The organism is Nocardioides soli, assembly GCF_014191495.1.
Lineage (GTDB): Bacteria > Actinomycetota > Actinomycetes > Propionibacteriales > Nocardioidaceae > Nocardioides > Nocardioides soli.
The window spans coordinates 170,270-226,484 of record NZ_JACHWR010000004.1 but is presented as its reverse complement, the minus strand read 5'-3'; the positions used below and the strand labels follow the sequence as shown (position 1 = coordinate 226,484).

56 protein-coding genes (2 of these 56 cut by a window edge) are annotated in these 56,215 nt (G+C 70.6%); 26 read left to right on the top strand and 30 right to left on the bottom strand.

What is annotated here, in order from left to right; all coding sequences use genetic code 11:
* The 4 genes in view from fadD8 to FHU40_RS23960 are tightly spaced (at most 51 nt apart) and all read right to left on the bottom strand, a layout consistent with a single transcriptional unit that may run on beyond the window.
* Positions 1–1,226: the 5' portion of a fatty-acid--CoA ligase FadD8 gene (gene fadD8, locus FHU40_RS23975; RefSeq protein WP_183595013.1), read on the bottom strand. 379 nt of this gene lie to the left of the window's left edge; 1,226 of the gene's 1,605 nt are visible here — the first part of the coding sequence; the start codon lies at positions 1,224–1,226; the stop codon falls past the left edge of the window.
* A gap of 36 nt (positions 1,227–1,262) precedes the next feature.
* Entirely contained in the window at positions 1,263–2,033 is a 771-nt protein-coding gene (locus FHU40_RS23970; protein WP_183595012.1) for an NAD(P)-binding domain-containing protein, read from the bottom strand.
* A gap of 43 nt (positions 2,034–2,076) precedes the next feature.
* Positions 2,077–2,736: a sortase domain-containing protein gene (locus tag FHU40_RS23965; protein ID WP_183595011.1), complete on the bottom strand. Its 660-nt coding sequence runs from the start codon at positions 2,734–2,736 to the stop codon at positions 2,077–2,079.
* Positions 2,737–2,787: 51 nt separating this feature from the next.
* The gene (locus FHU40_RS23960; RefSeq protein ID WP_183595010.1) at positions 2,788–3,831 is read right to left on the bottom strand and encodes an LLM class F420-dependent oxidoreductase; all 1,044 of its coding nucleotides are present in this window, start codon (positions 3,829–3,831) and stop codon (positions 2,788–2,790) included.
* A gap of 76 nt (positions 3,832–3,907) precedes the next feature.
* Between FHU40_RS23960 and FHU40_RS23955 the strand changes: the two genes are divergently transcribed.
* From FHU40_RS23955 to FHU40_RS23940, 4 genes are read left to right on the top strand one after another with little or no spacing between them, the layout of a single operon-like run.
* Complete coding sequence (locus FHU40_RS23955) at positions 3,908–4,927, top strand: Zn-ribbon domain-containing OB-fold protein (protein ID WP_183595009.1); 1,020 nt, start codon at positions 3,908–3,910, stop codon at positions 4,925–4,927.
* A 21-nt stretch (positions 4,928–4,948) separates the two neighbouring features.
* Entirely contained in the window at positions 4,949–6,016 is a 1,068-nt protein-coding gene (locus tag FHU40_RS23950; protein WP_183595008.1) for a thiolase domain-containing protein, read from the top strand.
* Positions 6,016–7,182 carry a thiolase domain-containing protein gene (locus FHU40_RS23945; RefSeq protein WP_183595007.1) on the top strand — a complete coding sequence of 389 codons (1,167 nt, stop codon included), beginning with the start codon at positions 6,016–6,018 and terminating at the stop codon, positions 7,180–7,182. The genes FHU40_RS23950 and FHU40_RS23945 overlap by 1 nt, the downstream gene beginning before the upstream one ends.
* A 60-nt stretch (positions 7,183–7,242) precedes the next feature.
* The gene (locus FHU40_RS23940; RefSeq protein ID WP_183595006.1) at positions 7,243–7,563 is read left to right on the top strand and encodes a helix-turn-helix domain-containing protein; all 321 of its coding nucleotides are present in this window, start codon (positions 7,243–7,245) and stop codon (positions 7,561–7,563) included.
* A gap of 15 nt (positions 7,564–7,578) precedes the next feature.
* Here the strand turns inward: FHU40_RS23940 and FHU40_RS23935 are convergent, their stop codons facing one another.
* The 3 genes from FHU40_RS23935 to FHU40_RS23925 all read right to left on the bottom strand — a co-directional run bounded on the left by FHU40_RS23935 (position 7,579) and on the right by FHU40_RS23925 (position 9,739).
* The gene (locus tag FHU40_RS23935; RefSeq protein ID WP_183595005.1) at positions 7,579–8,181 is read right to left on the bottom strand and encodes a ClpP family protease; all 603 of its coding nucleotides are present in this window, start codon (positions 8,179–8,181) and stop codon (positions 7,579–7,581) included.
* Complete coding sequence (locus FHU40_RS23930; RefSeq protein WP_183595004.1) at positions 8,178–8,783, bottom strand: ClpP family protease; 606 nt, start codon at positions 8,781–8,783, stop codon at positions 8,178–8,180. Before FHU40_RS23930 ends, FHU40_RS23935 begins: the two co-directional genes overlap by 4 nt.
* A gap of 62 nt (positions 8,784–8,845) precedes the next feature.
* Positions 8,846–9,739: an aldo/keto reductase gene (locus tag FHU40_RS23925; protein ID WP_252275344.1), complete on the bottom strand. Its 894-nt coding sequence runs from the start codon at positions 9,737–9,739 to the stop codon at positions 8,846–8,848.
* 38 nt (positions 9,740–9,777) lie between these two features.
* Between FHU40_RS23925 and map the strand changes: the two genes are divergently transcribed.
* A complete protein-coding gene (gene map / locus FHU40_RS23920) occupies positions 9,778–10,548 on the top strand; it encodes a type I methionyl aminopeptidase (protein ID WP_183595003.1) in 771 nt (256 codons plus the stop codon).
* Positions 10,549–10,566: 18 nt separating this feature from the next.
* Here map and FHU40_RS23915 read toward each other — a convergent pair whose 3' ends face one another.
* The gene (locus FHU40_RS23915; protein WP_183595002.1) at positions 10,567–11,808 is read right to left on the bottom strand and encodes a cytochrome P450; all 1,242 of its coding nucleotides are present in this window, start codon (positions 11,806–11,808) and stop codon (positions 10,567–10,569) included.
* A 124-nt stretch (positions 11,809–11,932) separates the two neighbouring features.
* Between FHU40_RS23915 and FHU40_RS23910 the strand changes: the two genes are divergently transcribed.
* Entirely contained in the window at positions 11,933–13,096 is a 1,164-nt protein-coding gene (locus tag FHU40_RS23910) for a steroid 3-ketoacyl-CoA thiolase (RefSeq protein WP_183595001.1), read from the top strand.
* Positions 13,097–13,478: 382 nt separating this feature from the next.
* Here FHU40_RS23910 and FHU40_RS23905 read toward each other — a convergent pair whose 3' ends face one another.
* From FHU40_RS23905 to FHU40_RS23895, 3 genes are all read right to left on the bottom strand, one after another.
* Positions 13,479–14,336, bottom strand: a complete 858-nt coding sequence (locus FHU40_RS23905; protein ID WP_183595000.1) for a hypothetical protein — start codon at positions 14,334–14,336, stop codon at positions 13,479–13,481.
* A gap of 335 nt (positions 14,337–14,671) precedes the next feature.
* On the bottom strand, positions 14,672–15,553 hold the full coding sequence (locus FHU40_RS23900) for an SDR family oxidoreductase (RefSeq protein ID WP_183594999.1): 882 nt from the start codon (positions 15,551–15,553) through the stop codon (positions 14,672–14,674).
* A complete protein-coding gene (locus FHU40_RS23895) occupies positions 15,550–16,311 on the bottom strand; it encodes an SDR family oxidoreductase (RefSeq protein WP_183594998.1) in 762 nt (253 codons plus the stop codon). Before FHU40_RS23895 ends, FHU40_RS23900 begins: the two co-directional genes overlap by 4 nt.
* Positions 16,312–16,387: 76 nt before the next feature.
* Between FHU40_RS23895 and FHU40_RS23890 the strand changes: the two genes are divergently transcribed.
* From FHU40_RS23890 to FHU40_RS23875, 4 genes are read left to right on the top strand one after another with little or no spacing between them, the layout of a single operon-like run.
* Positions 16,388–17,143, top strand: a complete 756-nt coding sequence (locus tag FHU40_RS23890; protein WP_183594997.1) for an enoyl-CoA hydratase family protein — start codon at positions 16,388–16,390, stop codon at positions 17,141–17,143.
* The gene (locus tag FHU40_RS23885) at positions 17,140–18,033 is read left to right on the top strand and encodes a CoA transferase subunit A (protein WP_343058028.1); all 894 of its coding nucleotides are present in this window, start codon (positions 17,140–17,142) and stop codon (positions 18,031–18,033) included. The genes FHU40_RS23890 and FHU40_RS23885 overlap by 4 nt, the downstream gene beginning before the upstream one ends.
* The gene (locus FHU40_RS23880; RefSeq protein WP_183594996.1) at positions 18,030–18,803 is read left to right on the top strand and encodes a CoA-transferase subunit beta; all 774 of its coding nucleotides are present in this window, start codon (positions 18,030–18,032) and stop codon (positions 18,801–18,803) included. Before FHU40_RS23885 ends, FHU40_RS23880 begins: the two co-directional genes overlap by 4 nt.
* Positions 18,800–19,867, top strand: a complete 1,068-nt coding sequence (locus FHU40_RS23875; RefSeq protein ID WP_183594995.1) for an NAD(P)H-dependent flavin oxidoreductase — start codon at positions 18,800–18,802, stop codon at positions 19,865–19,867. The genes FHU40_RS23880 and FHU40_RS23875 overlap by 4 nt, the downstream gene beginning before the upstream one ends.
* 31 nt (positions 19,868–19,898) lie before the next feature.
* On the opposite strand, the gene FHU40_RS23870 is transcribed toward FHU40_RS23875, so the two are convergent.
* Positions 19,899–20,333: a MarR family winged helix-turn-helix transcriptional regulator gene (locus FHU40_RS23870; RefSeq protein ID WP_343058026.1), complete on the bottom strand. Its 435-nt coding sequence runs from the start codon at positions 20,331–20,333 to the stop codon at positions 19,899–19,901.
* 77 nt (positions 20,334–20,410) lie between these two features.
* On the opposite strand from FHU40_RS23870, the gene FHU40_RS23865 reads away from it, so the two are divergent.
* On the top strand, positions 20,411–20,773 hold the full coding sequence (locus tag FHU40_RS23865; protein ID WP_252275342.1) for a hypothetical protein: 363 nt from the start codon (positions 20,411–20,413) through the stop codon (positions 20,771–20,773).
* Between the two features lie 26 nt (positions 20,774–20,799).
* Complete coding sequence (locus FHU40_RS23860; RefSeq protein WP_183594994.1) at positions 20,800–21,582, top strand: isocitrate lyase/PEP mutase family protein; 783 nt, start codon at positions 20,800–20,802, stop codon at positions 21,580–21,582.
* Between the two features lie 205 nt (positions 21,583–21,787).
* Here FHU40_RS23860 and FHU40_RS23855 read toward each other — a convergent pair whose 3' ends face one another.
* From FHU40_RS23855 to FHU40_RS23840, 4 genes are read right to left on the bottom strand one after another with little or no spacing between them, the layout of a single operon-like run.
* Positions 21,788–22,951, bottom strand: a complete 1,164-nt coding sequence (locus FHU40_RS23855; protein ID WP_183594993.1) for an acetyl-CoA C-acetyltransferase — start codon at positions 22,949–22,951, stop codon at positions 21,788–21,790.
* 47 nt (positions 22,952–22,998) lie between these two features.
* Positions 22,999–23,595, bottom strand: coding sequence for a TetR/AcrR family transcriptional regulator (locus tag FHU40_RS23850; protein ID WP_183594992.1), 597 nt, complete (start codon positions 23,593–23,595; stop codon positions 22,999–23,001).
* Positions 23,588–24,391 carry an SDR family oxidoreductase gene (locus FHU40_RS23845; protein ID WP_183594991.1) on the bottom strand — a complete coding sequence of 268 codons (804 nt, stop codon included), beginning with the start codon at positions 24,389–24,391 and terminating at the stop codon, positions 23,588–23,590. The genes FHU40_RS23850 and FHU40_RS23845 overlap by 8 nt, the downstream gene beginning before the upstream one ends.
* On the bottom strand, positions 24,391–25,587 hold the full coding sequence (locus FHU40_RS23840) for an acyl-CoA dehydrogenase family protein (protein ID WP_183594990.1): 1,197 nt from the start codon (positions 25,585–25,587) through the stop codon (positions 24,391–24,393). The genes FHU40_RS23845 and FHU40_RS23840 overlap by 1 nt, the downstream gene beginning before the upstream one ends.
* A gap of 21 nt (positions 25,588–25,608) precedes the next feature.
* On the opposite strand from FHU40_RS23840, the gene FHU40_RS23835 reads away from it, so the two are divergent.
* From FHU40_RS23835 to FHU40_RS23805, 7 genes are all read left to right on the top strand, one after another.
* Positions 25,609–27,114, top strand: coding sequence for a FadD3 family acyl-CoA ligase (locus FHU40_RS23835; protein ID WP_183594989.1), 1,506 nt, complete (start codon positions 25,609–25,611; stop codon positions 27,112–27,114).
* 180 nt (positions 27,115–27,294) lie between these two features.
* Entirely contained in the window at positions 27,295–28,464 is a 1,170-nt protein-coding gene (locus FHU40_RS29170) for an acyl-CoA dehydrogenase family protein (RefSeq protein WP_183594988.1), read from the top strand.
* Positions 28,461–29,333, top strand: a complete 873-nt coding sequence (locus FHU40_RS23825; protein WP_183594987.1) for an acyl-CoA dehydrogenase family protein — start codon at positions 28,461–28,463, stop codon at positions 29,331–29,333. Before FHU40_RS29170 ends, FHU40_RS23825 begins: the two co-directional genes overlap by 4 nt.
* A gap of 13 nt (positions 29,334–29,346) precedes the next feature.
* Entirely contained in the window at positions 29,347–30,318 is a 972-nt protein-coding gene (locus tag FHU40_RS23820; RefSeq protein WP_183594986.1) for an acyl-CoA dehydrogenase family protein, read from the top strand.
* 270 nt (positions 30,319–30,588) lie between these two features.
* Positions 30,589–31,722: an FAD-dependent oxidoreductase gene (locus FHU40_RS23815; protein WP_183594985.1), complete on the top strand. Its 1,134-nt coding sequence runs from the start codon at positions 30,589–30,591 to the stop codon at positions 31,720–31,722.
* Positions 31,723–31,790: 68 nt separating this feature from the next.
* A complete protein-coding gene (locus FHU40_RS23810) occupies positions 31,791–33,146 on the top strand; it encodes an MFS transporter (RefSeq protein WP_343058025.1) in 1,356 nt (451 codons plus the stop codon).
* Positions 33,143–33,772, top strand: a complete 630-nt coding sequence (locus FHU40_RS23805) for a hypothetical protein (RefSeq protein ID WP_183594983.1) — start codon at positions 33,143–33,145, stop codon at positions 33,770–33,772. Before FHU40_RS23810 ends, FHU40_RS23805 begins: the two co-directional genes overlap by 4 nt.
* Before the next feature lie 67 nt (positions 33,773–33,839).
* Here the strand turns inward: FHU40_RS23805 and FHU40_RS23800 are convergent, their stop codons facing one another.
* The 6 genes from FHU40_RS23800 to FHU40_RS23775 all read right to left on the bottom strand — a co-directional run bounded on the left by FHU40_RS23800 (position 33,840) and on the right by FHU40_RS23775 (position 39,670).
* The gene (locus tag FHU40_RS23800) at positions 33,840–34,538 is read right to left on the bottom strand and encodes a flavin reductase family protein (RefSeq protein ID WP_246391483.1); all 699 of its coding nucleotides are present in this window, start codon (positions 34,536–34,538) and stop codon (positions 33,840–33,842) included.
* A gap of 44 nt (positions 34,539–34,582) precedes the next feature.
* Positions 34,583–35,485 carry an iron-dependent extradiol dioxygenase HsaC gene (hsaC, locus tag FHU40_RS23795; protein ID WP_343058024.1) on the bottom strand — a complete coding sequence of 301 codons (903 nt, stop codon included), beginning with the start codon at positions 35,483–35,485 and terminating at the stop codon, positions 34,583–34,585.
* Positions 35,482–36,396: a 4,5:9,10-diseco-3-hydroxy-5,9,17-trioxoandrosta-1(10),2-diene-4-oate hydrolase gene (gene hsaD, locus FHU40_RS23790; protein WP_183594982.1), complete on the bottom strand. Its 915-nt coding sequence runs from the start codon at positions 36,394–36,396 to the stop codon at positions 35,482–35,484. The genes hsaC and hsaD overlap by 4 nt, the downstream gene beginning before the upstream one ends.
* A 3-nt stretch (positions 36,397–36,399) precedes the next feature.
* The gene (hsaA, locus tag FHU40_RS23785) at positions 36,400–37,566 is read right to left on the bottom strand and encodes a 3-hydroxy-9,10-secoandrosta-1,3,5(10)-triene-9,17-dione monooxygenase oxygenase subunit (RefSeq protein ID WP_183594981.1); all 1,167 of its coding nucleotides are present in this window, start codon (positions 37,564–37,566) and stop codon (positions 36,400–36,402) included.
* A 164-nt stretch (positions 37,567–37,730) separates the two neighbouring features.
* Positions 37,731–38,123, bottom strand: a complete 393-nt coding sequence (locus FHU40_RS23780) for a VOC family protein (RefSeq protein ID WP_183594980.1) — start codon at positions 38,121–38,123, stop codon at positions 37,731–37,733.
* A 74-nt stretch (positions 38,124–38,197) separates the two neighbouring features.
* Positions 38,198–39,670 (bottom strand): FAD-binding protein, encoded by a 1,473-nt coding sequence (locus FHU40_RS23775; protein ID WP_183594979.1) that lies wholly within the window; start codon positions 39,668–39,670, stop codon positions 38,198–38,200.
* A gap of 137 nt (positions 39,671–39,807) precedes the next feature.
* On the opposite strand from FHU40_RS23775, the gene FHU40_RS23770 reads away from it, so the two are divergent.
* Positions 39,808–40,425: a hypothetical protein gene (locus FHU40_RS23770; RefSeq protein WP_183594978.1), complete on the top strand. Its 618-nt coding sequence runs from the start codon at positions 39,808–39,810 to the stop codon at positions 40,423–40,425.
* The gene (locus tag FHU40_RS23765) at positions 40,422–40,625 is read left to right on the top strand and encodes a DUF6186 family protein (protein WP_183594977.1); all 204 of its coding nucleotides are present in this window, start codon (positions 40,422–40,424) and stop codon (positions 40,623–40,625) included. Before FHU40_RS23770 ends, FHU40_RS23765 begins: the two co-directional genes overlap by 4 nt.
* 7 nt (positions 40,626–40,632) lie before the next feature.
* Here the strand turns inward: FHU40_RS23765 and FHU40_RS23760 are convergent, their stop codons facing one another.
* The 4 genes from FHU40_RS23760 to FHU40_RS23745 form a co-directional block, all read right to left on the bottom strand.
* Positions 40,633–41,862 (bottom strand): DUF222 domain-containing protein, encoded by a 1,230-nt coding sequence (locus FHU40_RS23760; RefSeq protein WP_183594976.1) that lies wholly within the window; start codon positions 41,860–41,862, stop codon positions 40,633–40,635.
* Positions 41,863–42,249: 387 nt separating this feature from the next.
* Entirely contained in the window at positions 42,250–43,035 is a 786-nt protein-coding gene (locus FHU40_RS23755) for an ABC transporter permease (RefSeq protein WP_183594975.1), read from the bottom strand.
* 2 nt (positions 43,036–43,037) lie between these two features.
* On the bottom strand, positions 43,038–43,811 hold the full coding sequence (locus FHU40_RS23750) for an ABC transporter permease (protein WP_183594974.1): 774 nt from the start codon (positions 43,809–43,811) through the stop codon (positions 43,038–43,040).
* Positions 43,808–44,677, bottom strand: a complete 870-nt coding sequence (locus tag FHU40_RS23745; RefSeq protein WP_343058022.1) for an ABC transporter ATP-binding protein — start codon at positions 44,675–44,677, stop codon at positions 43,808–43,810. Before FHU40_RS23745 ends, FHU40_RS23750 begins: the two co-directional genes overlap by 4 nt.
* A gap of 409 nt (positions 44,678–45,086) precedes the next feature.
* Here FHU40_RS23745 and FHU40_RS23740 point away from each other — a divergent pair, with 409 nt between their 5' ends.
* The 3 genes from FHU40_RS23740 to FHU40_RS23730 all read left to right on the top strand — a co-directional run bounded on the left by FHU40_RS23740 (position 45,087) and on the right by FHU40_RS23730 (position 48,612).
* Positions 45,087–45,965, top strand: a complete 879-nt coding sequence (locus FHU40_RS23740) for a HamA C-terminal domain-containing protein (protein ID WP_183594972.1) — start codon at positions 45,087–45,089, stop codon at positions 45,963–45,965.
* Positions 45,944–48,109 carry a DEAD/DEAH box helicase gene (locus FHU40_RS23735; protein WP_183594971.1) on the top strand — a complete coding sequence of 722 codons (2,166 nt, stop codon included), beginning with the start codon at positions 45,944–45,946 and terminating at the stop codon, positions 48,107–48,109. Before FHU40_RS23740 ends, FHU40_RS23735 begins: the two co-directional genes overlap by 22 nt.
* A 245-nt stretch (positions 48,110–48,354) precedes the next feature.
* Positions 48,355–48,612 (top strand): cold shock domain-containing protein, encoded by a 258-nt coding sequence (locus FHU40_RS23730; RefSeq protein WP_343058021.1) that lies wholly within the window; start codon positions 48,355–48,357, stop codon positions 48,610–48,612.
* A gap of 86 nt (positions 48,613–48,698) precedes the next feature.
* Here FHU40_RS23730 and FHU40_RS23725 read toward each other — a convergent pair whose 3' ends face one another.
* From FHU40_RS23725 to FHU40_RS23710, 4 genes are all read right to left on the bottom strand, one after another.
* Entirely contained in the window at positions 48,699–50,489 is a 1,791-nt protein-coding gene (locus FHU40_RS23725; RefSeq protein WP_183594970.1) for a helicase HerA domain-containing protein, read from the bottom strand.
* A 270-nt stretch (positions 50,490–50,759) separates the two neighbouring features.
* Entirely contained in the window at positions 50,760–51,875 is a 1,116-nt protein-coding gene (gene dmpG / locus FHU40_RS23720; protein ID WP_183594969.1) for a 4-hydroxy-2-oxovalerate aldolase, read from the bottom strand.
* Between the two features lie 211 nt (positions 51,876–52,086).
* Positions 52,087–52,989, bottom strand: coding sequence for an acetaldehyde dehydrogenase (acetylating) (locus tag FHU40_RS23715; protein ID WP_183594968.1), 903 nt, complete (start codon positions 52,987–52,989; stop codon positions 52,087–52,089).
* A gap of 4 nt (positions 52,990–52,993) precedes the next feature.
* Positions 52,994–53,791, bottom strand: coding sequence for a 2-keto-4-pentenoate hydratase (locus FHU40_RS23710; RefSeq protein WP_343058020.1), 798 nt, complete (start codon positions 53,789–53,791; stop codon positions 52,994–52,996).
* Positions 53,792–53,825: 34 nt separating this feature from the next.
* Here FHU40_RS23710 and kstD point away from each other — a divergent pair, with 34 nt between their 5' ends.
* Complete coding sequence (gene kstD, locus FHU40_RS23705; RefSeq protein WP_183594966.1) at positions 53,826–55,538, top strand: 3-oxosteroid 1-dehydrogenase; 1,713 nt, start codon at positions 53,826–53,828, stop codon at positions 55,536–55,538.
* Positions 55,538–56,215, top strand: partial view of a MaoC family dehydratase gene (locus tag FHU40_RS23700; RefSeq protein WP_183594965.1) — the 5' portion only. Its footprint extends 201 nt past the window's final position; 678 of the gene's 879 nt are visible here — the first part of the coding sequence; the start codon lies at positions 55,538–55,540; its stop codon lies beyond the right edge, outside the window. The genes kstD and FHU40_RS23700 overlap by 1 nt, the downstream gene beginning before the upstream one ends.

The window sequence follows — 56,215 nt, the reverse complement described above, 5'->3', positions numbered from 1 at the left end:
TCGTCCTCGCGGGCCACGTCGCCGGTGTGCATCCAGCCGTCGCGGAAGGTCTCGGCGGTCTCGTCGGGCAGGTTCCAGTAGCCGCCGGCGAGCAGCGGCCCGGCCACGCAGATCTCTCCCGGCTCCCCCACCGGGACCGGCTTGCCGTCGTCGCCGAGCAGCGCCGTACGCACGAACGCCGACGGGCGCCCGCAGGAGGCGAGCCGACCGGCGCCTCCTGAGACGTGGTCGTCCTTCGCGAAGTAGGTGATCGCCATCGGCGCCTCGGACTGCCCGTAGTACTGGGCGAAGATCGGGCCGAAGCGGTCGATCGCCTCCTGGAGCCGCACCGGGTTGATCGCGGAGGCGCCGTAGTAGACGGTCTCCAGCGACGACAGGTCGCGGGTCTGCGAGTCGGGGTGGTCCATCAGCGCGTAGAGCATCGACGGCACCAGCATCGTGGCGGTGATCCGCTGCTCCTCGATGGTGCGCAGCACCTCGGCCGGATCGAACTTCGCCAGCACGTAGAGGCAGCCGCCCTTGAGCACGGTCGGCACGAAGAACGCCGCGCCGGCGTGCGACAGAGGGGTGCACATCAGGAAGCGTGGCGACTCCGGCCACTCCCACTCCGACATCTGGATCTGGGTCATCGTGTTCATCTGTCGCGACAGGCCGATGACGCCCTTCGGCTTGCCGGTCGTGCCGCCGGTGTAGGTGATCGACACGACGTGCTCCGGGTCGAGCGTCTCCGCCTCCAGCGGAAGTGGGTCGAACGACGCCGCCGCCGCGACCAGGTCGTGCCCGACGTGGGCGAGCTCCGCGGGGACCGGCCCGATCGTGAGGATCTTCTCCAGCTTCGGGCAGCGCTCGAGCAGCCCCAGCGCCCGCTCGACGAACATCGGCACCGGGTCGATGGTCAGCGACGTGATCTCCGCGTCGTTGATGACGTAGGCGTGGTCGTCGAGCGAGCCCAGCGGGTGCAGCGAGCTGCGCCGGTACCCCTGGGTCTGGCCGGCGCCGAGGATGAACAGCACCTCGGGCCGGTTCAGCGCGAGCAGCGCGCCGGCGGTGCCGCGGCCCGCGCCCAGCGCCTCGAAGGCCTGGACGTACTGGCTCATCCGCTCCGCGGCCTGGCCACCGGTGATCGTGGTCTCGCCCAGGTACATGACCGGCTTGTCGCGGTGCCGCTTGAGAGCGGAGACCATGAGATGGCCGTTGTGGGTCCCGACTCGCATGTCTGCCGTCATGGACCCGAGACTAGAACGTGTTCCAGTTCGGGGCAATCATCGCGGCCCGGTCCGAACCAGGACGGCGTCCAGCCCCGCGCGCACCGCGGCGTACACGCCGGCCTCGTCGAGGTCGCGCGCGAGCTGCTCGTTGAGCCCGCCCGGAGTGGCGTGCGCACGCGCGAGCGCGTCGAAGTCCGCGCCGGGCGTGCCCAGCTCGGCCGACAACGCCGCGAACGTGTCCGCGACGTACCGGCGCGCCTCGGCCCCCGGGACGCCCCGCTCGGTCAGCCACCCGGAGATCGTGCCGAGGTAGCGGAAGTACGCCGCGACCGTCGCCGACGCGGCCCCCACCGCCTCGTAGGCCGTCTCGTCGCGCACCTCGAGGCTCCCACCGAGCCGGCCGAAGATCTCGGTGACCGCGGGCGTCGCGGGCTGCACCGGGGTCACGCTGTCGCGGGTCGCGACCGCCGGCAGCGGGATGCTGCGCGCGATGTCCGTCGCCGGCGCGACCAGCTCGGCCAGTCGGCCGACCGAGAGCCCGGCCACCGCACTGACCACCGCGTGACGGGTGCGGAACCGGAGCCCGTCGAGCACGCCCGCGGCGTCGGCGGGACGCAGGCAGACCAGCACCACGTCGCCGGCGTCGACGACGGCCTGGTTGTCCGCGGCGACCCGCACCGACGGGAACCGGGCCGCCAGCTCGGCCGCACGCGCCGCGTTGCGCGGCGACAGGACGACGACCGGCGGCTCGGGCACGCCGTCGCACAGGCCGGTGACGATGGCCGTCGCGATCGAGCCGACTCCCAGGACGCCGTAGGTGGTCACCGGACCAGCCTCCCACCCGGACCACGGTCACGGGTGGGCCGGCTCAGCGACCGCGCCGCGGCGGGCGGTCGGTCCGCTTGACCAGGATCCCGATCTTGTCGATGCGGTGCTCGGGGTTGCCGAACCGACCGGTCCAGTGGTTGCCGCGGGCGCGGTCCTCCGGCGTCGCGCACGTCGAGATCGTGATGAACCCGCGGGTCGGCTCCTTCTCCGGCTTGCCGGGGACCGCGGCGCGCTGCCGGCGCAGCGACTCAGCCGAGCGGAAGGACACCCAGCGGGTCTTCACGATCCGGTAGACGTAGCGCCAGCGGCCGCTGTCGACGAAGACCTTGTCGTGCCGGCGCAGCGTCGGCGTCTGCCGGAAGACCCCGCCGTGCGAGGTGCGGTGGGCGGTGACCTGGTAGTTGCCGATCCCGCCCGGGCCGGTGCCACCGTGCGGACCGTGGGAGCTCGCGGCGATGCCGCGGTCCTGGATCCTCGTGCCCGGCGCGTCGTCGGTCTTGCCGCGGTAGGCGACGACCCTCAGGCGGTGGATGCCGAGGGTGGGGATGGAGAGCCGGGCGTTGCGGGCCTCGCCGCTGCTGTACTCGACCTGCGTGGCCGCCGGCGGCTCGGCCAGGGCGGGCGCCACGGGACCGGCCGAGAGGGCGAGGACGACCGAGCCGACCAGCCCGACGGCGGCGGAGATGCGCGTGGCGTGCATGTGCGGCTCCTACCCGCCGGGGGCCCGGCACAGACGTTCAGGTGAGCAACTTCAGGTGAGCAACTCTGCCACCGACCGGACCTCCGCGGCCGAGCGGCAGCTCAGGAGCAGCGTCGTCACGCCGGTCTCCTCCCACTGCGCGACCCGCTCGCGGACCTCGCCCGCGGTGCCGATGATGTGCATGTCGTCGACGAGCTCGTCGGGGATCAGCGCCGTCGCCTTGTCCTTCTCGCCCGCCAGGTAGAGCGTCTGCACCTCGGCCGCGAGCGCCTCGTAGCCCATCCGCACGAACACCTGGTTGTGGAAGTTCGCCTCCTTGGCGCCCATGCCGCCCATATAGAGGGACACGAAGGGCCGCATCGCGTCGAGCACCGCGGCCTTCTCCTCCGGGCCACTGACCACCTGGAGGTGGCAGGTCGCGGCGATCTCGAAGTCGGCCCTGGTACGCCGCGCGCCCGGCCGCGCGAAGCCCTCGTCGAGCCACGGCTGGTACATGCCGGCCGACTTCGGCGTGTAGAAGATCGGGATCCAGCCGTCGGCGATCTCGGCGGTCTGCGCGACGTTCTTCGGGCCCTCGGCGCCGAGCCAGATCGGCACGTCGGCGCGCAGCGGGTGCACGATCGGCTTGAGCGGCTTGCCGAGGCCGACGGCATTGTCGCCGCGGTAGGGCAGCGGATGGTGAGGGCCGTCGTTGGTCACCGGCGCCTCACGGGCCAGCACCTTGCGGATGATGTCGACGACCTCGCGGGTGCGGGCCAGCGGCTTGCCGAAGGGCTGGCCGTACCACCCCTCCACGACCTGGGGCCCGCTCACGCCCATGCCGAGGATGACGCGGCCGCCCGAGAGGTGGTCGAGCGTCATGACATGCATGGCGATCGACGTCGGCGTCCGCCCCGACATCTGCACGATCGACGTACCCAGCCTGACCCGCGAGGTCTCGCGCCCCCACCAGGCCAGCGGGGTGAAGGCGTCGCTCCCCCACGCCTCGGCCGAGAAGACGGCGTCGAAGCCGGACTCCTCCGCCGCCGCCACCAGCTCCCCGACCCCCTGCGGGGGCTGCGCGCCCCAGTAGCCCAGCTGCAGTCCCAGCTTCACGTCGCGCACTCTCCTCAGAAGTCATATGTCGGTCATTGACCTTGTCGAAGTGTAGAACGTGTTCTACTTTCGGACCATGACACGAACCCTGTCGGCACCGGTCACCGTAGCGTTCGACTACACCCGCTCGACCGGGCCCGTGCTCGGTCGGTTCCTCACCGGCCTCCGCGACGGCCAGGTGGTCGGCGGCCGCACCTCGGACGGCTCCGTCGTCGTGCCGCCGCCCGAGTTCGACCCGGTCACCCATGACCCCGTGACGGAGTTCGTCGACGTGGCGCCGACCGGCACGGTCACGTCGTGGACGTGGGTCCCCGAGCCGGTCGCCGGCCAGCCCTTCGACCGCCCCTTCGCCTGGGCCCTGGTCAGGCTCGACGGCGCCGACGCACCGTTCCTGCACGCGCTCGACGTCTCCTCACCCGACCAGGTCAGCACCGGCATGCGGGTGCAGGTGCGGTGGGCCGAGGAGCGGATCGGCGCGATCACCGACATCGCGTGCTTCGAGCCCGAGGACGGTGGCGACGGGGGTTTCGAGACGGTTGCTAGCGCAACCTCCTCAACCACCGACACGGAGGTTGAGGTGCGAGGAGCGCCAGCGACGAGCCCCGACACCACCGTGCCGGTCACCGGCGTCGTCACCCCCGTCTCGCTCGACTACCTGTACGCCGCGTCGCCCGAGGAGTCGGCGTTCTACCGCGGCCTCAACGAGGGCCGGATCGTCGGCCAGCGCTGCCCCACCTGCCAGAAGGTCTACGTCCCGCCGCGCAGCGCCTGCCCGGCCGACGGGACGCCGACGGCGGAGGAGGTGGAGGTGTCCCAGACCGGCACCATCACGACCTTCTGCATCGTCAACGTCCCGTTCCTGGGCCAGAAGATCGTGCCGCCGTACGTCTCGGCCTACGTGCTCCTCGACGGCGCCGACATCGCCGTGCTGCACCTGATCCTGGGCGTCGACGCCGCCGAGGTGCGGATGGGGATGCGGGTCCGCGCGGTCTGGAAGCCCCGCGAGGAGTGGACCTACTCGCTCGAGAACATCGACCACTTCGAGCCGACGGGCGACCCGGACGCCGACTTCGACACCTACCGGCACCACCTCTGACCCGGAACCGAGAGGCCTGAGATGAGAGACGTTGCAGTCGTCGGGTTCGCCCAGCGACAGATGCCCGAGTTCGACGGGTCGCCGACCTGCGTGGAGCTCCTGGTCCCGCTGTTCGCCGAGTGCTACGAGCAGACCGGCTGGAGCCGCGGCGACATCGGCTTCTGGTGCTCGGGGTCGTCGGACTACCTGGCCGGACGATCGTTCTCGTTCGTGTCGGCGGTCGACGCGATCGGCGTGATCCCGCCGGTGAACGAGTCGCACGTCGAGATGGACCTCGCCTGGGCGATGTACGAGGCGTGGCTGAAGATCCAGACGGGCGAGGTCGACACCGCGCTCGTCTACGCCTTCGGCAAGGCGTCGGCCGGCGTGCTGCGGCGTACGCTCGCGCTCCAGCTCGACCCGTACACGATGACCCCGCTCTGGCCCGACACCGTGTCGCTGGCCGGGCTGCAGGCGCGGGCCGGCATCGACGCCGGCGCCTGGGACGAGCGGGCGATGGCCGAGGTGGCCAACCGCTCGCTCACCGACGCGGAGAAGAACGAGTACGCGATCCGCAAGGGCGGCTCGTCGGTCGAGGAGCTGCTCGCCCGGCCGATGTACGCCGATCCGCTGCGCAAGCACGACTGCTCCCCCGTCACCGACGGTGCGGCTGCCATCGTGCTCGCCGCGGGCGACCGGGCGCGGGAGGTGCGCGACCGGCCCGCCTGGATCGAGGGCCTCACCCACAGCATCGATCCGATGAGCATGGGCACCCGCGACCTGACCCGGGCCCCGTCCGCCGCCCGGGCGGCCACCGCCGTCGACCTCGTCGGGGTCGAGGTCGCCGAGCTGCACGCGCCGTTCAGCCACCAGGAGCTGATCCTGCGCCGCGAGCTCGGCCTGGCCGGCGACGTACGCATCAACCCCTCCGGCGGGGCGCTGACCGGCAACCCGATGTTCTCGGGCGGCGGCATCCGCATCGGCGAGGCGGCCTCGCGGATCTGGTCCGGCGAGGTGTCCAAGGCCGTCGGGCACGCGACGTCCGGCCCGGCGCTGCAGCAGAACCTGCTCTGCGTCCTGGGCGCTACTACCGAAGGGGCGAGGAACTGATGGCGAAGCAGCCTGCCGCCGTGGTCGGCGTCGGTCAGACCCACCACCGCGCGAAGCGCGAGGACGTCTCGATGGCCGGCCTGTGCCGCGAGGCCATCGACCGTGCACTGCTCGACGCGAACCTGACGCTCGACGACATCGACGCGATCGTCGTCGGCAAGGCGCCCGACCTGTTCGAGGGCGTGATGATGCCCGAGCTGTTCCTCGCCGACGCGCTCGGCGCCGCGGGGAAGCCGCTGCTGCGCGTGCACACCGCCGGCTCGGTCGGCGGGTCGACCGCGATCGTCGCGGCCTCGCTGGTGCAGGCGGGCGTGCACCGGCGGGTGCTCACGGTCGCCTTCGAGAAGCAGTCGGAGTCCAACGCGATGTGGGCGCTCTCGGTGCCGTTGCCGTTCAACATGCCGGTGCACGCCGGCGCGGGCGGCTACTTCGCCCCGCACGTGCGCTCCTACATCCGCCGCTCCGGCGCGCCGAACCACGTCGGCGCGATCGTCGCGGCCAAGGACCGGCAGAACGCGCTCAAGAACCCCTACGCACACCTGAAGAACCCCGACACCACCGTCGAGTCGGTGCTGGCCTCGCAGATGCTGTGGGACCCGATCCGGTACGACGAGACCTGCCCCTCCTCCGACGGCGCCTGTGCGCTGGTGATCGTCGACGAGGACACCGCGGCGGCCTCGCCCAACCCGGCGTGGATCCACGGCACCGTGATGCGGTCGGAGGCGACCACCGCGGCCGAGCGCGACCAGGTCAACCCGCAGGCCTCCCGCGACGCGGCGGCCGCGCTCTGGAAGCAGGCGGGGATCACCAACCCCGTCGAGGAGATCGACGCCGCCGAGATCTACGTGCCGTTCTCGTGGTTCGAGCCGATGTGGCTGGAGTCGCTCGGCTTCGCCGAGGCGAACGGCGGCGGCTGGCGGCTCACCGAGTCCGGCGCCACCGCGATGGACGGCCGGCTCCCGGTCAACTGCTCCGGTGGCGTGCTGTCGTCGAACCCGATCGGCGCCTCCGGCATGCTCCGCTTCGGCGAGGCCGCCCTGCAGGTGCGCGGCGCCGCCGGCGAGCACCAGGTCGACGGCGCCCGCCGCGCGCTCGGCCACGCCTACGGCGGCGGCTCGCAGTTCTTCGCGATGTGGGTCGTCGGCTCGGAGAAGCCGTCGAACTGACGGTTTCGCCCTGCGCGAACGACGGGGACGTCGCCCGCCTCCCGGCCGTAGTGTCGGGACATGGGTGACGTCCTCGCATTCCCGTCCCGTCCGGAGCCCGACCACGCCCCCGAGGCCGAGCCGCTGTGGCGCGAGGCCGTGGGCCACGAGCTGCGCGCGGAGCGGCGTACGGCACAGCGCACGCTGGCCGACGTCGCCACCGAGGCGGGCGTGTCCACGCAGTACCTCTCCGAGGTCGAGCGCGGGCTCAAGGAACCCAGCTCCGAGGTGCTCGGCGCGGTCGCCGGAGCCCTCGGACTCCGCCTCGTCGACCTCACGACGCGGGTCAGCCGCCGCCTGGTGACCGGGCCGATCTCCGGGCCGGTCTGCCTGGCTGCCTGACGCAGACCCTCGCCCTCAGGCCGACAGCCGCTTCCGGCTGTCGAGGACCCCGTCGACGATGCCGTAGGCCACCGCCGCCGGCGCCGACAGCACCAGGTCGCGGTCGGTGTCCTCGCGCACCTGCTCGACGCTGCGGCCGGTGTGCCGCGCCAGGATCACCTCCATCTCGGCGCGCACCCGCGCGATCTCCTTGGCCTGGACGGCGAGGTCGGGCAGCGTGCCCTGTCCCCCGCCCGACGGCTGGTGCAGCACCACCCGGGCGTGCGGCAGCACGGTGCGCCGACCGGGCGCGCCGGCCGCGAGCAGCACGGCTGCCGACGAGGCCGCCTGGCCGACGCACGTCGTACCGACCTCGGAGCGGATGAACTGCATGGCGTCGTAGATCGCCAGCATCGCCGTGACCGACCCACCCGGGGAGTTGAGGTAGAGGTCGATCGGCGAGTCCGGGCTCTCGGACTCCAGGTGGATCAGCTGGGCGATCACGACGTTCGCGACGCCGTCGTCGATCTCGGTGCCGAGGTAGACGATGCGGTCGGTCAGCAGCCGGCTGTAGATGTCGACCGCGCGCTCACCGCGATGCGTCTTCTCGACGACGCTCGGGATCGTGTACTGGCTCATCGTGCCGCCCCGAACGCCGCGGCGGTCCGCGCCGGCGTCACCGCGCCGACGTCGGTGAGCACCTGGTCGACGAAGCCGTAGTCCCGCGCCTGCTCGGCGGTGAACCACCGGTCGCGCAGCGAGTCCCGCTCGACCACCTCGCGCGGCTGGCCGGTGTGCTCGGCGATCAGCCCCAGCAGCACGTTCTTGACGTGCTCGAGGTTCTCGGCCTGGATCTCGATGTCCATGGCGGTGCCGCCGATGCCGGCCGAGCCCTGGTGCATCAGGATCCGTGAGTGCGGCAGGGCGTACCGCTTGCCCGGCGTGCCCGCCGAGAGCAGGAACTGGCCCATGCTCGCCGCGAGCCCCATCGCGAGCGTGCTCACGTCGTTGGGGATCAGCCGCATCGTGTCGTAGATGGCCAGGCCCGCCGTGACGCTGCCGCCGGGCGAGTTGATGTAGAGGGCGATGTCGCGGTGCGGGTCCTCCGCGGAGAGGAGCAGCAGCTCCGCGCAGATCTTGTTCGCGATCACGTCGTCGACCTCCTGGCCGAGGACGATGATCCGCTGGTGCAGCAGGCGGTCGGCCGCGGAGAGGCCGGCGAGCGAGGGTGTCTGGGTCATGCCCCCAGCGTTCGGCGTACGACGTCCGCGTTCCAGCGAATCCGCTCCTGGCGGATCCGCCGTCAGCGGATGGAGGCGGCGGCGAGCGCGGAGTCGAGCTGCTCGACCGTGCTCACCCCGACGATCGGCCGCCACCCGCGCTCGAGCATCCAGGCGAGCACCAGCCGCGACCGCGGGACACCGAGCTCCTCGGCCCTGGCCGTGAGCGCGGCCAGCCGCTCGGTGGTGCCCGGGTGGTCGTAGGCCTCCGGGAACGGGCGGTCCGCACGGTCGTAGCTGCCCTGCACCAGCGGGCTGTAGACCCACAGCTCGATCTCGGGGTGTCCGTCGAGGTAGTCGACGGTCTCGTCGGTGACGAAGCCGAAGCGGTGGTCCTTGCCCGGCACCGGCGCGCCCGGGCGCGGCTCGACGTACGACGTGGTGAGCTGCAGCGCGGTCCACGGCTCGACCCCGAGCCGGTGCGCGATGGCCCGGCCGCGCTCGACCCGCCAGGTCGGATGGTTCGACACGCCCAGCCGGCGGACGACGCCCCTCTCGACGAGCGAGCCGAACGCCGCCACGGTCTCCTCGAGGTCGGTCGAGCGGTCCTCGCCGTGCGCCCAGTAGAGGTCGATCGCCTCGACGCCGAGCCGCTCCAGGCTGCGGGCCGCCTCGCGCTCGATCACGGGCGCGGACAGCCCCTCCACCCCGCCGCCGTCGAGGGGCTCCACGCCCACCTTGGTCGCGATGACCAGCTCGTCACGCAGCCCGGGGTTGGCCGCGAGCCAGCGGCCGAGCAGCGCCTCGCTCTGGCCGCCGTGACCGGTCGGGGACGACCAGAAGGCATAGCAGTTGGCGGTGTCGAGCACCCGCCCACCGGCTTCGACGTACCGGTCCAGGAGCGCGAACGACGTCGCCTCGTCGGTGCGGGTGCCGAAGTACATGGTGCCCAGCACCAGGCCCGTGTCCAGATCCACCCGCCCAGCCTACGGAGCCGCGCCGATAGGGTCGTCTCATGATCGAGCTCCGCACGCCCGCCCAGATCGAGCAGATGCGACCGGCCGGCCGGTTCGTCGGCGAGGTGCTGACCGCGCTCGCCGCGAAGGCCGCCGTCGGCGTCAACCTGCTCGAGCTCGACGAGCTCGCCCACCAGATGATCCGCGACCGCGGTGCGGAGTCCTGCTACATCGACTATCACCCGTCGTTCGGCGCCTCGCCCTTCGGCAAGGTGCTCTGCACGTCGGTCAACGACGCCGTGCTGCACGGCCTCCCCCACGACTACGCCCTCGAGGACGGCGATCTGCTCTCGGTCGACTTCGCCGCGAGCGTCGACGGCTGGGTCGCCGACTCGGCCCTCAGCGTCGTCGTCGGGACCCCTCGGCAGGAGGACCTCGACCTGATCGAGGTCACCGGCCGCGCGCTCGACGCGGCGATCGCCCAGGCCCAGCCGGGCAACCGGCTCGGCGACATCTCGGCCGCCATCGGCGACGTCGCCCGGGCGGCGGGCCTCGGCATCAACCTGCAGTTCGGCGGCCACGGCGTGGGCCGCACCATGCACGGCGAGCCGCACGTGCCCAACGACGGCCGCGCCGGCCGCGGGCTCAAGCTGCGGCCGGGCCTGGTGCTCGCCCTGGAGCCGTGGTTCCTGCACACCACCGACGAGATCTACACCGACGAGGACGGCTGGACCCTACGCAGCCAGGACGGCTCCCGCGGCGCCCACATGGAGCACACCGTCGCCATCACGGCAGACGGCCCGCTCGTGTTGACCGAGCGGGCCGCCTGAACCGTCGTACGTCGTTCCTCAGGCGTACTTGACCTGCAGGTTCTTGATGCCGTTGACCCACGAGTGGCGCAGCCGCACGGGCTCGGCCAGCCGGGAGATGTCCGGCACCACGTCGGCCAGGGCGTCGAAGATCACCCGGATCTCCTGACGGGCCAGGTTGGCACCGAGGCAGTAGTGGGCCCCGTGACCGCCGAACCCGAGCTGCGGGTTGGTCTCCCGCAGGATGTTGAACGTGAACGGGTCCTCGAAGACGTCCTCGTCGAAGTTCGCGCTGGCGTAGAACAGCGCCGCCCGCTCGCCCTTGCGGATCGTGACGCCGCCGACCTCGACGTCGTCGAGGGCGGTGCGCTGGAAGACGCTCACCGGCGTGGCCCAGCGGACCACCTCGTCGACCATGGTGGCGGGCCGGTCCCGCTTCCAGATCTCCCACTGCTCGGGGTTGTCGAAGAACGCGTTCATGCCGTGGGTGATGGCGTTGCGGGTGGTCTCGTTGCCGGCGACCGTCAGCAGGATCACGAAGTAGCCGAACTCGTCGTCGGTCAGGCCCCGCTCGCCCTTGTGGGCGTTGATCAGCTTGGTGATGAGGTCGTCGCGCGGGTTGGCCTGCCGCTCGGCGGCGAGCATCATCGAGTAGCCCAGGATCTCCGCCGCGGCGACGTCGTTGGCCCCGGCGAAGTCGGGGTCCTCGCCCGCGAGCATCTGGTTGGACCAGTCGAAGAGCTTGTGCCGGTCCTCCTGCGGGACGCCGATCAGGTCGGCGATCGCCTGCAGCGGCAGCTCGGCGGCCACGTCGTCGACGAAGTTGCCGGTGCCGCGCGCCTTGGCGTCCCCGACGATCTGCGCCGCCCGCATCTCCATCGTCTTCTCCAGCTCCGCGATGGAGCGCGGGGTGAAGCCACGGGAGACGATCTGCCGGGTGGCGGTGTGCTCAGGCGGGTCCTGGTTGATCAGGATGACGCGCTGGAGCTCGATCTGCTCACGGGCCATCTCACCGGGGAAGCGGATGATCGCGCCGTTCTCGTACGTCGACCAGTTCTTGCTGTCCTTGGAGATCGCCGAGACGTCCTCGTGGCGGGTGACGGCGTAGTAGCCGGTCCCCGCCTCGGGCGCGAAGCCGCTGCACCACACCGGGTCCTGCTCGACCCAGACGACGGGGTGGTGCTGCCGGGCAGTGCGGAACTCGTCGTGCGGAATCGCCCTCTGGATCAGGTCGGGGTCGGTGAAGTCGAAGCCCACCGGCAAGACATCGGTTGCGGTCACAGGAGCTCCCTCGAGGCTGGCTGGAACACGTTCTAGTGATGGAGACTACATACCGAAGGTACGGAAGGGAAGGAGAAGGAGGCTGAGAATTGCCCAAGACGAGAACGTGTTCTACTTTTCTCCCATGGGCACCCCCGTGATCATCGACGCCGTCCGTACTCCCCTCGGCAAGAGGAAGGGCTGGCTCGCCGGCGTGCACCCCGCCGTGCTGCTCGGCTTCGTCCAGTCCCAGGTGCTGGCCCGCGCCGGCATCGACTCCGACCTGGTCGACCAGGTCGTGGGCGGCTGCGTGACCCAGGCGGGCGAGCAGTCCAACGACATGGTGCGCCGCGCCTGGCTGCACGCCGGTCTGGCCCAGCACACCGGCGCGACGGCGATCGACGCCCAGTGCGGGTCGGGCCAGCAGGCCGCCCACCTGGTCCACGACATGATCGCGGCCGGCACCATCGAGGTCGGCATCGCGTGCGGTGTCGAGGCGATGTCCCGGATCCCGCTCGGCGCCAACGTGCCCCCGGGCATGGGCGACCCGCGTCCGGACGACTGGTCGATCGACATGCCCAACCAGTTCGAGGGCGCCGACCGGATCGCCCGCAACCGGGGACTCGGCCGCGCGGACCTCGAGGCCTTCGGCCTCGCCTCGCAGCAGAAGGCGCGCGTCGCCGTCGACGAGGGCCGGTTCAAGCGCGAGATCGCCCCGATCGAGGCGCCCGTGCTCGACGAGACCGGCGCCCCGACCGGCTCGACGCAGGTCGTCGACAGCGACCAGGGCCTGCGCGAGACCACGCTCGAGGGCCTGGCCGGGCTCAAGTCGGTGCTCCCCGACGGACTGCACACCGCCGGCACCTCCTCGCAGATCAGCGACGGCGCCTCCGCCGTACTCCTGATGGACTCCGACAAGGCCCGCGCGCTCGGTCTGACGCCCCGGGCCCGGATCGCCGCGCACTGCCTGGTCGGCTCCGACCCGTACTACCACCTCGACGGGCCGATCGACGCGACCTCGAAGATCCTCGACCGCACCGGCATGACCATCTCCGACTTCGACCTCTTCGAGGTCAACGAGGCGTTCGCCTCGGTCGTGCTCTCCTGGGCCGGCGAACACCACGTCGACCTGGACCGGGTGAACGTGAACGGCGGGGCCATCGCCCTCGGCCACCCCGTCGGCTCCACCGGCACCCGCCTGATCACCACGGCCCTGCACGAGCTCGAGCGTCGCGACGCCAGCAGCGCGCTGATCACCATGTGCGCCGGCGGCGCGATGGCGACCGGCACGGTGATCGAGCGGATCTGATCCGTCGCGTGGCCGCGGCCGCGGCCGCGGGGAGTCTCGGGGGGCGGTTCATCAAGGGATGAGGTCGAAGCTGCGGATCCCTGGCCGAGTTGAGCCCGGGAACCGCGGCTTCATCAAGGGATGAAGGCGAACCCGCAGCCAGACCGACCCCGACCGCGGATCCCTGGCCGAGTTGGGCGTGGCAACCGCGGCTTCATCAAGGGATGAGGTCGAAGCTGCGGATCCCTGGCCGAGTTGAGCCCGGGAACCGCGGCTTCATCAAGGGATGAAGGCGAACCCGCAGCCAGACCGACCCCAGCCGCGGATGTCGCGCCCAGGACCATCGCCAGCCGCTCGCGGTGACCGACAGCAACGGCCGAACACCCCAAGGCCCGAACCGCCGTCAGCCGACTCGCTTGAGCTGCGCACGTAGCCGCCGAGCCGTGGCCTCGGGCGTCTGGTAGTCGGACCAGATCAACCGGACCATGCCCATGCCCGTGGCCTCACGCAGGCGGTCTTCGCGCACCTTCTCCTGGAAGACCACATCTCCGGGGTCCTGACCAGGCTTCAACAGACGTCCGTACTTCATCCACCCGTCGAACTCACCGAGGACACCCTCCCCGAGCCAGGCCCAGTCCGTCGTGCCGATCAGCTCTCCGGACACGTTGCGAACCTCGTACTGCAGAGCCGGCGTGGGTAGCCCAGCCGACCTGAACAGCCACCGGCCGCGCGACTCGCCGACCGACCGCGATCGTGCGTCCGCCATCCGCACGGGCACGTGGAGATGTTGCGTGTACGGCCAGTGCTCCATGAGGGTGAACTGCCCGAACAGTGCGTCCGCGTCGGCAAGGCCAATCCGGAGCAACCCGTCGAACAGGACCAACGCGACCTCGTTGGACGCCCTCGAGGCGGTCTCGATCGCACATCGGGTTGCGCGCAGAACCGCCACTCCGTCGCGCTCGACGACGTCATCGGCGATGCATCGGCCCTCGTGGTGAACCACATCGCCCTCGATGCGGCCCGGGCCGCCATCCAGCCGCGTGACATGCACCCTGCGCAGGTCGACGCCCCACAGGTCGACCCCGTGAGTGACGAGTCCCGAGACGTGGCTCAGGGCAACAGCGTCCCCGAGCGAGTGCGCGACCGCACGGGAGAGCACGCGGTGCCGGCCCACCGGGTCGAGCCCCGCCCACTCGTCGGTGAACGTGTAGTAGCCACGCCGGATCCGGTGCCACGATCGCGACCGCATCGCCGCGGACACGGCGCGGTCGCCGTACCCGAGCTCACGCGCCTCGGCTCGGGTGAAGAAGCCACGGGTCGCGACGAGGATGCGGAGAGGTTCCATGCCGGCAGCGTGCCGCGGCGGCGGAAGGCGTCGCAGGAACGCGGTCGCTCCCTGTGCAGTACGCGGTCGGCCGCACGACTGTGAGTGACATGTGGCCCGCGCGACGGTCTGTGCCGGGGCGCAGGCTCACCTTCATCCCTTGATGAAGCCACGCTTCCCCGCACCAGTTCGTCGAGGGAACCGACACTCGGTCCTCATCCCTTGATGAAACCGCCCGCAGCAGCACACCGACCGGCCGACCCACCACACGCCTACGCGCCGTACACCGGCTCCGGGTCCGGCCCCTGGGCGAGCAGGTCTCGCAGGGCGGGTCCGACCTCGACCGCCTCCCACCTGCGGCCGGCGTCGCGGGCCGGACCGTGCCGCCAGCCGAGCTCGACGGTCATCGTGCTGCCGTCGATCTCGATCACCCGGCCGGTGACGTCGCCGGCCTCCGCGGAGGCGAGCCAGGCCACGATCGGGGAGTTGTCCTCGGGCAGCGCCATGGCGGAGGTGTCGAAGGCGCCCTCGGTCATCCGGGTGCGGGCGACGGGCGCGATCGCGTTGACGGTGACGCCGTATCGGCCCATCTCCTGGGCGGCGACCAGCGTCATGGCGGCGATGCCGGCCTTGGCGGCGGAGTACGTCGTCTGGCCGACCGATCCCTGGAGCCCGGCGCCGGACGAGGTGTTGATGACGCGGGCGGCCCGCTCGCGGCCGGCCTTCGCCTCGGCGCGCCAGTAGGCACCGGCGTGGCGCAGCGGCGCGAAGTGGCCCTTGAGGTGCACCCGGATCACCGCGTCCCACTCCTCCTCGGCGGTGTTGACGAGCATCCGGTCGCGCACGAAGCCGGCGTTGTTGACCAGGATGTCGAGTCCGCCGAAGGTGTCGATCGCCTGGCGCACCATCGCCTCGGCCTGGTCGAAGTCCGCGACGTCGGCGGTGTTCACGACCGCGCGGCCACCGGCGGCCTCGATCTCGGCCACCACCGACTCCGCCGGGGTCTCGCCGGTCCCTTCGCCGGCCAGCGAGACGCCGTAGTCGTTGACGACCACGGCCGCGCCGTGCCGGGCGAGCTCCAGCGCGTGCGCGCGGCCGATGCCCCGGCCCGCGCCGGTGACGATCGCGACGCGACCCTCGAGGAGGTTGCTCATGTGAGTCCCTTCTGCACCACCAGGAAGGCGGGGGTCTCTCCCCCGCCGTGACAGGCCACGGTCGCGCCGGAGACGTACGACGCGAGGTCGCTCGCCAGGAAGGCGGCGAGGTTGCCGACCTCCTCGGGGCGCGCCATCCGGCCGAGCGGGATGGTCTGCTCGATCGCCGCCACCGACGCGTCGTCGCCGTAGTGGTCGTCGGTCTGCTCGGTGCGGCACAGGCCGACCTCGATCGCGTTCACCCGCACCTTGGGCGCCCACTCCATCGCCAGCGACGCCGTCAGCGAGTTGAGCCCGGCCTTCGCCGCGGCGTACGCCGCGATGGTCGGCGCCGGCCGGCTGGCCGAGATCGACGAGATGTTCACGATCGCGCCGCCGGAGTCCTGCTGCTGCATCACGGCGTTGGCCGCCTGGGCGCACAGCAGCGGTGCCTGCAGGTTGAGGCCGACGATCTTGTCGTGGAAGCGCGGGGACGCCGTCGCCGCGTCGGTCGCGGGCGCTCCCCCGGCGTTGTTGACCAGGACGTCGAGCCGGCCCAGGTCGGTCGTCACCCGGTCGACCAGCGCGCGGACCGCCTCCGGGTCGCGCACGTCGCAGACCCGGTGGACCGTGCCGGGCACCGGCTCGACCTCGGAGCGCGAGCAGGTCACCACGGACGCCCCGGCACCGAGCAGGGCACGCGTGATCCCGAGACCGATCCCGCGCGCACCGCCGGTGACGAGCGCGACGCGGCCGGAGAGGTCGAGTGGCAGCACCATGCTGGTAGCCTACCAAGCAAGCATTAGGTTGTGTGCATCACCGGTCCGCCGGTGACCCGAGACCGGAAGGCAGCAGATGAGCATCACCTCCGAGCTTCGCGCCGACGGGATCCGGGTGGTGACGATGGCCCACCCACCCGTCAACGCGCTCCCGGTCCAGGGCTGGTACGACGTGGCCGCCGCGCTCGACGAGGCGGCCGGCGACCTGGACACCAAGGTCGTCGTGCTCCGCGCCGAGGGCCGCGGCTTCAACGCCGGCGTCGACATCAAGGAGATGCAGCACTCCACCGGCTTCGACGCCCTGATCGGCGCCAACAAGGGCTGCTACGCGGCGTTCAAGGCCGTCTACGAGTGCGCGGTGCCGGTGATCGCGGCCGTCAACGGCTTCTGCGTCGGCGGCGGGGTCGGCCTGGTCGGCAACGCCGACTGCGTGGTGGCCAGCGACGACGCCTACTTCGGCGTACCCGAGGTCAACCAGGGCGCGCTCGGCGCGGCCACCCACATGGCTCGCCTGGTGCCGCAGCACATGATGCGCACCCTCTACTTCACCGCGCGCACCATCAAGGCGACCGAGCTGGTGCAGTTCGGCAGCGTGCTCGAGGTGGTGCCCCGCGACCAGCTCGACGACGCCGCGCTGCAGGTCGCCGCCGAGATCGCGGCCAAGGACACCCGGGTGATCCGCGCCGCCAAGGAGGCGCTGAACGGGATCGACCCGATCGACGTCAACAAGAGCTACCGGTTCGAGCAGGGCTTCACCTTCGAGCTCAACCTCGCCGGTGTGAGCGACGAGCTGCGAGACGCCTTCGCCGGCACAGACAAGGGGAAGAAGTGACCAAGGGACCACGCGACAAGCGGATGTCGATCGACGAGGTCGTCGGCAGCCTGAAGAGCGGGATGACCATCGGCATCGGCGGCTGGGGCCCACGGCGCAAGCCGATGGCGCTGGTCCGCGCGATCTACAACTCCGACCTCGCCGACCTGACGATCGTCAGCTGGGGCGGCGCCGACGTGGGCCTGCTCGCCCGCGCGGGCAAGATCCGCAAGCTGGTCTATGCGTTCGTCTCGCTCGACTCGGTCCCGCTCGAGCCCAACTTCCAGCGCGCCCGTCAGGCGGCGTCGATCCCGGACGTCGTCGAGCTCGACGAGGGCATGTTCCAGACCGGCCTGCGCGCCGCCGCGCAGCGGCTGCCGTTCCTGCCCATGCGCGCCGGGCTCGGCTCGGACGTGATGGTCAACAACCCGTGGCTGAAGACGGTCACCAGCCCCTACGACGACGGCCACGGTCATGAGGAGCTCGCCGCCGTGCCCGCCCTCAAGCTCGACGTCGCGCTGGTCCACCTCAACCGCGCCGACCAGCACGGCAACGCGTCGTACCTCGGACCGGACCCGTACTTCGACGACCTGTTCGCGATGGCGGCGGACCAGACGTACCTGAGCGTCGAGGAGATCGTCGACACCGCCGGCCTCACCGTCGACACGCCGGTGCAGCGGCTGCTGCTCAACCGGATGATGGTCACCGGCGTCGTCGAGACCCCGAACGGCGCGCACTTCACCACCTGCACGCCCGACTACGAGCGCGACGAGAGGTTCCAGCGGGCGTACGCCGCCGCCGCGTCCGGCTCCGACGAGGAGTGGCAGGCGTTCCACGACCGCTTCCTCTCCGGCGACGAGGCGTCGTACCAGGCTGCCGTCCAGGCCTTCACCGAGGAGAACACCAAGTGAGTGCCCCCACGAGTTCGACCAGCACCCGGGCGGACGTCTGCGCCGCCGCGATCGCGGACGCGTTCCGCGACGACGGCGAGATCTTCGCCAGCCCGATGGGGCTGTTGCCGACGCTCGGCGTGCGCCTGGCCAAGCTGACCAGCAACCCCGACCTGGTGATCTCCGACGGCGAGTCGGTCTGGCTCGCCGGGGTGCCGCCGATCCACGCCAAGACCGAGGTCGTCGAGGGCTGGATCCCGTTCCCCCGGGTCTTCGACATCGTCGCCTACGGCAAGCGGCACGTGATGATGGGCGCCACCCAGGTCGATCGGCACGGCAACCAGAACATCTCCGCCATCGGCGACTGGGCCAAGCCCAAGCGCCAGCTGCTCGGCAGCCGGGGCGCCCCGGGCAACACCGTCAACAACCGGACGTCGTACTGGGTGCCGAAGCACTCCCCCCGCGTCTTCGTCGAGCGGGTCGACATCGTCTCCGGTGTCGGGCCGAAGCTGGCCAAGGAGGCCGGCGCGGCCGCCGTGCGGTACCACGACATCCACCGGGTCGTCAGCAACCTCGCGGTCTTCGACGTCACCGGCGCCGGCGACACCATGCGGCTGCTCAGCGTCCACCCGGGGGTGAGCGTCGAGGAGGTCGTCGAGGCGACGGGCTTCGCGCTCGACGTGTCCGCCGACGTCCCGACGACGCGTGAGCCGACCGCCGAGGAGCAGGTGCTGATCACGGAGGTGCTCGACCCGAAGGGCCTGCGCTTCAAGGAGGTTCCCAACCCATGATCGACCAGCTCCTCCGCACGCCGTTCACCGATCTCGTCGGCGTCCGCCACCCGGTCGTGCAGACCGGCATGGGCTGGGTCTCGGGTCCCCGCCTCGTCAGCGGTACGGCGAACGCCGGCGGCCTCGGCATCCTGGCCAGCGCGACGATGACCTTCGCCGAGCTCGAGCAGGCGATCATCGAGGTCAAGGGCCGCACCGACCAGCCGTTCGGCGTCAACCTGCGTGCCGACGCGGCCGACGCGGGCGACCGCTGCCAGCTGCTCATCGACCACGGCGTGAAGGTCGCGTCCTTCGCGCTCGCACCCAAGCCTGAGCTCATCGCCCGGCTCAAGGAGCACGGCATCGTGGTGATGCCGTCGATCGGCGCCGCCAAGCACGCGGTGAAGGTGGCCTCGTGGGGCGCCGACGCAGTCATGGTGCAGGGCGGCGAGGGCGGCGGGCACACCGGGCCGGTGCCGACCACCCTGCTGCTGCCGACGGTCCTCGACGCCGTCGACATCCCCGTCGTCGCGGCCGGCGGCTTCTTCGACGGCCGGGGCCTGGCCGCCGCGCTGTCGTACGGCGCGGCCGGGGTCGGCATGGGCACCCGCTTCCTGCTCACCCAGGACTCCGCCGTCCCCGACGCGGTCAAGCGGCTCTACCTGGAGCGCGGCCTCACCGACACGGTCGTCACCGCCAAGGTCGACGGCATGCCGCACCGGATGCTGCGCACCGACCTGGTCGAGGAGCTCGAGGAGTCCAGTGCGGTCAAGCGGCTGGGCCCGACGATGCGACGCACGCTGGAGTTCAAGCGCACCAGCGGGATGTCCTGGCTCGGCCTCGCCAAGGACGGCCGGGCGATGCGGAAGGCACAGGGCCGCACCCTCGCCCAGATGGCCCTGGCCGCCAACACGCCGATGATGCTCAAGGCCGGCCTGGTCGACGGCGACACCGACGCCGGCGTGCTCGCGAGCGGACAGGTGGTCGGCGTCATCGACGACCTGCCGACCTGCGAGGAGCTGATCGACCGGATCGTGCGCCGCGCCGCCGACGAGCTGCGCCGCGCGTCGTCGTACGTGCTCTAGCCCGACGCCGGACCCGGGGCACGGCGCCGGCTCAGCCGTCGGCGCCGTGCACCGCGTCGATGACGCGGGTCAGCACCTCGTGCAGCTCGCGCAGCTCCTCCATCTCGAGGCCGAGCCGCTCGACGACCGCCGGCGGCACCGCCAGCGCCTGCTCGCGCAGCGCCCGGCCCTGCTCGGTGAGCTCGACCGCGAGCGCGCGGTCGTCCTGGGGATCCCGCCCGCGGGTCAGGTGGCCGGCCCGCTCCAGCCTCTTCAGCAGCGGCGAGAGCGTGCCCGGGTCGAGCTGCAGCATCCGGCTCAGCTCGGCGGCCCGGACCGGGGCGTGCTGCCAGAGCGCGAGCATCACGAGATACTGGGGGTGCGTGAGCCCGAGCGGCTCCAGCACCGGCCGGTACACCCCCACGACGCCTCGCGCCGCCACGGACAGCGCGAAGCACACCTGCTCGTCGAGCGCGAGCGGGTTCACGTCGGGGGGAATGCGGACGGCCGGGCCATAGTTGTTAGAGTACCAACTATTGGTGCACCAATGATTCAGGAGAGTTAGTGAGCGAGCCGCAGGCGAAGCCCAAGAAGCGCCCCCGCCACCTGATGGACCCCGCCAACCCGCATCGCGAGGTCGTGCGGTCGACCGGGGCCGGGGCGATGAGCCTCGAGCCGGTGCAGAAGTGGGTGCTCTCGGTGCTCGCCGCGACCACGATCGCGCACATGGCGGGCGGCCTGGTGATCGCCGCGATGTACGTCGACGACACCCGCACCGACGCCCAGATCGGCCTGAACGTGCTCGCCGCGGCCTTCGGCCTGCTCACCGTGGCGGTCTTCCGCGCGATCCACCAGATGCCGCTGGTCTCGGCGTGGCTGCTGCTCGGCCTGCTCCCGGGCATCCTCGGGCTCTACCTCACCCTCTGACGCTCGCCACCGCTAGGGTCGGGTCCATGGCCGACGAGACCACCCGCCTGAAGGCGGCGACCCTGCTCCGCCTCCACCAGAAGCCCGAGCTGCTCACCGTCGTCAATGTCTGGGACGTGGTCAGCGCCCGGACCGTGGCCCAGGTCGACGGCACCCGGGCGCTCGCGACCGCGAGTCACTCAATCGCGGCGTCGTACGGCTACGAGGACGGCGAGAACATCCCCGTCGACCTGATGCTCGAGGCCGTCGGCCGGATCGTTGCCGCGAGCGACCTGCCCGTCTCCGCCGACCTCGAGGGCGGGTACGGCGACCCCGCCGGGACCATCCGCCGCGCCATCGGCCTGGGGGCCGTCGGCGCGAACATCGAGGACCAGATGCGCCCGGTCGCCGAGGCCGCCCGTAACGTCGAGCAGATCATGAGGGTCGCCGACGACGAGGGCGTCGAGTTCGTGCTGAACGCCCGCACCGACACCTTCCTCCGCGCCGGGGACCGCGACCCCGCCGCCGTGCTGGCCGACGCGATCGAGCGCGGGCGGGCCTACCTCGACGCCGGGGCCCCGGTCGTGTTCGTCCCGGGCCGACTCGACGAGGAGCAGGTCGGCGCCCTGGTCGACGCGTTCGGCCCGCAGCGCCTCACCCTGATCGCCCTCCCCGGAGTGCCGCCGCTGGCCCGGCTCGGGGAGCTCGGCGTCGCCCGCGTCTCCTACGGCCCGATGTCGCAGAACGTCGCCCTCACCGCGCTCCAGGAGCTGGTCGAGGAGGTGCACCGCGGCGGCGGCGTGCCCGCCACGATGCGCCGGTTGAACTGACCGCGACGGCTCTCGCTCGCCGGCGGCGGTGTTGGTCGTGCCGGTGGCCGCGGTTTCATCAAGGGATGCAGGCCAACCCGCGCCTACCCGGGCCAACCCAGCCAGGGAAGCGCGACCTCACCCTCATCCCTTGATGAAACCGCAGCAGCCACGCCCGTCGCACCAGCGACCACAGCTTCCTCAAGGGAGCATCAGAGCCGAAGGCTCAGAGCCGCTCGATGATCGTCACGTTCGCCTGGCCGCCGCCCTCGCACATGGTCTGCAGGCCGTAGCGTCCGCCGGTGCGCTCGAGCTCGGCCAGCAGCGTGGTCATCAGGCGGGCGCCGGTGGCACCGATCGGGTGGCCGAGCGCGATGCCGCCACCGTTGACGTTCACACGGTCGGGCGAGGCGCCGGTCTCCTTCATCCAGGCGAGCACGACCGAGGCGAAGGCCTCGTTGCACTCGAAGAGGTCGATGTCGTCGATCGACAGCCCGGTCCTCTCCAGCGCGTGCTTGGTCGCGCGGATCGGGCCGGTCAGCATCCAGACCGGGTCGTCGCCGCGCACCGACAGGTGGTGGATGCGGGCCCGCGGCGTGAGTCCGTGCGTACGCACGGCCGCCTCGGAGGCGATCAGCATCGCGGCCGAGGCGTCACAGATCTGGGAGGCGACGGCGGCGGTGATCCGCCCGTTCGGGGCCAGCGGGTCGAGCCCGGCCATCTTCTCCATCGACGTGTCCCGGGGGCACTGGTCGGTGTCGAAGACCGAGCCGTCGGCCAGCGTCACCGGCTCGATCTCGCCCTTGAACCGGCCCTCGGCGATCGCGGCGTGCGCGCGCTGGTGCGAGGCCAGCGCGAACTCCTCCATCGCGACCCGCGAGATGTCCCACTTCTCCGCGATCATCTCGGCGGAGCGGAACTGGCTGACCTCCTGGTCGCCGTACCGCGCCTGCCAGCCGGGCGACTCCGCGAACGGCGTGGAGAAGCCGTACTGCTGGCCGACCAGCATCGCCGCCGAGATCGGGATCGCGCTCATGTTCTGCAGACCGCCCGCGACCACGAGGTCCTGCGTCCCGGACATGACGCCCTGGGCCGCGAAGTGCACCGCCTGCTGCGACGACCCGCACTGCCGGTCGATGGTCACGCCGGGCACGTGGTCGGGCAGTCCGGCGACCAGCCAGGCCGTCCGCGCCACGTCACCGGCCTGCGAGCCGATGGTGTCGCAGCAGCCGAGGATCACGTCGTCGACGGCGGCCGGGTCGACACCGGTACGGCGTACCAGCGCGGCGATCGTGTGCGCGCCGAGATCGGCCGAGTGCACGTCGGCGAGCGCGCCGCCGCGCTTGCCGACCGGGGTGCGGACCGCATCGACGATGTAGGCCTCGGGCATGGTGTTCCTTCCTGCGGTGGTTTCGAGACAGGCGCGGAGCGCCTTCCTCAACCACCGTCTCGTGCGATCCCGTCCAAGAGGATGGTCAGGTACTGGTTGGCGATGGCCTCGTGGGAGAGGCCGCCGCCGGGGCGGTACCACCGCACCGCGACCCAGACGGTGTCGCGGATGAAGCGGTAGGTCAGCGTGACGTCGAGGTCGGCCCGCAGGGCACCGGTCTCGACGCCGTCGGTCAGCAGCGTCATCCAGACGTTGCGCGACTGGGCGTTGCGCTCGGCGAGGTAGCCGAAGCGCTCGAAGCCACCGAGGTAGTCGGCCTCGTTCTGGAAGATCGCGACCGCGTTCGGGTGCTGGTCGATCGACTCGAACGACAGCCGCACCGCGCGCTCGATCTTGGTACGGGGATCGTCGTCGCTGGCCAGCACCTCGTCGTACGCGGCGAACAGCTCGTCCTGGAACGTCCGCAGGATCTCGTCGACCATCGACTCCTTGGAGTCGAAGTGGTGGTAGAGGCTGCCCGACAGGATCCCCGCGGCGTCGGCGATGTCGCGGACCGTGGTGTTCTTGAAGCCCTTCTCCGCGAAGAGTCCGGCTGCGATCGACAGCAGCTCGTCGCGGCGGGAGGCGCTCGACTGCTCAGGCATGCTGACTGCTCACCGAGACCACCTCGCCGGTCAGGTAGGACGCGTAGTCGCTCGCCAGGAAGACCATCACGTTGGCAACCTCCCACGGCTCGGCCGCGCGACCGAAGGCCTCGCGCTGCTTCAGCTCGGCGAGCAGGTCGTCGGAGGTGACCTTCGCGAGGAACGGGTGCATCGCCAGGCTCGGCGACACCGCGTTCACGCGGATGCCGTGCGGCGCCAGGTCGAGGGCGGCGCAGCGGGTCAGCGCCATCACGCCCGCCTTCGCGGCGGCGTAGTGCGCCTGGCCCTCCTGGGCGCGCCAGCCGATCACCGACGCGTTGTTGACGATCACGCCCTTCCGGCCCGCGGCCGCCATCCGGGCGCCCGCCGCACGGATGCAGCGCATCGTGCCGGTCAGCGTGATGTCGAGGACCCGGCTCCACTGCTCGTCGGTCATCTCCAGGATGGAGGCGGTGCCGCCGAGGCCGGCGTTGTTGACCATCACGTCGACGCCGCCGAAGTCCTCGGCCGCGTCGAGCAGGGCCTGCACCTGAGTCTCGTCGGTGACGTCGCAGACCAGCTGGCGGACCCGATCGGCGCCGAACTCGTCGGCCAGCGCCGCCTCGGCCTCCGCGAGCCGACGCTCGTGGGTGTCGCTGAAGACGACGGCCTTCGCGCCCTCCTCCAGCACCCGGCGTACGACGGCCGCGCCGATGCCCGCGCCGGCCGCGGCCGTCACGACGACGACCTTGCCGGCGAGCAGGTCGTGGCCCGGGACGTACGCGGGGGCGGGCTGCTCGGGTCGGTGGGTGGTCATCATGCTCCCTTGGGCTCTCGTGGAAGTCCGAGCACGCGCTCGGCCAGGATGTTGCGCTGCACTTCGTCGCTGCCGCCGTAGATCGTGTCGGCCCGCGCGAAGAGGAAGAGCCGCTGCCAGCGGTCCAGGTCGTACCCGGCATCGTCGCCGTCGGCCGTCGCGGTCGTCAGCCCGGCCGGGCCGAGCACGTCCATGGCGACCTCGCCGAGCCGCTTGTGCCAGTCGGCCCACACCAGCTTGAAGACCGACGGACCCGCGGAGTCCGACCCGGCCGCGGAGGAGAGGCCGCGCATCGCCTGGCGGCGCAGCACCTCGAGCTCGACCTTGAGGCCGGCGAGCCGGTCGCGCAGGACCGGGTCGTCGATCGCGCCGTTGCTCCTCGCGAGGTCGACGACGCCATCGAGCTCGCGGGCGAAGCCGACCACCTGGGCGAGCACGGAGACGCCGCGCTCGAAGCCGAGCAGCGCCATCGCGACCCGCCAGCCCTCCCCCGGTGCGCCGACGACCAGATCGGCGTCGGTGCGGGCACCGGTGAAGAAGACCTCGTTGAACTCCGAGCCGCCGGTGAGCTGCTCGATCGGCCGGACCTCGACGCCGCTCTGGTCGAGCGGTACCAGCAGGAACGACAGCCCGTGGTGGCGCTGCGAACCCGGCTCGGTGCGGCAGACGACGAACGCCCACTGGCTGAAGTGCGCGTTGGACGTCCACACCTTCTGCCCGTCGATGACCCAGTCATCGCCGTCGCGACGGGCCTTGGTCTGCACGTTGGCCAGGTCGGACCCGGCGTCCGGCTCGGAGTAGCCCTGCGCCCACAGCTCGTCGACGGCCACGATCCGCGGCAGGAACCGCTCCTGCTGCGCCGGCGTGCCGAAGGCCATCAGCGTGGGTCCGAGCAGCTCCTCGCCGAGGTGGTTGACGCGCACGGGCGCGTCGGCCTTGGCGTACTCCTCGTGGAAGATCACCTGCTGGGTCAGGCTCAGCCCGCGCCCGCCGTACTCCTGCGGCCAACCGACGCAGGTCCAGCCGTGCTCGGCGAGGAGCCGGTTCCACGCCACGCGCTCGTCGTGCGCCTCGTGGTCGCGGCCCGCGCCGCCGAGGCCGCGCAGCGCCGCCCACTCGCCGGTCAGGTGCTCCTCGAGCCAGTCCCGCACCTCGGCACGGAACGCCTGGTCCTCGTCGGAGTAGGTCAGGTCCACGAGTGATAGGGTACCAAGCAAATGCTTGGTACGAACACACTGCCCGCGCTGCTCCGCGACGCCGCGGAGCGTTTCGGCGACCATCCGGCGTACGTCGAGGGTGACCGCATCGTGTCCTACGCCGAGCTGCTGCGGCTCGTCGAGGCCACCAGCGAGGTCTACGTCAACTCCGGCGCGTGCTGCGGAGATCGCATCGTGCTCTGGGGGCCCAACAGCATCGACTGGGCCGTGGCGGCGCTCGCCGTGTCGTACGCCGGCGGGGTGCTGGTGCCGGTCAACTCCCGCTACGTCGGGGCCGAGGTGGCCGACGTCGTCGAGCGCACCGACGCGGCGCTGGTCGTGGTCCACGACGGCTTCCTCGGACGCGACCAGGTGCGCGAGCTGCGCGACGCCGGGGTCGACGACCAGGTCATCACCCCGATGGCCGGCCTGATGAGCGCGGCCCGAACGTGCGATGGCCTGCGTCACGAGGAGGTCACGCCGGACGACGTGGCGGACATCCTCTTCACCTCCGGCACCACCGGGCGGTCGAAGGGCGCGATGAGCGCACACCGGCAGACGATCGGCGCCGCGCGGGCCTGGGCCGAGCTCGGCGGTGTCCGGCAGGACGACCGCTACCTGGTCATCAACCCGTTCTTCCACTCCTTCGGCTACAAGGTCGGCATCGTCGTCGGTCTGGTGACCGGCGCGACGCTCTACCCGGTGGCGACCTTCGACCTCGACGAGACGATGCGGCTGATCGAGGACGCCCGGATCACCGTGCTACCCGGGGCGCCGACGATCTACCAGTCGCTGCTGACCGCACCCGGGCGCGCCGAGCGCGACCTGTCGTCGCTGCGGCTCGCCGTCACCGGCGCCGCCGTCGTACCGGTCGTGCTGATCGAGCGGATGCGTGCCCCCGGACCCGACGGGCTCGCGATCGACCAGGTCGTCACGGCGTTCGGCATGACCGAGGCCGTCGTCGCGACCATGTGCCGCGAGGGCGACTCCGCCGAGACCGTGGCGACCACCTGCGGCCGCGCGATCCCCGGCATGGAGATCGCCATCGCCGAGCCCCGATCGGACTCCGGGGCCGGGGAGCTGCTGATCCGCGGCGACTACGTGATGCTCGGCTACCTCGACGACGCGGCCGCGACCGCCGAGGCGATCGACTCGGACGGCTGGCTGCACACCGGCGACATCGGCGTCCTCGACGACGACGGCAACCTCACGATCACCGACCGCCTCAAGGACATGTACATCTCCGGCGGGTTCAACGTCTACCCCGCCGAGATCGAGCAGGTGCTCGCCCGCATGGAGGGCGTGGCCGACGTCGCCGTCATCGGCGTACCCGACGAGCGGATGGGCGAGGTCGGCAAGGCGTACGTCGTCGCCGCCCCAGGCCACACCGTCGAGCCCGACCAGGTCGTCGCCTTCGCGAAGGAGCGGCTGGCGAACTTCAAGGTCCCGCGGCAGGTCGCGGTCGTCGACTCCCTGCCGCGGAACCTGTCCGGCAAGGTCCTGAAGACAGAGCTGCGCGGTGGTTGAGGCGCGAGCGCAGCGAACCCACACGCTGGTTGAGGTGCGAACGAAACGAGCCCGCACGGTGGTTGAGGTACGAGCGAAGCGAGCCCACACGGTGGTTGAGGTACGAGCGAAGCGAGCCCACACGGTGGTTGAGGTGCGAGCGAAGCGAGCCTCGAAACCACCGCAGAGGAAGGATTGACCGTGGACCTGACCCTGTCCGAGTCCGAGCTGGCCTTCCAGGCCGAGGCGCGGGCCTGGCTGGCGGCCAACGTGCCGAGCGAGCCGCTGCCGTCGATGGACACCGCGGCGGGCTTCGTCGCCCATCAGGAGTGGGAGCGCCGGCTCACCGACGCGCGCTGGTCGGTCGTGTCGTGGCCGGAGGAGTACCACGGCCGGGGCGCCTCGCTCGTGGAGTGGGTGATCTTCGAGGAGGAGTACTACCGGGCCGGCGCGCCCGGACGGGTCTCCCAGAACGGGATCTTCCTGCTCTCCCCGATCATCTTCGACCACGGCACGCCCGAGCAGCAGGACCGCTTCCTGCCCTCGATGGCCACCGGCGAGAAGATCTGGGCGCAGTGCTGGTCGGAGCCCGAGGCCGGCTCCGACCTCGCCTCGCTGCGCTCGACCGCGACGCGGGACGACGAGCGCGGTGGCTGGGTGCTCAACGGCCAGAAGACCTGGTCGTCGCGGGCGGCTTTCGCCCACTGGGGATTCGGGCTCTTCCGCTCGGACCCCGAGGCGGCCCGGCACCACGGTCTGACGTACTTCCTCTTCCCGCTCGACGCCGACGGCATCACCGTGCGTCCGATCGCGCAGCTCGACGGGGAGGCCGGCTTCGCCGAGGTGTTCTTCGAGGACGTCTTCGTGCCGGACTCCGACGTGCTCGGCGCGCCCGGCGACGGCTGGCGGGTCGCGATGTCGACCGCCGGCAACGAGCGCGGCCTGTCGCTGCGCTCCCCCGGCCGGTTCTGCGCCGCCGCCGATCGGCTGGTCGACCTCTACCGGCGTACGCCGCGGCCGCCCGCCGCCAGCGCCGACGGCGTCGTCGACGCCTGGATCAAGGCCCAGGCCTACCGGCTCTACACCTGGGGCACGGTGACGAAGCTGCGCGACGGCGGCGACATCGGCGCTGCGGGGTCGGTCAACAAGGTCTTCTGGTCCGAGCTCGACGTGGCCCTGCACGAGACCGCGCTCGACCTGCTCGGCGCCGAGGCCGAGGTGGAGTCGCGCTGGCTCGACGGCTACACGTTCTCGCTGTCCGGCCCGATCTACGCCGGCACCAACGAGATCCAGCGCAACATCGTCGCCGAGCGGATCCTCGGCCTGCCGCGCGAGCCGAAGGGGCTCAGCCGATCGGAGGGGGCACGATGAGGTTCGAGCTCGACGACGATCAGCGCGACTTCGCGGCCGCGCTCGAGTCCCTGCTGTCCGGCGCCGGTGCCGTCGCCGCCGCCCGCGCCTGGGCCGAGGGCGACCACGACCCCGGCCTCAAGCTCTGGTCGCGGCTGGCCGAGCTCGGCGTGCTGTCGCTGGCCACCGACGCGACCCCGGTCGAGGTGGCGATCGCCTTCGAGGCACTCGGCCGGCACGCGGTCCCCGGCCCGTGGGTCGAGTCCGCCGCGTACCTCCCGATCGCGCTCGGACGTGAGATCGAGGGTGTCGCCACGGTGGCCGTGCCGCCGCACGTGCCCTACGCGCTCGACGCCGACGTCGCCGACGAGGTGTACGTCGGATCGACCCTCATCGAGGAGGTCGGTGAGCGGATCGGCTCCGTCGACCGGACCCGGCACCTCTTCCGCGTCGCAGGCGTCGGGGAGCCGAGCCGGCCGGCGTTCGACCTGGCCGTGCTCGCGACGGCCGCGCAGCTGCTCGGCGCGGGCGAGCGGGTGCTGACCGACTCGGTGACCTACGTGAAGCAGCGCAAGCAGTTCGGCCGCGAGATCGGCTCCTACCAGGCGATCAAGCACGCGCTGGCCGATGTGCGGATCGCGCTCGACTTCGCCCGGCCGCTCGTCTTCGGCGCCGCGCTCGGCGCCGTCGACGTCTCGGCCGCCAAGGTCGCGGCCGGCGACGCGGCGTACCTCGCCTCCCGCACCGGCCTGCAGGTGCACGGCGCGATCGGCTACACCCAGGAGTTCGATCTGAGCCTGTGGCTGACGAAGATCCGCGCCCTCGTGACCGCGTGGGGCACGCCCGACTTCCACCGGGCCCGGATCCTCCAGCAGCTCGGTGCCGACTGATGGGGGCGAGCTGATGGACTTCGCCCTCAGCGAGGAGCAGCAGGAGCTCGCCGCGACCGTGCGCTCGCTGCTCGACAAGCGCGCCGACGCCCGCGTCGAGCGGTACGACGAGGCGCTGTGGTCCACGCTCTGCGAGCAGATCGGCGTGGCGGCGCTGAACGTCCCCGAGGAGCACGACGGCTTCGGTGCCTCGCTCTTCGAGAGCGCGGTGGTGCTGGAGGAGCTCGGCCGCTCGCTGGCGCCCACTCCCCTGCTGTCGTCGCTGGTGACCTCCGAGGCGCTGCTGGCCGGCGCTGACGACGACGCGCAGGCGCGACTGCTGCCGCGGATCGCGGCCGGCGAGGTGGCGGCGTACGCCGAGGGGCCGGAGGCCGTCGACGTCCTCGACGGCGACCTGGCCGCCGTCTTGGTGGTCGCCACCGACGACGGGCTCTTCGAGCTCGATCCGGCGCGCGCGGAGCGCACCTGGACACCGTCGATGGACCAGACCATCCGTCTCGCGACGGTGCGCGCCGACCTCGCCGCGGCGACCCGCATCGGCGACGGTCGTGCTGCCCGCGAGCGGGCGCGACAGGTCGGCGCCGTGGGCTGCGCCGCGCTGGCCGCCGGGCTCGCCGCCCGGGCGCTCGAGATGACCGTCTCGTACAGCAAGGAACGGGTGCAGTTCGGCCGCCCGATCGGCTCCTTCCAGGCACTCAAGCACCGGATGGCCGACATGCTCGTGCTCGCGGAGATGTCGCGCTCGGCCGCCTGGGCCGCGGCGTACGCCGTCGCCACGCACGCCGACGACGCCGACCAGCTCGCCCATGTCGCGAAGTCCTACTGCACCGACGCACTGTCGCGGATCTCCGGCGAGACCGTGCAGCTGCACGGCGGCATCGCGATCACCTGGGAGCACGACGCCCACCTCGTGTTCAAGCGCGCGCACGCGCTCGGACAGCTCTTCGGGTCGGCCGAGGAGCACCGCCGGGCCGTCGCGCTCTGAGCCGGGACCGGTCGGGTCGAGATCCCCCAGCGCACCGCTCGTGACCCACGCCACATGTCCCCCGTCACACTGTTGCCACCCTGTGGCAGGGCCGTTGCCGGAGCGTGCCACGCCCGGTCCTAGCCTGAGGCCATGACGAAGCAGAACGCGCAGCCCACCGCCGCCGCCAGCTCGTTCCCGGGCTCGGTCGCCAACCCGCGACGTACCCAGATCTGACCAGACCGCCCGCACAACGCCCCTAGCCCGGGCGGCCGCAGCTAGGTTGCGGTCGTGCGAGTCCTGATCCTGGGAGCCGGCTTCGGCGGGCTCGAGCTGGCCACCACCCTGGTGGCCGAGGCCGGCGACTCCGTCGAGGTCACCCTGGTCGACCGGAGCGAGGGGTTCGTCTTCGGCTTCTCCAAGCTCGACGTCATGTTCGGTCGCACCACCCGCGACCAGGTCGTGCACCGGTACGCCGACCTCGCGCACCCCGAGGTGCACTTCCTCCCGGCGACCGTGCTGTCCATCGACCCGGCGGCGCGCCGTGTCGAGACCGACGCCGGCACCCTCGAGTGCGACGTGCTCGTCGTCGCGCTCGGTGCCGACCTCGACCCGGCCGCGACGCCGGGCCTGGTCGAGCACGGCCACGAGTTCTACACCGAGGAGAGCGCGTTCGCGCTGCGCGACGTGCTCGCGGACTTCCCGGGTGGCGACGTCGTCGTCGCGGTGACGTCCACGCCGTTCAAGTGTCCGCCGGCGCCCAGCGAGACCGCGCTCCTGGTGCACGACCACCTGCGCGAGCGCGGACTGCTCGACCGCTCGTCGGTGGCGCTGGCGATGCCGCTCCCGGCACCGATCCCGCCCGCGCCCGACGCCTCCCGGGCGCTGCTCGCCGAGTTCGAGCGCCGCGGCATCGCGTGGCACCCCGGCGCCCTGGTGCGCTCGGTCGAGCCCGGTCGAGCGGTGCTCGCCGACGGTGGCGAGCTGCCCTTCGACCTGCTGCTGGCCGTGCCCGTGCACCGGGCGCCGCGGGTCGTCGTCGAGTCCGGGCTCGCCGAGGACGGCTGGATCCCCGTCGATCCGCTGACCCTGCGCACCCGGTTCGACGACGTGTACGCCGTCGGCGACGTCACCAGCGTCGGCACCCCGAAGGCCGGCGTCTTCGCCGAGGGACAGGCGGCCATCGTCGCCGCGCAGCTGGTCGCCCGGGCTCGCGGCGCGTCGAGCGGCGCGACGTACGACGGCCGCGGCGTCTGCTACCTGGAGTTCGGCGAGCACCAGGTCGCGAAGGTCGACGTGACCTTCGTCAGTGGCCGGCCGCCGGTCGGCACCCTGGAGGGCCCGTCGGTCGACCTGGTCCGCGACAAGGCGGCGTTCGGCGCCGACCGCGCCCGGCGCTGGTTCGGCGCGGACTGGGCGCCGTAGCCCCGAGCCTCAGCGGCTCTTGCGCGCGTCGCGCCCGCCCCTCCGACCGGCCTGACAGGATGTGTCGGGTGCGTCGCGCCGTGGCTCCCCTTCTCGCGGTCACCGTGGCGCTCGTGCTCGCGGACTCCGCGATCGTCACGCTCGCGCTGCCCGACATCCTCGTGCACCTCGACACGACCGTCGCGCAGGTCGCCTGGGTGCTGATCTCGTTCAACCTGGTGCTCGGGCTCGCCGCGGTGCCGACGGCCGTCGGTTTCGCCCGGGTGCAGCCGCGGGTCGTGGGCGCGGTGGGCATCGCGATCTTCGCGGCCGCCTCGGCCTGGTGCGCGGTGGCGCAGTCGATCGAGGTGCTCATCGCGGCCCGGTGCGTGCAGGCGCTCGGCGGGGCGCTCGCGCTGGTCGGCTGCCTGGAGCTCCTGGTGGCGCTCTACGGCGAGCGACGCGGCATCGCCACGTGGATCACCGCCGGCGTGATCGGCACCGCCACCGGACCGGTCGCGGGCGGACTGCTCACGCAGGCGTTCTCGTGGCAGGCGATCTTCGTGGTGCAGGTGCCCTTCGCCGTCCTGGCGGTGCCGGCGGCGCTCGCCGTGCGCACCGGGCCGCTCCCGACGCCGGCACCCGCCACCGTCCGGCACCGACCCGCCGTACGCCCCAACCTCACCCTGGCGCTGCTCTCGGCCGCGCTGACCGCCGCGCTCTTCCTGCTGGTGCTGCTCCTCGTCAACGGCTGGAGCCACTCGCCGGCGACCGCGGCGCTGGCCGTGTCGGTGGTGCCGCTCGCGGCCCTCGCCGCCCGGCCGCTCGCCCGGCTCCTGCACCCGTCGGCCGAGGTCGAGATCGCGGTGGGCTGCTTCCTCGTCGCCGGCGGGCTGGCCGGTCTCGCGCTCCTGCCCTCGGCCGACCTCGCCTGGACCGTGGCCCCGCAGGCGCTGATCGGCCTCGGTCTCGGCCTGACGATCGACCAGCTGACCGCGCAGGCGATGCACCTGCGCCTGCCGCGGATCGAGCACGCGAGCTGGACGATCGGCGCGCGGCACCTCGGTGTCGTCGTCGGGCTCGTGATCCTGACGCCGGTGTTCACCGCGGATCTCCAGGACGCCCAGGTCCCCGCTCAGGAGGCGATCACGGCGCTGGTGCTCGACGCCCCGATGCCGGCCCAGGACAAGGTGTCCCTCGCCGAGGCGCTCGGCGCCGAGCTCACCGACCAGCAGGGCCAGGTGCCCGACCTCCACCACGCCTCCGCGACCGCGGACTTCGGGCCCGAGGTCCGGCCCGCCGCGGCCCAGCTGGAGCGCGACCTCGACGCGCAGCTCGAGCGCGCCGCGACCCACGCCTTCCGGACCTCCTTCCTCGTCGGTGCGGCCCTCGCCCTCCTCGCCCTGCTCACCGTGATCGCGCCCCACCGCCGGCGGCCGGCGTGAGCCCCCGGCTCTCCGCCCTCGGGCTGCCGGCCGTCGCCGTCGCCCTGGTCGGCGGCGTACTCGCCGTCCACCTCGCGTACGGCGGCGGCCAGTTCGAGCCGCTCCGCCCGGCCGACCCCTGCGTGGTGCGCGACGTCACGTCGCAGTCCGAGCGGATCGAGGCGCTCACCGAGCAGCTCGTGCTGATCGGCCTCGACGAGGCCGCCTGCACCCTGGGCACCAGTCGCGAGGCGCTCACGCTCGAGCTCGCCCGGAGCGGCGCGGGTGCCCAGGCCGACGCCCAGGCCGACGACCAGGCCGACGCCCTGCGCGACGGGCTGCTGGCCGCGGTCGCCCGGATGCAGGGGGACGGCACATTGCCGGCGGCCTCCGACCTGGTCGACGAGGCCCTCGACACGGCCGACCTCAACGGCGTCCTCGAGGCCGTGATCCGCGCCGTCCCGGACTCGGTGGTCGACGCGGCGCTCCCGATGGACGACGTCCTCACCCGCGCCATCGAGGACCTCGACCTGCACGCCCTGCTGGCGAACCTCGACGACCAGGCGGCCCTGGAGGCTCAGGTGCAGGCGGCGGTCAGCCAGGCGGTCGTCGACTCCCTGGTCGCACGGGTGCGCGACCTGGTGTGACGGGGCCGCTCCGACGGACGTGGGAGTTTCGTCGGCCGGCCGACGAAACTCCCTCAGCGGAAGACTCTCAGCGAGGGTCGGTCGTCCGGTACTGCCCGCGGTAGAACAGCAGCGGGTCGAGGTCTGCGTCGGAGCCCTCGACCCCGTCGTCGGTGATCAGGTCGAGCACCCGGCCGATCACGACGTAGTGGTCGCCGGCCTCGTGCACGGAGTGGATCGAGCAGTCGATGTGCGCGATCGCGCCGTCGAGCAGCGGCGACCCGGTCTGAGGCGCGGGCGACCACTTCACCTCGGCGAACTTGTCGGTGCCGCGGCTGGCCATCGTGTTGGACAGCTCGGCCTGGTCGGCGCCGAGCAGGTTCACGCAGAACTTCCCCGACCGCTGGATCAGCGGCCAGGCCCGCGACGTCTTCGCCGGGATGAAGAGCACCAGCGGCGGGTCGAGGGACACGCTCGAGAAGGACTGGCAGGTCAGGCCGACGGGGGCGTCGTTGCTGATGGCGGTGACCACGGTCACGCCCGAGGCGAAGCGGCCCAGCACGTCCCGGAACCGCCGCGCGGCGTACACCGCCTCCGGGTCGTCGTGGACGGCGACGTCCTCGCCCGGCCGGAACTCGAAGTCGACCTCCTGGTCGCCGAGCCAGGAGATGATCAGCTCCGGGCTGGGCCAGGTCTCCCTGGCGTCCGGGCTCATCCCCTCCGGGATGCCGTGCCCCTCCGGGATCTCGTGACCCCCCTGGATCTCGTCACTGGGCTCCGAGCTCATGAGATCGATGTTCCCACTCCCGGCGACATCGGCCGCACCCGGTCTCACTGTGCTCCGGCGCTGAAGTCGTGTCCCCAGTACGACACGGCCGTCGACTCCCGCGCGACCCACTTCGCGTCCTCGACGGTGAGCCCGTCGGTGCCGAACTCGACGTCGAAGCCGCCCGGCGACCTGACGTAGAACGAGATCATCTCGTCGTTCATGTGCCGGCCCAGGGTCGCCGACAGCGGCGCCTGGTGCTTGCGCACCCGCTCCAGCGCACGGCCGACGTGGTCGAGCTCGTCGACCTCGAGCATGATGTGCACGCACTTCGACGGGTTAGGCATCGGCAGGAAGGCCAGCGAGTGGTGCCGCGGGTTGACCCCGAGGAAGCGCAGCCACACCTTCGAGCCGGGCGCCTTGCCGACGAACTCCCCCGGCATGCTCATCGAGTCGCGCAGCCGGAAGCCGAGCACGTCGGCGTAGAACCGCAGCGCCTCCACGTCGTCGGTCACCGGCAGCACGATGTGACCCATGCCCTGGTCGCCGGTGACGAACCTCGCGGCGTACGGCGTGACCACCGGGCGCGACTCGTAGGTGATGCCGTGGAAGAGCTCGAAGACGTTGTCGAACGGGTCGGTGAACCGCACCAGCTCCTGCACCCGGCGCTCGTCGAGCTCGGCCTGGGTGCCCTCCTCGAACTCGACGCCGGCCTTCTGCAGGTGCTCGCGGGCCTCCTGCAGGGCGCGGTGGTCGGCGACCTCCCAGCCGACGCACGAGAGCTGGTCGACGTCGGCCGGGAAGACCACGAGCCGGGCCGAGACCTCGTCGATGCGCCAGTACTGGTGGTCCGGGTTCGGACCCCGCCCCTCGGCGAGACCGAGCACCTTGCCCGCGAACAGCCTCCACCGCTCGAGATCGGTGCTGGCCACGCGGACGTAGCCCATGGACTTGATGTCGATGGTCACTGCTTCGTCCTTTCGACGTGGCGAGCCAGGAAGGCGGTCGAGACCTCCGCGAACTCGTCCGCGGCCTCGATCTGCGCCCAGTGGCCGCAGTTGGGGAAGACGTGCAGCTGCGCCTTCGGGATCAGCTTGAGCGCGGCGAACGCGCCGTCGAGCGGGTTCACCCGGTCCTCGCGGCCCCAGGTCAGCAGCGTGTGCTTGCGCAGCCGGTGGGCCTCGCGCCAGAGCATGCCGTCCTCGGCGGTCTCGGGGTTCCAGAACGACATCCCCATCGAGCGCATCGCGTCCAGGGCACCCGGCGCGGTGGCGTCGGCGAAGCGCTCCTCCACGAGCTCGTCGGTGACCAGCTGCTGGTTGACGACCATGGTCGAGATGAACGCGCGCAGACGCTCGCGGGTCGGGTCGGCCCCGAAGTCCATCAGCCGCTGCACGCCCTCGGTGGGGTCGGCGTGGAAGAGGTTGAGCGAGAGCCCGCCCGGACCCATCAGCACCAGCCGCCCGACCCGGTCGGGGTGGGTGAGCGCCAGCCGCATCGCCGTACCGCCGCCGAGGCTGTTGCCGAGCAGGTGCACCCGCTCGATGCCCAGCTCGTCGAGCAGCGCGACGACGTGCTCGGCCGCGAACCGGTAGTAGTTGCCGACGACGGGTGGCTTGTCCGAACCGCCGAAGCCCGGCTGGTCGACCAGCAGGGTCCGGAACGACGTGGCGAACCTCGGCAGCGCCGTACCGAAGTTCGACCACGCCGACGCCCCCGGCCCCCCGCCGTGCAGCATGACCAGCGGCAGGCCGCCGCCGATCGCGGTCGCGGCCCCCGCCTCGTAGTAGTTGAGGGTGGTCTCGCTCAACCCTGCCTTCACTGACCCTGCCTTCACCTGGGCAGAGCGGCGGGTGCTCTCCTGGGAGAAGTCCGCCATCGGTCAGTACATCCCCGGGTCGACCTTGTGGCCGAACTGATGCGCGCCGTACATCTGCAGCGCCCGCTCCGGGTCGTTGGCGGCGTGCACGCGGCCCGCGTGGGCGTCGCGCCAGGCCCGCTGCAGGTAGGTGCCCGTGGCGAGCGCGCGGCCGCCCGAGGCCTCGAAGAGCGAGTCGATGGCGTCGATGGCGCGCTGGGTGCCGAGCACCTGGTCGCGGCGCACCCGCAGCCGCAGCTCGAGCGGGATCTGCTCGCCCTTGGCGACGTGGGCCTGCTCCTCGCGGATGTTGTTGACCAGCAGCGCCCAGGCCGCGTCGATCTCCGAGCTCGCCCGCGCGATCCGGACCGCGGCGAACGGGTCGAGGGACGCCTTCTCGCCGAGGTACGCCGCGCGCACCCGCTTCTGCTGCATCTCCACGTGCTCGGCGTACGCCCCCCGCGCCATGCCGATGATCGGCGTGGTGATGGTGCCGGTGAAGATCGAGTGGAAGGGCAGCTTGTAGAGGTCGGAGGTGTTCTGCTCCTGACCGGGGCCGAGGCAGCGGCCGGTGTCGCTCATGCTCAGCGTGAACGCCTCGGGCACGAAGACCTCGTCGACCACGATGTCGTTGGAGCCGGTGCCGGAGAGGCCGACCATGTGCCAGACGTCGACGATCGTGTAGTTCTCCCGCGGCACCATGAAGGTCTTGAAGTCGATGACGTTGCCGTCCGCGTTGAAGACCAGGCCGCCCAGCAGCACCCAGCTGCAGTGGTCGCAGCCGGAGGAGAAGCTCCACTTGCCGGAGAGCGTGTAGCCGCCGTCGGTGACGGTCGCCTTGCCGGTCGGGGCGTACGACGAGCTCAGCCGGGTCGTGGAGTCGGCGCCCCAGACCGCCTGCTGGGCCTCGTCGGGGAAGAGCGCGACCTGCCACGGGTGCACGCCGACCACGCTGGAGACCCAGCCGGTGGAGGCGCACGCACCCGCGATGTCGCGCACCGCGGAGTAGAAGTCGACGGGGTCGGCCTCGAGGCCGTCGAAGCGCTTCGGCTGGAGCAGCCGGAAGAACCCGACCTCCTCCAGCTCCTTGATCGAGGCTTCGGGCACCACGCGAAGTCGCTCGGCCTCGTCGGCCCGCTCCCGGATGCCGGGCAGCAGGTCGCGGACGCCGTCGAGAACAGCCTGGGACATCGCATCTCCTGTCAGGTGAAAAGCACTGCCAGGCAATACTAGAACACGTTCTTGTTTCGGTCGAGACAGGGATGCCTTGCCTTCAGAACTTGCCTGAGAACGGATCCTGAAGGGTGAGGCCTTCAGGCCCAGCACTTCAGCCCCAGCCCTTCAGCCCCAGCCCTTCAGGCAGATGGCTGGTAGCGCGTGAGCACGCAGAACTCGTTGCCCTCCGGATCGGCGAGCACCGCCCACCCCTTGTCACCGTCGCGCAGGTCGTTGACGAGCGTCGCGCCCAGGCCCAGGATCCGCTCGACCTCCTCGTCGCGGGAGCGGTCCGTCGGGCGCAGGCAGGGATGCACCCGGTTCTTGATCGCCTTGTCCTCGGGGACCTTGAGGAAGAGCAGGTACCGGTCGTCGGGGCCCTCCAGCCCGGACTCCCCGGCGCCCTCATGGTTCCAGCCGGGCTCGGTGTCGCTCGGGTCGAAGACGAAGTCGTCGAGCACCTGGCCCCACCACCGGGCCTGCGCGAACGTGTCGTGGGCGTCGAAGCAGAAGTTCGAGAGTCGAGATGCCATGGCGACACGGTGCCCATTCCGGCCGGCCGCCGTCCACTCGGTTCCTGCCCAGTCGTCCTGCTCGGTAGTCCGGCTCAGTAGTCCTGCGGTTGGGTGAAGAAGCCGTCGGGGTCGTACGTCGCGCGCGCCTGCGCGAGCCGGTCGGCGTTGTCGCCGAAGTACGCCGTCCGGTAGTCCTTCAGCGTCGCGTCGGCGTAGTTGACGTAGGCGTGGTTGCCCCAGTGCGGGAGCATCGCGTCGCGGAAGCCGCGCACGAACGCGTCGGCGTCGCCGGGCTTCCCCGGCGGGAACGTGGCGGTGTACTGCACGGTCGCGAGCGCCGTGCGATGCACGAACGCCGTGTCGCCGGGTGCGACCTCCCCGGCCTTGCCGCCGAGCGCGTCGATCGAGATGCCGGCCTCCTTCAGGCCCGAGTCCTGGGCCGCCTGCACCCGGTCGACGAGGTCCGCGATGCCCGGCGCGTCGAGCTCGTCGTACGCCACGTGGGAGGTGGCGGCGAACGCCTCGCGCGCGGGAGACCCCGCGAACGCCTGCATCGCCTCGAGGTAGCCGCGGGTGTGCACCGAGCGCGTCGTGGGCGCGGGCACGTCCTTGAGCAGCCCCGCGAGCTGGCCGTCGAGAGCCGCGGTAGGACCGACCCAGGTGCCGGAGAGGAGCAGGGTCGGCTGGCCCGGGTGCTGCGCGCCGCCGAGGGCCTTGAGGGTCGACCAGAGCCGATCGTCGGCGCTCGGCGCCCACTGCTGCCAGGCCGCGATCACCTGCTCGGCGGCGCTGAACGGCCACGCGAGGTAGACGGTGTTGATCGTCGGCGCCGCCGACGTCTCGAAGTCGAACGACGTCACCATGCCCAGGTGTCCCCCACCTCCGCCGCGCAGCGCCCAGTAGAGGTCGGGCTCCTCGTCGGCGCTGGCGGTGCGAAGCCGGCCGTCGGCGGTCACGACCTGTATCGACGTGACGGCGTCGCAGGTCAGCCCCAGCGCGCGGGTGAGCACGCCGACCCCGCCGCCGAGGGTGAGGCCGGCGATCCCGACCGTCGGGCAGGAACCGCCCCCGATGGCCCGCCCACGGCTGCCGATCTCCTGGTAGACGTGGGCGAGCGCCGCCCCGGCGCCGATCGTGGCCGTGGCGCCGTCGAGCGTCACCTGGTCGAGCGGGCGGCAGTCGATGACCAGCGCTCGGGGCGAGCCACCGCCGGACCAGCCCGGATAGCTGTGCCCGCCCGACCGGAGCGCGACCGGCACGTCGTGGTCGCGGGCGAACGCGATCGCCGTCGCGACGTCCTGCTCCGACGCCACCGACAGCACCGCGAGCGGACGCTCGCCGTCGTACCGGGGGTTCTGGAGCAGCCGCACCTGGTCGTACGTCGGGTCGCTGGGCCGCGCGAGCTGGCCGGCGACGTTGCGGCGCAGCTGTGCCCACGGAACCTTGCCGCTCGACGTCGGCGACGCCGACGTTGACCCGCTCGGCTGCCCACTCGGCGTCTGCGTCGGTGAGTCGCCGTCGGAGGAGCAGGCCGCGAGCGCGCCCAGCGCCCCGGCCCCCAACACCGCTCGTCGTGTCAGCGCTGGCCGTCGAGCGGGTGCTGGCTGTCGAGTCGGTGCTGGCCGCCGAGTCGGTGCTGGCCGCCGAGTCCAGGTCGTCACATGCTCACCGTAGGGGTTCGGGCCGACGTAGCCTCGACAACGTGACAGTCGGCGAGGAGGTCGTGGGACGACGACCCGGCCGACTCCGCACCCTGCTCACCGAGCCGACGCTGCCGGTCCTGGTCCTGGCGACGATCGCGATGGTGCATCGCCGCTACCTGCCGGACATCCTGCTCTTCGGCGGTACCGCCGCCCTCGTCTATGCGGACGCCGGCCGTTGGGGCTTCCGGACCACCTCCGCCGCGCCGGCGGCTCCGCCCCGGCATCGCTGGGCGACCGCCGTCGCCCTCCTCGCCGTCGCGGCCGCGATGGCCGCGCTGCCGCCGACCTCGGTCGCCCTCGACATCGCCTGCGCGCTGGTCGGCGTGCTGGCGCTGCGCGCGGCCTGGCGGCCCGGACCGGCGCTCGAGCCCACCCGCGCCGCGCCCGTGCCGCGACGCTGGTGGGTGTGGCCGACGCTCGCGGTGACCCTCGCACTGGTCGAGCTCTGGTCGTTCGTGCACCGCGCGCAGCCGCTCGTCGACGATCCCGACCACCCGGAACTGAGCACGCTCGTCGAGCCGCTCCTCGAGAGCGAGCTCGTGCGGACCGGCTTCCTCTGGCTGTGGCTGCTGGCCGGTTGGTGGCTGCTGCGGCGGATCCAGGCGTGGGCGCGATGACGAGCTACGTGGTCACGGTCGCGGCGTACCTCGGCGTCCTCGGGCTCGCCCTCGCCGTCGAGGTCGTCGCGTTCGCGACGCCCCGCCTGTGGGCGAGCTTCGGACAGGTCGTCACCTGGGCGCTGCGCCGTCGCTCCACCCAGCTCGGGCTCCTCCTTGCATGGTGGTGGCTCGGCTGGCACTGGGTCACGCAGCGTTGACCGGCCCTCACGTCCGCCGGTGGAACCGGACGCTGCCGTCCGGCATCCGCTCGGTGCGGTAGCGGTGATCGTGGGCGAGATGGTGGTGGAAGGAGCAGTGGAGGACCCCGTCGGCCAGGTCGGTGCGGCCGCCGCTCGCCCACGGCTCGCCGGCATGATGCGCCTCGCACCAGGCGGCCGGGATGTCGCAGCCCTCGGCCGCACAGGTCGGGTACCGGAGCCCCAGCGCCTTCCGCTGGCCGCCCCTGTACAGCCTGCGAAGCCGGCCGAGATCGAGCACCTGGCTGGCACCGCCGAGCACCGCGGGCACGATCCCCGCCGTACACGCCAGCCGGCGGGCCTCACCCGCCGAGATCGGCTCGTCGCCGACGTACGCCGCGCCCGTGCCCGACCGCAGCACCTCCAGGTCGACGGTCACGACCAGGGTGGTCGCGTCTCCACCGTGGAGCGGCAGTCGGCCGGGGTCGACGGACTCGAGGAACGCCCCGAATGCAGCCCCCAGGCGCTGCTCGTAGGGACGTCGGTCACTCGACGTCGCTCCCCCACGTCGTGGCGTCGTGAACGCCTCCAGGTACGTCAGCAGTCGATCGCACACGAGGTCCGCGACGCGGATGCGGATGTCGGTGGTACCGTCGCCGTTGCGCCGCGTCGTGAGGAACGTACGCCGCGCCGCCGACGCCTCCTCACGCTCCAACAGCCGAGCCTCCAGGCCCTCCGCCACCTCGGGCGCGACGACGTCGACCACTCGACGGCCGAGTATCCGCAGCTGCCGCGGTCCGAAGCGCGCCGCCTCGACCACCAGCCGGTCCTCCGCCGCGGCGCAGACGTCTCCGCCGATCTCGGCCGGCAGTTCGTCGAGCGCGCGCACCACCACGCCCGCCTGGGCGACGTTGATCTCGCCGTCGCGCAATGCCTGTGCCGTCCGCTCCCGCTCCGCCAGTGCCCGCCCCAGCCGAAGCCGCTGCCGACACTCGGCCCGGTCGCGTCGTCCGTGATGGGCCAGCCACGACGCCGCGTCGCGCGCGCCGTCCTCTTCGGCCACGTCGTCCGCAGCGGCCAGCAGCCGCATCCGCAGCTCCTCCAGCCGGTCGATCGACGAGCTCAACCCGAGCAGCGCCTGCTTCTTCTCCGCGGTCGACAGGTACATCGGGTCGACGTCGCTCACGCTCGCCAGCGCCTCGTCCACCACACCCATGGCGGCAAGCACCGGGTGGAGCTGAAGCTGGTCCTCGGACATGCGCACACCTGTGATCGACGGGTGCCCGGGGACTGGAACCACACGGGACTTCACTCAACGTCGATGCCAGCGCGTCACGAGACGAGCGACGGTCGTGCGACCGAAGGACTACTGCATCTTCCTCTATTCGATCACATGTTTGATCCATCGTCAAGGCCCAATGCCAGTCCTCGATGAAGCTGACAACGGCGCTCCGCACCCGCCCTACTCGCCCAGAAGGCAGCAACGCTCATGGCTGGCGCCAGGCTTCGTCGTACCTGACCTGAGTGTCGTGGATCCGCGGTTTGGGAGCAGCATCGTCAGGTGCGTGAGTCGCCCACGACGCGATGGGCCGTGTCATTCGTCGTCGACGCGAGCCGCGCGGTCATGCCTGGCGGCGACCGCAGGTCACATCCGCTCGAGGGTGGCGCGCCGTCGGCTGTCGCGCTCCATCCATCCAAGGGTTGCCAGGCCCAATGCCGCGTACCCGAGGCCGATAGCCAGCTCACGCACCAACAGGTCGCTGACGCTGCCGAGCGTCGCGCCGCTCGCGAGTTGCCGGGCGGCCTCGATACCGTGGGTGAGCGGGAGCCGTTCGCCTACGGCCGCCATCCACGACGGCAGATCCTCGAGCGCGACGTTCGTGCCACAGAAGACAAGCAACAGCAGGAAGACGACGTTGCCGAGGGTGGCGCCGTCGCGGACCCTCAGGCACGCCGCGCCCATCACCAGGCCCAGTCCGGTGCATGACAGCGAGGTGACGCAGACGGCAAGCACGAGCCCGGGCCACACCGTCGCGCCCATGCGAACGCCGAGCAGCAGCGACCCGACGGCCAGCCCGAAGACGGCCACACACCACCCGGTCACGATCACCGGCAACGCTCGGCCCAGGAAGAGCGGCAGCCGACGGGCAGGCGTGACGAGAACCAGCCCCAGTGTCTGTCCCCAGCGCTCGCCCGAGATCGCGAAGGTCATCGCGAACATGCACGGGATCGCGGCGTAGTTCAGCGCATTGCCCACCAGGAAGAACTGGTCGTCGCCCACGCCCGCAGCTCGCCCGACGTACGCAAACAGCAGGATCTGCGCGACCGGCGAGACTAGGAGTGCCGGCACCAGGATCCAAGGATTGAGCCAGTTGAACTGGGCGCGGAAGCTCATCAGGCCGCCGACGAAGAAGATCCGGGTATTGGTCATCGTCAGGTCAGCGCCAGGGTCGCGTTGCGGCGGGCCGAGTCGATGAGGCGCACGCCGAGGAAGGCCGCGAAAGCGGCGTATCCCAGCCCGAGGGCGAGGCAGACTGTCAGCTCGTTCCACGGATTCCCACCGGCGGCCGCAATGCGCATCGCCTCGACGGCCCAGGTCGGCGCGAGTGCGTAGGAGATCGGGTGAAGCACGACGGGTAGCAGGGCGATCGGTACGACGAACCCGCACAGCAGCCAACCGGGGTACTCCAGCGACGCACCGAGCGCCCAGGCGGTCCGGTAGCGGACGGCGACGACAGAGAGCAGGAAGCCGAACATCGCGATCGTCACCGTGGCGGCGAGGACGCTGAGCACGAACAGTAGCCAGTTCTGGATCTGGAGCTGAACGCCGAAGACGAGCCGGTTCCAGACCAAGGTGATGCCGACGCTGACCAGGCCGACGGTGGCCATCGCCGTGGTGATCGGCATCAACACCATCGAGAACGGCGTCGGCGCCGCCACCAGCAGCTCCAGCGTCCCGGCGAACCGTTCGCGATTCAGCAGAGTGCTTGCGCTCACCGTCACCGACGTCCACACCCCCATGACGGCAGCCCCGAGGCCGGCGTAGGCCATCGCCGCCTCATCGCCGTTCACGGCGTAGACCATCAGCGTCGCGGTGGCGAACATCAGTGGAAAGACGATGCCGAGGAAACCCTCGAAGGGAGAGATCAGCAGGATCTTCAACTGCAGCCGGTAGCACAACCACAGCTGCCGGAGCCGGTCCCTCACGCGGTCACCAACTGCACGTAGGCGTCCTCGAGCGTGGGCTCGCGGACACCCACCCGGCCGACCCGCACGCCGCTGAGGCGGGCCAGCACCTCTTGGGTCACGTCGGAGTCCGCATCACACTGCAGGACCAGGACCTGGAACTGGTCACGCTCCTCGACAGCGACCGAACGGACCGCGCTCAACTCCGCCAATGCAGACACCACGGGCTCGGGCACGCCGTACGTCTCCACCTCGAGGACGCGACCGATCGCGACTCGCCGCTTGAGCTCGGCCGGCGTGCCCTCGGCCACGATCTCGCCCGCGCGGATCACCGCGATCCGGTCGGAGAGCTCGTCGGCCTCGAACATGTAGTGCGTGGTCAGCAGCACCGTCTTGCCCTGGTCCTTGAGCGAAGCGATGGTCGCGCGAAGCTCTCGGGCCCCGACCGGGTCGATGCCGATGGACGGCTCGTCGAGGAAGACCACGTCTGGATCGTGCAGTAGGCCGCGCGCGATGTGCAGGCGCTGGCGCATCCCGCGGGAGTAGCCCTCCACGCGCTCACCCTCGCGCCCGGTCATGCCGACCAGTTCCAGCAACGCTCCGATCCGCCGGCGCTGCTCGCGCGGCTCGACGCCGTAGAGCTCGGCGAAGTAGCGCAGGTTGTCCAGCCCGGAGAGCCGGTCGTAGAGGCCCCGATCGCCTCCGAACACGTAGCCGATCCGGCGGCGAACCTCCCGCACGTCGGTGACGACGTCGAGGCCCAAGACACTGGCGCTGCCCGAGGTGGGCAGCAACAGCGTGATCAGCATCTTGATGGTCGTGGTCTTCCCAGCACCGTTCGGGCCGAGCAGGCCGAAGGTCTCGCCACGCTCGACATTGAAAGACACACCGCGGACAGCCTCAACATCCTCGCGCGTGCGCCGGAGTCGTCCCTGGGTGGTACGGAAGCTGCGTCTCAGGTCCCGAGCCACCACCGCTGTCACGCGAGGAACCTAACAGGCTTCTCCGTCAACCGCGCCCGGGTTTCGCACTGCCCCGTCCTGCGTTCGAGCGGCGATGAATCGGCCGACGATCGGGGCGTTCCAACGGCGCGTCGATCCGCCCAGATAGATGCTCGCAGCACCGTGCAACTAGAGGGCTGTCTCTCTGCGCTCCGGCCCGGACGGCAGGACGCCCGGCATTCCCCGAAATCAACACGAACGGAGCAGGCAGCGCGGATCAGGTCCCAGTTGTTCAGCAGAGACTCACCGCAGAAGTGCCACCGCGTAGGAGGGATGGCCCTATTCTGCTCTTATCATGCCGCGCCCGCCCTTCCTCAACGTGATCGTCCAAGACCTTGGCGTTAGCCCATCTGTCACCGGCCTGTGCGCGGGCTACGAGAACGCTGCATGGCGAGCGGAGGCTCTGGCTGCACGTCTGATCGAGGAGATTCCGTCGTTCGCGCTCACCCACCGAGAACGAGCGGATTTCGGCGATGACACCGGCGTGCACCTAATGGGCGTGGCTGTTCGCAAGATCTATACCACGGACAAGTACAAGCGACGGGGCGAGTTCGGGGAACTCCTTCTGCATCTCGTCCTCCGCGAGGTCTTCGAAACCCAGCCGGCAATCAGCAAGATGTTCTTCAAGGATGCAGCCAACGACACGGTGAAGGGGTTCGACGCCGTGCACGTCGTTGCTCCCGACGGCGAAGCGCTCGAACTGTGGCTCGGCGAGGTGAAGTTCTACGCCAACCGCGCCGACGCGATCCGCGACGTTGTCTCGGAACTCCACGAACACTCCGAGCGCAACTACTTGCGCAGCGAGTTCGCAGCGATCGTCGCCAAGCTGGACCCGACGTGGGAACACCACGAACAACTCGCAGCTCTCCTCGACAGACGCACCAGTCTCGACCAGGTCTTCGATGCGGTCACCATTCCAGTACTACTGACCTACGAGAGCCAGGTAGTGGGCACTAGGGTTGGGGATCTGGCGGCTGGCGCATCTCCAACAGAGACCGACGACTACCGGCGTCTCTTCCACGAGGAGATCCTCGCTGGCCTCGCGGCCTTCAACGCGAAGCAACTGCCCGAGCAGATCCGCATTCGCCTCATCTTGGTGCCGCTACACACGAAGAAAGCACTCCTGTCGGCGCTTCACGCAAGGCTGCTCGCATGGCAACAAGCGACGAACTGACCACCCCGGCCCTGCGGGCTCGGATTAGTACCGGAGATCTCGGCGACGAAGCATTTCAGGCGTTGAGTTTCATCGCTAGCCTCCTGAGCGGCGGCCGAGCCGACGTATCGAACGCGCGAGACCTACTCATCCGGATGCTCGACCTGCGGAGCCAGCTTGGCCCCAACGAACGAGCATTCGAAGCCCTGTTGCGTGAAGCGGGCCTGTTCGCCTACATCCAAGCTCTGGACGGGCTGTCGACGGGAGACCTCGTTGCGCTGGAAGCCCATCGCCCGCTCGATTTCCCCGACCCCGACGTCGTCTTTCACCCCGTCCAGGCGCGTGCCTATCGGTATCTCTTGTCGGGACGCAGCGTCATCCTCAGCGCGCCAACAAGCTTCGGAAAGAGCCTCATCCTCGACGCAGTCCTGAGGTCTGGCAGGTTCGACAACGTCGCCGTCGTGGTTCCCACCCTGGCGCTAATCGACGAGACGCGGCGGCGACTGTCGCGCCTAGGCTCCGGACACCGAGTGATCAGCCACCCTAGTCAATCCCTCGGCGATCGCAACGTCCTAGTCATGACCCAAGAGCGCTTGCTTGAGCTCGAGACGCTGCCGCAGCTTGACCTATTCATGATCGACGAGTTCTACAAGCTGTCGATCCCCGCTGGACAGCCGGACAGGTCAGCGCTCTTGAATCATGCCCTTCACCGACTGATGAAGACGGGGGCGCCGTTCTACTTCGCCGGCCCCAACGTGCAGACTCTCGCCGAAGGCCTTCCGGACCTCTTTGAAGCCGCTTTCATAGCGACGGACTACGCCACTGTGGCGGTCGACATGGTCACTCTTCCGCGGCCGCGACGCGAGGAACGGATCGCAGCTCTGCTCGATCTGTGCCAGGACCTCGAGGGCCCGACCCTGATCTACTGCTCGCGCCCCGAATCCGCGAGAAGTGTCGCAGCGGCCCTGCTGGACGCGAGTTTGGGTCGTCGGGTAGACGGGATGAACGATGCAGCGGAGTGGGTTGCGCGTGAGTTCCATCCCGACTGGCTGGTTGGCCGCGCGATACGCCATGGCATCGGGATTCACCATGGCAAACTGCCTCGCGCGCTAGCCCAGTATCAAGTCGACTCCTTCAACGACGGACTGCTCGACTGGCTCGTGTGCACGTCGACGCTTATCGAGGGCGTGAACACCACGGCGAAGAACGTTGTCGTTTACGACCATATCCTCAATGGGCGCACGCTTGACTACTTCTCCTTCGCCAACATTAAGGGGCGCTCCGGGAGGATGCGCCGACACTTCGTCGGCAAGGTCTACATCTTTCGCGCTCCCCCAAGTGAGCAACTGCCTACGGTCGACATCCCGCTCTATTCCCAGAGCGACGAGGTACCCGAGAGTCTGCTCGTTCAGCTTGAGGATCATGAGCTAACCGAGCGCTCTCGAGAACGGCTGCGGGACGTTCTCGATCAGGATCTCGTACCGGTGGACACTCTGAGGATGAACGCTGGCGTCGACCCGGCTCGACAGATTGAGCTCGTCCGGCACGTCCGCAGCCTTTCCGATACCGACCTGCGCCTGCTCGCTTGGGCGGGTCTTCCGACATACGACCAACTGCAGTTGGCGAGCCGGCTGATCGTCGACTTCTTGAACCCGATCAGCGGCCGGCAGCACGGGGTGGCTAGCGCGAGCCAGTTGACCTTCCGACTCAACCTTGCCCGGAGCTTGGACGGCGACGTGCGGTCACTCGTCGAACAGGAACTGGCGAACCCGCGCTCTGAGTTCGTCGATAAACCCGACGGTGCGGTCGAAGCGACGCTGGACTTCTTGCGCCACTGGCCTGGATTCCTTTTCCCGAAACTACTTATCGCGGTACAGAATCTAATACGGCCTGCGCTTGCGGAAGCGCGGCTGAGTGCGGATTACTCCGTCTTCGCCGCGCAGTGCCTGAACCTCTTTCTCCCGGACCAGGTGGTGGTGCTGGAGGAGTACGGGTTTCCTGCGCAGGCTGCGCAGAGCCTTATCGGTCAGCTTCGGCCGTACCACGACCTCGACTCCCTGCTGGTGCGACTTTCTGAGGTTGATCCCGGCTCCGTCTCAGACGCGTTCGAGCGTGAACTGCTCATCAGGACCCAAGATGGACTTCGTCCGAGCGCGCCTGCTTAGTCTCGTGGCTTGAGGATGGAGGCGCTCCATGGCTGAGCACGTCTGCTTCCCATCCGCCCGCCCCTCCGCCGCCAGCCACGGCGGAGCAACGACACCTCGTGAGGCTTGCGTCGGAGGTCCGGTGCTGGCGTCATTCCGCCGCCTGTCGCCGTCATCCGGAAGAGTCCGGATCTGCCGCAAGAGGTAGTGCTGCCACCCGCAAAACTCAGGGGCCGCCGGGGTGCGTCCGCTCGTAGCATCGGCATGTGGACAAGGACCTCGATGTGCGGCGCCCTGACCTCGATGGAGTCGAGCGCTTCGGCACCGTGCGGTGGTTCAAACAGGAGAAGGGCTACGGCCGCATCACGGCAGACGATGGCGAAGTTCTGTTCGTGCACTTCTCGGACATCAAGGGCGCGGGCTACCGGGTTCTCGACGAGGGCCAACGAGTCAGGTTCGTATGGCGCGGCGGCGTGGCCGACCACGGCCGCCACCATGCTGAGGACGTGCACATCATCGACTGATGGCCGCGCGGCCACCATCCGGATCTGCCGCGTTCCGTCCGGTCGCGCCATAGCCGCAGAAGGTCGTAGTGCGAAGGCCACTCGTCTCACGGGGGAGGGTCAAGACCAATGATGACCGGACCGTCGGCGTTGAACGCGGGTCCCATGCAAACGGCCTCATACCTCTGCAGTCGCGGCATCACCTCGCGTGCCTCTCGGCCCATGACCGCCTCGAGGTAGGTGAGGCTCGTCTCGTCTGTCGTCCTCAGGACGACGTAGTTCTCGCATTGGCTCAACGCCGACTTGGAGACCACCGCCGTGCGCTGCGAGACCATCACGAAGCGAAGCTCGAACTTCCTGGCCTGCATGATGAACCGCGTCGACTCCGCCGTTGCGTCACGCTGGGCGAAGGTCGAGATGTTCCCTTCGGGGACAAAACCGTGCGCTTCCTCGAGTAGGAGGACGCGTTGCGAAGGCGTACCGACGACGTACTCGGCGTTCGCCTCGGTCATCGTCGTCTCGATGTACTTCTTGGCAGCCGCTGAGGGTTCACCCGTCGGCTCGTGCACCCAGAATCCGGGGTCGGGCGGAGACCCGGGGATGTGGACAGGGATGCCTTGGCGATTGCGGTACTCGCCGGTCGTGTCCAACGCGATCACACACGACGTCGTGCTCAGGGCCCGACAAAGGGCGAGAGCCGCAGTGGTCTTTCCCATGCCCGACATCCCAAGGACCGCGAAGTGTCCCGTATGTGAAATCTCGTGGTTAACGCCGATCTCAATCTCCGTGCCGCGAAGGACGCCGAGTCGGGTGTATCCGGTGGGAACCGGCTGCGGCGGGAGCTGAGCCCTCACCAGCGGCTCGTGCGGTTGAGGAAGACGCGGACGCGTGACGACGGAGCCTGCCTCAGGGCGACCCACGAGGAGTGCGGCGGCGTGTGGCAGTACGGCGCTCGCCGATCCACGCGTCTCGCGATCCAAGCCAAGACTCGTCACCTGATAGAGGGCTATTCCGTGTCCTGAGCCCAACTGAACTGACTCGCCGACGCGGAGGTCGACCATCGGACTGAAGGAGACACGCGTGTCAGTGCTGCCGGGGCCGGCGAGCCCGATTAGCTCTGAGGCGGCCTCCGCGGCTGGTTCCAAAGTGACTATGGCGGAGGCCTGCGCGCATACCTCGTCAACGTCCTTCTCCAATGCCAGTTCGACCTGGCGGCCTGCACGACTGGGGTATGCCCCGACCACCCAGGCGGCAGCGGATCCAACCGACCCCCGCACAAGAACCCTTTCTCCACGTTGCCATGCACCCGAGGACTGCACCAGCAGCAGGCGAGGCCCTGTCGCCGCAACGGCAGTAGAGGAGTCGTCTCCGCGTCCCGACGCAACACGAAGTGCCTTCGCCCAGTTGGGGGTGACGCAGGCGAGCAGCAGGCCAGTGGCGAATGCGAGGTCTATGTAGTTGCTGTCACCCGTTCGCGCTAGAGCGACGACCTCAATGGTTAGCGCTGCACCACCCACTGCGGCCGCGCGGCCGAACACCTTCGACGCGTGGTTTGCGGCTAGCTTGGTGACCTGAGTTGCGCGGGTCTCACCTTCCGACGCGAGGGCCGCATAGCCGCCGCACACCAGCAAGACCGCACAGAACACGAGGTACGCGGTCCAAAGCCCCTCCACCGGACCTTGGTCGGCAGAAGCCCATGCGCCGACACCACCGACGGCAGCAACGATCGCGTCTTGTGCTCGCCCGTAGAACGGTTCGACGAAGACGACAGCAACCGCGATGCCGAGGCCGACGTAGAACCACCACGCGGTCCAGAAGTGGGAGTCAACCTCGCGGCCAAGGCCAACAAACAGCAGCATGCCTAACAGGGCCGGAATCAGTCTTTCGCGCGCTGTCATTACCGCCCTCTTCGTGATGTCAGCAGGTGGCTGCTCGGGATGTTGTCACAGGGCCTCGACTCACAACCGAGTACCCGCGAAAGCCACGTCAAATGTTCGCTGGACGGCTGCGACTAGATGCATTCGACCGTCAGCAAGTTAAAACCAACTGACGGATGAGGAACCTCGTTTGCAGAAGCCGAGGACTAGCAGTGCGTTGTCAGCTGTCGAAGTCGGACGGCGTCAGTTCGCCGCCATTGCCTCACCGGGCCGCCACCCACCAGCACACACTCACGAGTTCGCCGCCTCCTTCTCCTGCTCGGCTTTGAGTTGGAGGGCGATGTCGATGAGTTGGTCTTCCTGGCCGCCGATGAGTTTGCGCCGGCCGGCTTCGAGGAGGATCTGGGCGCCGGAGACGCCGTAGCGGTCGGCGGCGTTGCCGGCGTGCTTGAGGAAGGAGGAGTAGACGCCGGCGTAGCCCATCATCAGGGTCATCCGGTCCAGCTGGCACTCCTCGGGCATCGCGGGCTTGATGACGTCCTCGGAGGCGTCGACGATCTTGAGGAAGTCGATCCCGGTGGTCCAGCCGAGCTTGTCGCAGACGCCGACGAACGCCTCCAGGGGCGTGTTCCCGGCCCCGGCGCCGAAGCGGCGTACGGAGCCGTCGATCTGGGTGGCGCCGGCGCGGGCGGCGATCACGGTGTTGGCGACGCCGAGGCCGAGGTTCTCGTGGCCGTGGAACCCGACGTCTGTCTGCGAGCCGATCTCGGCGACCACCGCGGCGACCCGGTCGGCGGTCTGCTCCATGATCAGGGCGCCGGCGGAGTCCACGACGTACACGCACTGGCAGCCGGCGTCGACCATGATCCGGGCCTGCTTGGCGAGCACCTCGGGCGGCTGGGTGTGGCTCATCATCAGGAAGCCGACGGTCTCCAGGCCGAGCTCGCGGGCGAGCCCGAAGTGCTGGATCGAGGTGTCGGCCTCGGTGCAGTGGGTCGCGATCCGGCAGATCTGGCCGCCGTTGTCCTGCGCCGCGCGGATGTCGTCCTTGGTGCCCACCCCGGGCAGCATCAGGAACGCGATCTTGGCGCGCTGCGCGGTCTCGGCCGCGATCTTGATGAGCTCCTGCTCCCAGGTCTTGGAGAACCCGTAGTTGAACGACGAGCCACCCAGCCCGTCGCCGTGGGTCACCTCGATGACCGGTACGCCGGAGGCGTCCAGCGCCGCGACGATGTCACGGCACTCGGTCGCGGTGAACTGGTGCCGCTTGTGATGCGACCCGTCGCGTAGGCAGGTGTCGGTCAGCCGCAGATCCAGCCGGCCCCACGGGCTCCGCTCAGTGTCGCTGCCGTGGGTGCCGGACCACGTGCGAGCCAGGGTGTTGATGTCGGTGTTGATGTCGGTCATGAGATTGCCTTTCGGGTCCGGCCTGCTGGTTCCGCGTGGTTTCGAGGCTCAGGCGCAGAACGCCTTCGCACCTCAACCACCGTGCGGTCCGGTGGTTTCGAGGCTCGTCGCTGGCGCTCCTCGCACCTCAACCACCGACGAGTCGTGCGCCGCTGGCGCTCCTCGCACCTCAACCACCGACGAGTCGTGCGCCGCGGAACCTCCCCGCACCTCAACCACCGCTGGGGAGGAGCGAGCGGGCGATGTTCTCGCCGACCTGGGTCGCGGCGGCGGTCATGATGTCGAGGTTGCCGGAGTACGGCGGCAGGTAGTCCCCCGCGCCCTCGACCTCGACGAAGATCGACACCTTCAGCTGCCCCCGGGTCGCCTCCGACGGCTCGTCGAGCTGCGGCTCCTGGAGCAGTCGGTAGCCCGGCACGTACTCCTGCACGGCCTTCTCCATCGCCACCACCGACGTCACGATCGCGTCCCGGTCCGCCTCCGGCGACACCGCACAGAAGATCGTGTCGCGCATGATCATCGGCGGCTCGGCCGGGTTCAAGATGATGATCGCCTTGCCCTCCGCCGCACCCCCGATCTCGGTCACCCCACGCGACGTCGTCCGCGTGAACTCGTCGATGTTCGCGCGGGTGCCCGGGCCGGCGGAGACCGAGGAGACCGACGCCACGATCTCCGCGTACGACACGGCCGCGGCCCGCGAGACCGCCGCCACCATCGGGATCGTCGCCTGGCCGCCACAGGTGATCATGTTGACGTTCATCGCACCCACGTGCTCCTCGCCGTTGACCGGCGGGATCACCGCCGGCCCGATCGCGGCCGGCGTCAGGTCGACCGCGCGGATGCCAGCCTCCTCGTACCGCGGCGCGTACTCGCGATGCACGTACGCCGAGGTCGCCTCGAAGATCAGGTCCGGCAGCTCGTCCTGCTTCAGCAGCCAGTCCACGCCCTCGTGCGTCGACACCAACCCCTGGTCACGAGCCAGCCGCAGCCCCTCACTCGCCGGATCCACCCCGATCATCCACCGCGGCTCGATCACCTCCGACCGCAGCAGCTTGTACATCAGATCGGTACCGATGTTGCCCGGCCCCACGATCGCCGCACTCAGCTTTGACATCAGATCACTCCTCGAAGGTGACGCTCAGCGGCGCGAAGCCGCTGATGGACGCGACGACCCGGTCCCCCGGGGCGAACGGCACGAACGGGCCCAGGGCCCCGGACAGGATCAGGTGGCCGGCACGCAACGGGTCGCCGTACCGCTGCGCCTGGACGGCGAGCCAGCGCAGCGCCTCCAGCGGGTCGCCGAGGCAGGCGGCGCCGGTGCCGGCCGAGCGCTCCTCGCCGTTGACGGTCAGCGACATGGTGACGTCGCGCGGCTCGATCCGATCGAGCGGGATGCCCTCGGTGCCGACCACGAAGAGCCCGCTGGAGGCGTTGTCGGCGACGGTGTCGGTGAACGTGATCGCCCAGTCGGCGATGCGCGAGTCGACGATCTCCAGCGCCGGCAGGGCGACGTCGACGGCGGCGCGTACGACGTCGAGGGTGATCTCGGCCCCGCCAGGCGGGTCGATGTCGTGGGCGAGCACGAACGCGACCTCGGCCTCGACCCGGGGCTGCACCAGCGTCCGCATGGAGATGGGGTCGTCGGCGCTGACGTCCATGTCGCTGAGCAGGTAGCCGAAGTCGGGCTGGTCCACGCCGAGCTGGTTCTGCACGGCCTCGGAGGTCGCACCGATCTTGCGGCCGACGACGGTCACGCCGCCGTCGATGCGAGCCCGGACCAGCCCCTGCTGCACGGCGTACGCCGCGTCGAGGTCGTCGGTCCCGATGAGGTCGCGCACCGGCGCGCACGGCACCCGGGTGCGTTGCGCCTCGGCCAGTCGATCGACCGCTGCGGCGATGGCGTCCTGGTTGGTCACGGGACGATAGTAGAACCTGTTACAGTTTCTGGCCATGACGACCCCCCTGCCTCCCCGAGAACTTGCGGAGAGCGTCGACGTCGTGGTCGTCGGCGCGGGTGGCGCCGGCATGACCGCAGCGCTGGCGGCAAAGCGGCGCGGCCTCGACACGGTGCTGATCGAGAAGAGCTCCTACTTCGGCGGCTCCACCGCCCGGAGCGGCGGCGGGGTCTGGATCCCGGGCAACTACGCGCTCAAGGCGGCCGGGGAGGACGACGACCTCGCCAACTCCAAGCGCTACCTCGACTCGATCGTGGGCGACGCGGTGAGCAAGGTCCGCCGCGACACCTACGTCGACCGCGGCGCCGAGGTCATGGACTTCATCAAGGCCAACACGCCGGTGCGCTTCACCTGGGTGCCGCAGTACGCCGACTACCACCCGGAGGCGCCCGGGGGCCGGCCGCGCGGGCGCACGGTGGAGCCGATCCCGCTGGACGCGCGCTTCCTCGGCGACGAGCTCGACCACCTGCACCCGCCGTACACGAAGGCGCCCGCGAACCTCATCGTCACCCAGGCGATGTACCGCAAGATCAGCCTCGGCCTGCGCACGATCAAGGGCCCGGTCACGATGGTCCTCGTGGTGCTCCGGCGGCTGCTCAGCATGCTGCTCGGCCGCAAGATGTACGCGATGGGCAACGCCATCGCCATCGGACTGCGCCAGGGGCTCGTCGACGCCGACGTCCCGCTCTTCTACGACCACGCGCTGACCGACCTCATCCTCGACGGCGGCCGCGTGGTCGGCGTCGTGGTCGAGCACGACGGGCAGCGCCACGAGATCCGGGCCCGGCGCGGCGTGGTGCTCGGCAGCGGCGGCTTCGAGCACAACCCGGAGCTGCGCGCCAAGTTCCTTCCGCAGCCGACCTCCGAGGACTGGACCACCGGCTCGGCGTACAACACCGGCGCGGGCCTGGAGGCCGGCATCGCCGCCGGTGCGGCGATCGACATCATGGACGACGCATGGTGGGGTCCGACGATCCCGCTGCCGGGCGGACCGTGGTTCTGCCTGGCCGAGCGCAACCTGCCCGGCTCGATCATGGTCAACCAGGCCGGTCGGCGCTACATGAACGAGGCGCTCCCCTACGTCGAGGCCGTGCAAGCGATGTACGAGGGCGAGCGGACCGGCGTCGCGCACGTGCCGAGCTGGATGATCATCGACCAGCGCTACCGCAACCGGTACCTCTTCGCCGGGCTGAGCCCGCGCCAGCCGTTCCCGGGACGCTGGTACAAGAACGGCACGATCAAGAAGGGCGCGTCGCTCGAGGAGCTCGCGAAGGAGATCGCCGTGCCGATCGACGCCCTGGTCGCGACCGTCGAGCGGTTCAACGGCTTCGCGCGCGGCGGCGTCGACGAGGACTTCCACCGCGGCGAGTCGGCCTACGACAAGTACTACTCCGACCCCACCGTCAAGCCGAACCCGTCGCTCCACGTGATCGACCAGGCGCCGTTCTACGCCGTCAAGATCGTGCCCGGCGACCTCGGCACCAAGGGCGGCCTGCTCACCGACGAGCGGGCCCGCGTGGTCCGGCCCGACGGATCGGTGATCCCGGGCCTGTACGCCGCGGGCAACGTCTCGGCCGCCGTCATGGGCTACACGTACGCCGGCCCCGGCGCCACGATCGGACCGGCGCTGGTGTTCGGCTACCTGGCCGTCGAGGACATCGCCGGCTCCGAGCCCGGCACGCCCGCTGCCACCACGGAGGAGTCCTGATGCCCATCGACCCCGACAAGGCGATCGGTGCCGAGCTCGGCTCGGTCGACTTCTCGTGGAGCGAGAGCGACGTCCTGCTCTACCACCTCGCGATCGGCACCGGCTCGAAGCCGGGCGACCAGCTCTCCCCCACCGCACTCCGCTACACCCTCGACGGCCCGGACCTCCAGGTGCTGCCGTCCTTCGGCGTGGTCGCTCCGACCTTCCACGCCACCGACCCGCCTCCGCTCGAGCTGCCCGGTTGCGACATCAACCTGGCCCAGGTCGTGCACGGGTCGCAATCGATCTCCGTGGCCGGGCGGGTCCGCGCGTCCGGCTCGGCCACGGTTACCACTCGGATCAGCGAGATCTGGGACAAGGGCAAGGCCGCCGTGATCTGGCAGGAGGGCGTCGCCACCGCCCCCTCGGGCGAGCGGCTGTGGACCACCCGCTCGTCGATCTTCGTGCGGGGCGAGGGCGGCTGGGGCGGCGACCGCGGCTCGGCCGAGCCCGTCGAGCTGCCCGACCGCGTCCCCGACACGGACACGACGTACGCCGTCACCCCCCAGCAGGCGCTGCTCTATCGGCTCTGCGGTGACCGCAACCCGCTGCACGCGGACCCGGGGTTCGCCAAGGCCGCGGGCTTCCCCGCCCCGATCCTGCACGGGCTGTGCTCCTACGGCATCGTGCTCCGCACC

Excerpts from the sequence above, each read along its gene's own strand:
- FHU40_RS23965 (WP_183595011.1), bottom strand. The coding sequence starts at position 2,736 with ATGCACGCCACGCGCATCTCCGCCGCCGTCGGGCTGGTCGGCTCGGTC.
- FHU40_RS23955 (WP_183595009.1), top strand. The coding sequence starts at position 3,908 with ATGACACGAACCCTGTCGGCACCGGTCACCGTAGCGTTCGACTACACC.
- FHU40_RS23950 (WP_183595008.1), top strand. The coding sequence starts at position 4,949 with ATGAGAGACGTTGCAGTCGTCGGGTTCGCCCAGCGACAGATGCCCGAG.
- FHU40_RS23945 (WP_183595007.1), top strand. The coding sequence starts at position 6,016 with ATGGCGAAGCAGCCTGCCGCCGTGGTCGGCGTCGGTCAGACCCACCAC.
- FHU40_RS23940 (WP_183595006.1), top strand. The coding sequence starts at position 7,243 with ATGGGTGACGTCCTCGCATTCCCGTCCCGTCCGGAGCCCGACCACGCC.
- FHU40_RS23935 (WP_183595005.1), bottom strand. The coding sequence starts at position 8,181 with ATGAGCCAGTACACGATCCCGAGCGTCGTCGAGAAGACGCATCGCGGT.
- FHU40_RS23930 (WP_183595004.1), bottom strand. The coding sequence starts at position 8,783 with ATGACCCAGACACCCTCGCTCGCCGGCCTCTCCGCGGCCGACCGCCTG.
- map (WP_183595003.1), top strand. The coding sequence starts at position 9,778 with ATGATCGAGCTCCGCACGCCCGCCCAGATCGAGCAGATGCGACCGGCC.
- FHU40_RS23910 (WP_183595001.1), top strand. The coding sequence starts at position 11,933 with ATGGGCACCCCCGTGATCATCGACGCCGTCCGTACTCCCCTCGGCAAG.
- FHU40_RS23900 (WP_183594999.1), bottom strand. The coding sequence starts at position 15,553 with ATGAGCAACCTCCTCGAGGGTCGCGTCGCGATCGTCACCGGCGCGGGC.
- FHU40_RS23895 (WP_183594998.1), bottom strand. The coding sequence starts at position 16,311 with ATGGTGCTGCCACTCGACCTCTCCGGCCGCGTCGCGCTCGTCACCGGC.
- FHU40_RS23890 (WP_183594997.1), top strand. The coding sequence starts at position 16,388 with ATGAGCATCACCTCCGAGCTTCGCGCCGACGGGATCCGGGTGGTGACG.
- FHU40_RS23875 (WP_183594995.1), top strand. The coding sequence starts at position 18,800 with ATGATCGACCAGCTCCTCCGCACGCCGTTCACCGATCTCGTCGGCGTC.
- FHU40_RS23860 (WP_183594994.1), top strand. The coding sequence starts at position 20,800 with ATGGCCGACGAGACCACCCGCCTGAAGGCGGCGACCCTGCTCCGCCTC.
- FHU40_RS23855 (WP_183594993.1), bottom strand. The coding sequence starts at position 22,951 with ATGCCCGAGGCCTACATCGTCGATGCGGTCCGCACCCCGGTCGGCAAG.
- FHU40_RS23850 (WP_183594992.1), bottom strand. The coding sequence starts at position 23,595 with ATGCCTGAGCAGTCGAGCGCCTCCCGCCGCGACGAGCTGCTGTCGATC.
- FHU40_RS23845 (WP_183594991.1), bottom strand. The coding sequence starts at position 24,391 with ATGACCACCCACCGACCCGAGCAGCCCGCCCCCGCGTACGTCCCGGGC.
- FHU40_RS23835 (WP_183594989.1), top strand. The coding sequence starts at position 25,609 with ATGCTTGGTACGAACACACTGCCCGCGCTGCTCCGCGACGCCGCGGAG.
- FHU40_RS23825 (WP_183594987.1), top strand. The coding sequence starts at position 28,461 with ATGAGGTTCGAGCTCGACGACGATCAGCGCGACTTCGCGGCCGCGCTC.
- FHU40_RS23820 (WP_183594986.1), top strand. The coding sequence starts at position 29,347 with ATGGACTTCGCCCTCAGCGAGGAGCAGCAGGAGCTCGCCGCGACCGTG.
- FHU40_RS23800 (WP_246391483.1), bottom strand. The coding sequence starts at position 34,538 with ATGAGCTCGGAGCCCAGTGACGAGATCCAGGGGGGTCACGAGATCCCG.
- hsaD (WP_183594982.1), bottom strand. The coding sequence starts at position 36,396 with ATGGCGGACTTCTCCCAGGAGAGCACCCGCCGCTCTGCCCAGGTGAAG.
- hsaA (WP_183594981.1), bottom strand. The coding sequence starts at position 37,566 with ATGTCCCAGGCTGTTCTCGACGGCGTCCGCGACCTGCTGCCCGGCATC.
- FHU40_RS23780 (WP_183594980.1), bottom strand. The coding sequence starts at position 38,123 with ATGGCATCTCGACTCTCGAACTTCTGCTTCGACGCCCACGACACGTTC.
- FHU40_RS23765 (WP_183594977.1), top strand. The coding sequence starts at position 40,422 with ATGACGAGCTACGTGGTCACGGTCGCGGCGTACCTCGGCGTCCTCGGG.
- FHU40_RS23760 (WP_183594976.1), bottom strand. The coding sequence starts at position 41,862 with ATGTCCGAGGACCAGCTTCAGCTCCACCCGGTGCTTGCCGCCATGGGT.
- FHU40_RS23755 (WP_183594975.1), bottom strand. The coding sequence starts at position 43,035 with ATGACCAATACCCGGATCTTCTTCGTCGGCGGCCTGATGAGCTTCCGC.
- FHU40_RS23740 (WP_183594972.1), top strand. The coding sequence starts at position 45,087 with ATGCCGCGCCCGCCCTTCCTCAACGTGATCGTCCAAGACCTTGGCGTT.
- FHU40_RS23735 (WP_183594971.1), top strand. The coding sequence starts at position 45,944 with ATGGCAACAAGCGACGAACTGACCACCCCGGCCCTGCGGGCTCGGATT.
- FHU40_RS23725 (WP_183594970.1), bottom strand. The coding sequence starts at position 50,489 with ATGACAGCGCGCGAAAGACTGATTCCGGCCCTGTTAGGCATGCTGCTG.
- dmpG (WP_183594969.1), bottom strand. The coding sequence starts at position 51,875 with ATGACCGACATCAACACCGACATCAACACCCTGGCTCGCACGTGGTCC.
- FHU40_RS23715 (WP_183594968.1), bottom strand. The coding sequence starts at position 52,989 with ATGTCAAAGCTGAGTGCGGCGATCGTGGGGCCGGGCAACATCGGTACC.
- kstD (WP_183594966.1), top strand. The coding sequence starts at position 53,826 with ATGACGACCCCCCTGCCTCCCCGAGAACTTGCGGAGAGCGTCGACGTC.